Genomic DNA, 57671 nt, shown 5'->3' with positions numbered 1-57671 from the left:
GGATTTACATTTTTACCTAAAAAACCAACTCCAGTATGGCCAGGTACAAGTGCTTTAATGTCGCCCGCTTCATCAAATTCCATTTTATCTGCTGCAACTTGCCTGTGGTATCCGCCTCCTGCATGTGGGTTATTATGGCGGTGGTAAACCATGTAAAAATCATCACCTTGCTGCAAAACAGATTCGTGCCCCGGGCCATGCACAGTACCATCTGCACTGGTTGTAAGTATGGGATTATTTTTCCCAAATACAAACGGCCCCATAGGTCCGGTTTTGCTCATTACATACTGAACGCGGTAAGAACCATCTTCGCAATAGCCAGAAGAATAGGTTAAATAATAAATCCCTTTTCTTTTAAACATAAAGGGTGCCTCAAAAAAATCTTTTGCTACAGTATTGGGTATTTGAGCAAGTTTACTAAACGATTTCATGTCGGGATTTAGCAGCCCTACACCACACCCATGATTGGGATAGATGCCCCAGGTGCCCCAATACATATAATATTTGCCATCATCATCTTTAAAAGTCTGCCCATCGAGCGTAATTACATTTGGCACTAAAAAATTGGGAACAATGGGCTTGCCTTTTGGTAATAGCGAAACCCACGGACCAACAGGTGTTTTGGAAGAAGCACCAAAAATTTCTACCGGCTGACAGTAGTAGAGGTAATACCGGCCATCGTTACCTTGTGTAACATCTGGTGCCCAATAGTGATGGGTTGTGGGCCAGTTCATATCCTGTAATTGCCAGTTCACAAAATCTTTAGATATCCATACCTGCGACGGACCAAAACCGCCGCCATTGCCATCTGTTGTGGCATAAATGTAATAGGTATCTCCAAATTTTTTTACCGTAGGATCTGCAAAATAACCAGGTATAATTGGATTGCCATTACTGGGCTGGCGATAATCTTGTGCGAAAAGAAAGCAATTGGCCACAATTTGTATACTGAACAACAAAAAGTATTTTAATGGCTTAAATGGCCAATTACTTACTGCATACATGATTGTTTGACCAAGTTTCTTCATGATTTTATAAACCCTTGCAATTTTTAGTTGGCAGTTCTCACTATGCGGTTTTCAATTTGCGGTTACAAGCTTTCAGTTGGCAGTTTATTTTGAAACATTAGGGTTTGGTGGTTCGGCATTTAATAAATGTTTCACAAAGAAATCGCGTTTTCGCCTACGCCCGTAAACTCCGCCATCGCTATGGCCCATGCCAGGAATACTCAAGATATCGAAATCCTTATTGGCTTTAATCAATGCATCTGCCAGGCGGTAGGTAGATTCTGGCGGTACGTTTTCATCAGCTTCGCCAACAATCAGGAATAGATCACCCTGCAATTTTGCTGCATTGGTTATGTTGGATTGTTCTCCATAGTGCGGCCCCACGGGGTAGCCCATCCATTGTTCGTTCCACCATTGTTTATCTATGCGGTTATCGTGACAACCACAGGCAGAAACGGCGGCTTTATAAAACTCAGGGTGAAACAACAAGGCACCGGTAGAGTTTTGTCCGCCTGCAGATGTACCATAAACTCCAACACGGGTAATGTCTGCATTTGGATATTTTTTTGCCATCGCTTTCATCCATAGTATCCGATCGGGCAATCCGGCATCGGCTAAATTTTTCCAACATACATCATGAAAAGCTTTAGATCGGTTGGCCGTACCCATTCCATCTATTTGCACTACAATAAAGCCGAGTTCGGCCATGCTTTGCATTTCGCTTGCCGGCAAAAAGTTTTTAGGTACAAAGCTATCTTGTGGTCCGGCATAAATATTTTCGATAACGGGATAAGTTTTGTTGATATCCATTTTTGAAGGGAAACACACAACGCCCCAAATATCAGTTACGCCATCCCTTGCTTTGGCTACAAAAACTTCGGGCAGTTTAACCCCTGTTGCCAGGTAAATATCCTTTTGACCATGTTCTAGTTCAGTTACTTTTTTGGTAGTGGCTGTTAACCTTAATTCGGTAACCGGAGGCACATTAACCTGCGAATAGGTATCTAAATAATATTTACGGTCAGGAGAAAAGCTCAGGCTATGGTTTCCTTTTTCTGGTGTAAGATTTACCAAACCTTTACCATCAAAACCAATACGGTAGTAATGGATAAAATAAGGGTCTTCACCTGCGTTAATACCACTTGCTTTAAACCAAACCTGGCGTTTTGCCACATCTATACTATCTATATCCCTTACTACATAATTTCCTTTGGTAATTAACGATTGCTTACCACTAAGGGTATTTACCAGGTAAAGGTGTTGCCAGCCATCCTGCTCACTGGTGTATAACATTTCGTTGGTTTTAGGCAGGTAACGGGTATAAATGCGGCTCTCGTAAATAAAAGTTTTTGTTTTCTCGTCGATAATATTTTTGGTTTTCCCTGTTAATACATCTACTTCGATAACCCTGAAACGCTGGTGGCCGCGATCTACTTTTTCGTAACTGTAATACCTGCTGTTGCCATTACGCCAGTGCAACTCTGGTGCGCCAAAAAAATCAATCGGATCTGCATCTACCTTAGTTGATTTTTTGCTTGCTACATTAAATACATAGGGTTGATAAGCCGTAAAGTCATCACCCGGTTGTGCATATTCTCTCGATTTTAATTCGCCACGGGTGGTACCCGGAACAGAACTTAAGATGTAATGTACTTTTTTGATCTCTTTAGGATCGATTTTATAAGCTACAATATTTTTACCATCAGGTGCCCATGCATATTCGCCATAGGGTTTATCGGCATTGCCATCGGTGCTGAGTTGCGTTTCGACTTTTGTAGCCAGATCAACCACAAATAGATTGCCGCCACGGATCATTATTTCACTTTTACCATCTGGCGATTTCCTAGCTTCGCGGTTTCTTTGCCAACGCGAGCGCCTTTGCTGTAAAGGTCTTTTAGCATTGTAACGGTAAATACTGGTATCTTTTGTATCGGTTAAGCTGTAATCATTTAAATTCAGCTGATACCATTTATCCTGCATTTTAATTGTGGCCTTGTTACCATCATCGCCAAAATAGAGCTCAGTGAACTGAAGTTTTAATGGATTTTGTTTTTTACCGGTTGTTTTTTCGATGCTTTGCGCCAGTTTATCGTGATCGAATGCTGCTTTCCTTTTCCCTGTTGCTGCATCTACATAATTGTACTCCCAGGTGCGGTTTGGCAGGTTCTTTTTATACCAGAAGGCTGTTCCATCTTTTTTCCAAAATGGGATAATATCGTTATTGGTTGGGATGTTGCGCAGTGCCGTATCTAATTTATTTGATTGCTGATAAGCATTGGCGACTTCGGCTGCACCCGGTGCATAGGGGCGTAATGTTTGCTGCTGTGCTTTGGCCTGAAGAAAGGCTAAGCTCGAGAGTAAGAAAACAAGCGATTTTCTAACGATGGGATGAATCATTATGATGGATTTTTTACAGTAAATATAGTGCTACGCTTTTGCAGATTCCTTTTAGATATTGATGGATAACATTAATATTTTAACCGCTGATACCGGCTTTAACTTTCGAATCCTGCCGTGCAATGCTTCCTTTTATCAGGTAATAAACAGGGATACCGATTAAGGTAATAATCAGGCCCGGCCAGGTAAATTTAGGTTTAAATATAATCAGCAGGGTACAAAAGGCTAAACCCATAATAATATAGATAATTGGCAGCACAGGGTATCCGAATGCTTTGTAGGGCCTTTCGGCATCTGGCCGTTTTTTACGGAGGATAAAAATTCCAAATATGGTAAGCATATAAAACATCACAACCACAAAAGAAATCATATCCAACAGATCGCCGTATTTACCGCTAATGCACCACAAACAGGCGAAAACACACTGAATCCACAGGCCAAAACCCGGAACAGCGTTTTTATTTAATGTGCCTACTTTTTTAAAGAAGAGTCCATCCTTAGCCATGGAATAATACACCCTTGCACCGGCCATAATTAAGCCATTGTTACAGCCGAAGGTAGAAACCATAATCATCAGCGCAATGATAATGGTGCCTGCTGTGCCAAAAATATGGTTGGCTGCAGAAACCGCAACACGATCTTTATCGGCGTAAGCAATATCGTGCAGCGAAAGTACGCCGGTATACATTACATTAGTTAGGATGTAAAGTACAGTTACTATAATTGTTCCCAATGCTAAACTTAACCCGATGTTGCGTGCCGGATTTTTAATTTCCCCCGCGATAAAGGTTACATTGTGCCATGAATCGCTACTGAAAATAGAACCTACCATTGCCGCAGCAATGGCTCCGAAAGCTGCCAAAGTGGTATAAGAACCAATACTGCCATTAACTGATAAGGGGCCTAAAGACCACATGTTTTCCCAGTTGCTTTTCCAGATTCCTTTATCAAGAAAGAAAAGCCCGAACATAATTAAACCGAATAAACTCAGCAATTTGGCAACTGTAAAGGTGGTTTGAATTAATTTACCTCCATTTACCCCCCTGTTGTTGATGTAGGTAAGCAATATAATTACTGCTATTGCTAATAATTGTGCCGGAGAAACGGTAAAGAAACCTAAATCAATTGCAACAAGATCTTCATTTAATGCCGGCACCAGGTAGGCTGTAAATTTGGCAAAAGCTACGCCTACAGCTGCTATTGTTGCTGTTTGAATCACGGTAAAAAAACTCCATCCGTATAAAAAGCTAATGAGCGGATTGTATGCTTCTTTTAAATAAATGTATTGCCCGCCTGCTTTAGGGAACATGGCACTCAATTCGCCATAACTTAACGCGGCGGTAAGCGTCATAAAACCTGTTATAAGCCAAACTACAAGGAGCCAGCCTGAGCTACCAACGTTACGGGTAATATCTGCACTTACTATAAAAATACCCGATCCGATCATACTGCCGGCTACAAGCATGGTTGCATCCATCAATTTAAGTGAGGGTTTAAACTGGGTGGTTTCCTGGTTTTTCATCTGGTTGGTTTGTTGGTGGTTTTGTTTGTATCTGGTTTGGTTTATTTAAGTTGATCGTAAAAATGCCAGGTGGTGGTAAAGTCGCGGGTTAAAGGCTGGTTGGTTAATGTTGCTCTGATCATTTCTACAGGGATTAAATTTTCTTTGATCACTGCATCATGAAAGGCTTTAAAGCTCATTTTACCACTATCAACCATTTCTTTTTTGAGTGCAAAAAGCTGTAAACCACCTGTAAGGTAGGCTACCTGGTATAAGGGGCTATAATCGCCTTTGAAAGATCTTCGTACCTCGCCTTCGGCATTGGCACGTTCGTGTCCGACACGGTTTATCAAGAAATCTACACATTCTTGCGGGGTCCATTTGCCAAGATGAAAGTTTAACGAAAACAGAATCCTGGCGCAGCGGTGCATCCTCCAGAACAACATTCCCATTTTTTCTTCAGGTGTTTTGGCAAAACCTTTATCGTAAAGCAAAAGCTCCCAATATAAAGGCCACCCCTCTACACTAAATGGGGTTTTAAACGATTCACGGTAGCTTTTATAGCGGTTATTGATAAAATATTGATAATGGTGCCCTGGCAATAACTCGTGCTGTACGGTTCCTCTCGAAAAATAAGGATTGTTTCCCCGCATACTCATCAGTTTATCATCTTCTCCCATGCCGTTGGTGGGGTAAGAAATACTGATTTCGCGACCTCCGGTAAAAAATGGATTAACCAGCTGGCGTTCGGCCGACATCATTACCATACCCCAGGTTTCTTCTGCCAAAGCAGGAATACTAATGAGGTCGTTGGCTTTTATAAAAGTTAAAGCATCATCCTGCAGTTTCACAATGAGCTCGGCTTGTTTACCTAGCGGAACATAACTGTTTTTGATTTTTTCCTGCGCTTTTTTCCAGTCTTTCCCATAGCCCATTGCGGTTGATGCCTTTAAGAGTTCTTCATCACAATACTTAAACTCCTTTTCGGCAAGCTGAATCAGTTGTTCGGGGGTATAAGGAATCAGTTCGGCATTTAACTGCCGTATTAGTTCTTGGCGGCCTATCGGTGTGCCTTTTATTTCAGGTTTATCTGTTTTTACAGCCGGAATGGAATCACGCCCATCAGCAAATAACCTGGCGTAGTTGTTTAAGGCAAGGTCGAGCTTTTCGTATGGTTTGGGTGCCCACCAGGTAAAACCAGGTTCGTAATCCATATAAAACTGATAAAACCCTTTTAAGCGTTGTTTTAAACTGAATGTTACTGCCGCAGCCATTTTAAGTTGATCTGGCTTAAGCTTGCTCACTTTTTTAAAACTTAAACTCAGCGTATCAATTTGCTTTGCTGTTTCACTCATCTGTGCAGCTAGTAATGATCCTTCTTTATAGGTTCCTCTGCGCCTTAGTTTTTCGAGGGCATAAATGGAATCGGCGAAGGTAAAATACTTAGCCAGTGCATTGTAATCTGTTTCTTCTTTATTGAGTAACCAAACTGATGATTCGATCTCCTTTTTAAGCAAAATGTAATCTACCTTGCCATAAATACTAAATGTATCAAACTGGGCTTCCTTTAACTTTTGTAAATAGTCGTTATTAATATCCTGGAGTCTTTTCCGTTGTTCCGGGCTTTTAAAGGTTGTCATTGGGTAGGCATAAAAACCACCCGTAGCGTATGGATAATAAAAATCGTTAATGGCATCTACGTCCTTCTGGTAACCCAAAATGAGCGTACCCATTTCGCTGGTTTGTTCGTAAAGCGTTGCATTTGGCAGCTGGGCAATTGCAAGGGTGCTTGATAATAGGCTTATGGTTAACAAAAGGGCAAAAAAACGGGACTTGTTTTGCATTTGAGATCGGTTAAATTTTGGCGAATAGGAGTTGCCTCCATCTGAAAAAACGGCTTGCTATTTTAGGTTTGAAATTAAAATTGTGACTTATGCGCCCACGTAACTTACCCTGCTTACGCTGTTGTAAGTATCGATATATGCCCGTGGTGATTGGCCAATAATGCTTTTAAATACCCGGTTAAAATTGGTGATGCTGTTAAAACCTGCTTTGTACGCTACACCAGATATGCAATCGGCTTTTTCTCCGGAAATCAGACTTTTACAGGCATCGTTAATTCTTACTTCATTTAAAAACGAAACGAAAGTATGCCCTGTATGTTTCTTAAAATATCGGCAAAAGGCTTGCGGAGTCATAAAAGCAGCATTTGCAACATCCTCTAAAGAAATTTGGTTGTTGTAATTTTCGGTAATAAAATTGATGATTTTACTCAAGCGCATCCCTTCATTTTCGGTTACGTTAGATGAGTACATATCCGAGCAAAGCGATTCTACATTCTCGTTTAAATCTTGCAGGCCATTAACCAATTTTAAAAAATTAAACAGTACATCTACACCAGATGCATGGTGCACATTAAAAATTTTAGCGATGATATCTTTAGTAAAACCGTTTGAAATTTTGAAGCCGTGTTTGTTCTTCGCCAAAAAAGCACTGGCCATTTTCATTTCAGGAAGGTTAAAGAGTGCAGCCAGTATACCATTGGGATTGAAGTAAACTGAACAGGCTTTAATGGTTTTGTGGTTATCTGCAGAAAAATACTCGGGGTTACTTTTAAATAAATGAGGAAGCTTTGCACCAATTACGAAAACATCTCCCGATCGGAAGGCGTGCATATCGTTACCGGCGATTAATGTGCCCTCCCCTTTTTCTATGTAAGTGATCTGCCATTCATCGTGGCGGTGCAGGTACTGATAAAAATAAGGCAGTTCAATATGTTCCGATATCACACTCTTGTCATCGGGAACAAGCATGGTAAATGGTAATACTTTCATGATTTAGTTTAGTTAGGTTGGTTTGTTGATTACGAATTGAATGTAAGGATATTAACCCTAAAAAACCAATAAAAGAAAGATAAGGTTAAAATCCTGCTACAATTTGATAATATATGACGGATTTTATCCTCAATTTAAGGTGAAAACGCTACTAAAAACCTAGTTTACAACGTATAGCGATGGTTTTAACGCAATTATAACTGATTAAAGGAATGGCAAACAACCAGTTATTCACAAAATTGTTTTTTTGGGAATGATACTTTAAGGTAAAATGTAAGATTTTACTTTGTTTTGCCGCTGCCCACGGCAGGAAGGTTTCAAAGTAAATTGACTGATTCTGATAAAAAAATCGTCATTGGGCGGCACAGAGGTTAAGAAATGACGAAGTGATTGCTGAGTATAAAAAGATTGCTTCATCCAATGAAAAATTGGCTTCGCAATGACGATCGCCCACAAACCTTACCTTAGGAGCAGTAAAATAGAAGAGCGATCAGAAGCAAGTCTTTGAGCAAGTTTTTTAACACGGCCGTCATTCTCGCGCATGCGGGAATCTTAATGCTGATGTAAGGCTTTAAGGCAATTGAACTAGGTAAGTTCTATTTGTTTACAAAAACTAAATCGCAAAAAAGAGAAGTCAAGTTTTTAAAACTTGACTTCTCTGGGGCTAAAACTTAAGGTTGCTATCCTTGATAGGACAAAAGATAAGGTAACAAATTTATTTAGGCTGGCTTCAGTAATGGAAACACAATTAAAGAGGTCTTATCAGATCAGTTACCAAACGTATATTAATTTCCCAATCAGTAAATTCAATAACCATAATCGAATTATAAATAGCGGTTTAGATGGCTTTGCTTACAAAACATTCTTTTCAACGATAAAGAAAACAGTGAACGTTTCTTTTTTTATGAAGTATAGAATAGTTAGAAACCCTGATCAAAAAATGAACAACGAGCACCTAATACAAATAATGGATAACATTGGTGAAATGAAAAATTTGTATGGCTTTGCGCATAATATTGGTGGAAGTACTGTAAGTTTGAACGTTTCTTATGTAAACAATATCATTCAAGGGTTAGATAACAATACCATTCCACATGAACTTGGACATACATTTTCGTTGTTACATGTAGATGATCAAAGTACATTAAGATCTGATTCAAGACAATATTGGACACATGCTAAACAAAACACAAAAGATAGCACAAATATTATGTTTTCTGGTGGAAGCAAGTATAATACGGATTTAACTTCTACTACAGTGGTAGGAGATCAGATTAACCTGTTAATAAATGCATATCGAAATGGAAAGCTAAATTTAAATTAACATGAAGCTAAAACTAATTCCCACAATAATTATGTTGCTGATTTTTGCATTGTTAACTGCTATTTCTTATCAGGACAATGCAGCATCCGACGGTTTTACTAAGATTGGTTTTCCCTTTAATTTTTATCTCTATTCAGGAGGAAAATTTTCTAACCCTTCTATTACATCTGATTTTGGTTTTTCAACTAAATATTTCATTGCCGACCTGTTCATTTTAATTCTAGTCATCGTTATTGGAAATATAGTCGTTAACAAATGGAGAGAAACAAATAAATAAATTAAAATCAATTAGGGTTATTTCTAATTTTTTGGTCTTTGCGTCTCAATATCATTAAAGTTAAGCCGATAAAACTTGACTTCTCTGGGGCTGAAAGTATAAAAAGGTAAGTGTGCTAAATAATATCGGCATTGCTGAGGTACGAAGTGATTGCAGAGTATAAAAAGATTGCTTCATCCAATGAAAAATTGGCTTCGCAATGACGACCGCGTACAAACCTTACCTTACGAGCAGTAAAATAAAAGAGCGATCAAAAGCAATCTTTTTAGCAAGTTTTTTAACCCGGCCGTCATTCTTGCGCATGCGGGAATCTTAATGCGGATGTAAGGCTTTAAGGCAATTAAACTAAGTAAGTTCTATTTTTTACAAAAATAAATCTCAAAAAAAAGAGAAGTCAAGTTTTTAAAACTTGACTTCTCTGGGGCTGAAAGTATAAAACGCTAAGTGTGCTAATAATATCGGCATTGTGAGATAGGAAGCAATTGCTGAATATAAAAGATTGCTTCTTCCAATGAAAAATTGGCTTCGCAATGACGATCGCCCACAAACCTTAGGAGCAGTAAAATAGAAGAGCGATCAAAAGCAATCCTTTTAGCAAATCTTTTAACACGGTCGTCATTCCCGCGCATGCGGGAATCTTAATGCGGACGTAAGTTTTAAGGCAATTAAACTAGGTAAGTTCTATTTTTTACAAAAATAAATCGCAAAAAAGAGAAGTCAAGTTTTTAAAACTTGACTTCTCTGGGAATACTACATACAAGCTGAAAAAACCAAAGCCCGTTATCGAACTACGGCATATGGCTCCAATTTTAGATCGGTATCCATACCAGCAACAATCTGGCTTACCAGTAAACCTGTAGCAGGCCCTAAGCTCAATCCCATCATACCATGCCCGGTGGCTACAATTAAATTTTCCCGTTTTTCACTTCTGCCAATATAAGGTAATCCATCTGGTGATGACGGACGGAAGCCATACCAGATATCTTTTTCGGCAGGAATTGCAGGTTTTAAGTCAGGGAAATATTTAGGTACAGATTCTACAATACCTTTAACCCTTTGCATATTAATTCTGTTATTAATTTTATCCAATTCCATTGTCCCTCCATACCTGATCTGCCCGTTCATTGGCGTAATGGCTACCCTGGCTTCGCACAATAATGCAGGGATTGTTAAACGGTTTTGAGGTTCTGCTTCCATAAAGGAATATCCTTTACCGGGCATTAATGAGATATTAAGATCGGCCATTTTAGCTACCGCCGGCGACCACGATCCTGTAGCAATTACATACTGATCGGCCTCCCAGGCCTGGTTACCGGTAAAAACTTTAGCAATGCGATTGCCCGAAGTTTCAATTTTATCAACCTCTTTTCCACGTTCAATGTTCACACCGTTATCAATTAAATACTTCAACAGGGCATTCATCAACTTGGTGGGGTAAAGGTGTGCATCACAACGGTAATGTACCGCACCCAACACATCTAATTTTAAATCAGGTTGTAAAGCGCTACATTCATCTGCGGTGAGCACAGCCATATCCAAACCGAGTTCAATTGCTTTTTCGGCCAAGTGTGCTTCTTCTTCGCCTGCCTTTTCGGTTTTATAAAATGCAAGAATGCCTTTATTGGTGAGTTCGAAGTTAAAATCGGGTTCTTTAGCCAAACCTTCATACAACTTTTTGCTCAACAATGAAAGATCGCGCAAGGGTTCTGCCGATTGACTTACATGCTTTGCCGTGGCGTGTTTCATAAACTTTAATCCCCAGTTAATGAGATTCCCGTTTAACGATGGGCGCACATAAAACGGACTTTTGCTGTTAAACATCCATCTAATACCCTGTTTAATCATACCTGGAGCGGCCAATGGCACAAAATGACTTGGCACAATCATCCCTGCGTTACCGAAAGAACAGTTATCGGTAATTTCTCCCTTATCTAAAATGGTTACCTCGTAGCCCTTTTTCTGCAAATAATATGCTGATGTTAAGCCTACAATTCCGCCGCCTATAATTAATACTTTCGTCATTCTTTTTATTATTACTAAATCACCTGAAATCCATAAGCATAGGGATCATCCTCAGCATCAATTTTAATGGTATTGTATCCATAAATTTTTGCCCAGCCCTCTACACTTGGTATTATCGCTTTGATGCCATTTAAATCTACCACCTCTTCTACCCTGCCAATAAACTTACTACCGATAAAACTTTCGTGGATAAAATCCTCCCCTTGTTTAAGCTTTCCTTTAGCATACCATTGGGCCAAACGCGCCGAAGTTCCGGTGCCGCATGGCGATCGATCTATGGCTTTATCACCATAAAAAACAGCATTTCTGGCCGTTGATGTAGGATCGATTGTTTTCCCGGTCCACAATACATGGCTACAGCCATTTATCGTTGCATCCTGCGGATGTACAAAAGTATATAGTTCGTTAATGCGTTTTCTGATGGTTTGGCTCCAGGTAATGAGTTGTGAAGCAGTATAGTTCTCCAATCCCGGAAAATTCTCCTGAGGATCTACAATGGCATAAAAGTTACCACCATAGGCCACATCAAAGGTAAGGGTACCCAAATCAGGGCATTCTACCTGAAGGTTTTCTGCGGCGAGGTATGAAGCCACATTTTTGAGTTTAACAGATTTAACTTTTTTTCCTTCCTGTTTGTATTCGATTAACACCAATCCGGCCGGTGCTTCCATTCTTATTACCCCGGGGATTTTAGGTTGGATCAATCCTTCTTCAATGGCAATGGTAATGGTACCGATTGTACCGTGACCGCACATGGGCAGGCAACCACTGGTTTCGATAAACAATACGGCAACATCATTGGCAGGATCATGTGGCGGATAAAGGATACTGCCCGACATCATATCGTGCCCACGTGGTTCGAACATTAAACCTGTTCTGATCCAGTCGAATTCACGTAAAAAGTGCTGGCGTTTTTCGCTCATATTCGCGCCTACAAGCTGAGGACCCCCACCAGCTACCAATCTAACCGGATTTCCACAGGTATGTGCATCTACACAAAAAAAAGTTTTACTCATGAGATTTCGTTAATTTTTGGTTCACCATTCTAAAAATCCCCAAAGGATTTCCATCTTTCAATTCATCAGGCAATAACTCTTGTTCCCAATCCTGGTAAGCCAACGGACGGGCAAAACGGTTTATCGCTGTAGCACCTACCGAAGTAAAACGACTGTCGTTAGTGGCCGGGAATGGTCCGCCATGTTGCATGGCTGCACAAACCTCCACACCTGTAGGTACACCATTTAAAATTATTCTTCCTGTTTTATCGGTGAGTTTATTTACCAAGGTTAGGTATTGCTGAAGCTCTTGCTTATCGGCCATCAGGGTTACGGTAAGCTGTCCTTCCAGTACCTCAATTGCAGCTTCTAATTCTGTAATATCCTGCGCAACTACCAATAATGAATATGGACCGAAAATTTCTTCGCGGAGTTTTGGATTTTTAATAAAATCGGCTGCACTTACTTGTGCAATTCTGGCTTCCGACTGATTTTTAAGGTCATTATTTTTAACTGTTGAAGCAGATAAAAGTTCAACCCCACCTTCGCTAACCACCTCGGCAGATAGTTTGCCATAATTTTGGGCAATACCTTCGGTAAGCATTGTTGCAGATGGAACTGTAGAAATACTTTCTTTTAAAACCGTTTTAAAGTTTTCTAAACCCGGCGATTGAACGGCAAGCAATAAACCAGGGTTGGTACAAAACTGGCCAGCACCTAAGGTAATTGATGCAGCATATTTTTTAGCCAGCTCTGCTGATTGATTTTCGATGGCCTTTGGAAGAAGAACTACAGGGTTAATACTGCCCATTTCGGCAAAAACCGGGATAGGCTGTTCGCGTTGCTGCGCAAGATTGATCAGTGCCATACCGCCTTTAAACGAACCTGTAAACGTTACGGCTTTGGTTTGCGGATGTTGAACTAAACTTGCTCCGATAGTATAACCATCATCGTACAACATTGAAAAAACGCCTTTTGGCATGCCTGTTTTTTCGGCAGCTTTAATAATGGCACCACCTACCAGTGCACTGGTTCCGTAATGTGCGGGGTGTGCTTTTACCACTACAGGGCAACCAGATGCGAGTGCTGATGCAGTATCGCCACCTGCTACTGAAAAAGCCAATGGGAAATTACTTGCACCGAAAACCACAACAGGGCCGATTGGGATCAGCATGCGCCTGATATCAGGGCGGGGCAAGGGTTGCCTTTCAGGCAATGCGGTATCAATTATGGCATCTACCCACGAACCTTCTGCTACCAGATTGGCGAACAACCTCAACTGACCTGTGGTTCTGCCCAATTCTCCTTGTAAACGCCCTAAAGGTAAACCGCTTTCTTCAACTGCACGGTTTACCAGGATATCACCTAAACTGGCAATTTCATCGGCAATGGCATTTAAAAAAGCGGCTTTAAGGTCCTTATTTAAACTTCTATAGCTTTGGAAAGCTGCTGTTGCGGCTGTTAGCGCATCATGAACAAGACTTTCATTCGCTTTAAAAAATTCACCATCAAGCGTTAACCCCGTTGCGGGATTAACAGCTTTAAGGCTTTTTTCATTAACTTCTACATAAGTACTGGCTACAATATTTTTTCCGTTCATATTTGGTATTTAAACTATTTGCCCCAGCTACCTGCAGGTAATTGTGGACGAACAGCTAATGCATCGTTAATAATTTTCAACACTTTTTCTCTTTCTGTTCCGCTTATTGGTAAACGTGGTGCGCGTACGGCTTCAGTACCTAACCCGGTAGCCACTTCTGCCAGTTTAATGTACTGCACCAGTTTTGCGTGGATATCAAGCTCAAGCACAGGTAAAAACCAACGGTAAATGGTTAATGCTTCTGCAATGCGGTTTTCTTTAATCAACCTGAAAATGGCAACTGTTTCTCTAGGGAAAGCATCAACCAAACCAGCTACCCAACCATGTGCGCCCATTACAATACTTTCCATTGCCAATGGATCTACTCCGGTAAAGATTTTAAAACGATCACCAAAGCGGTTAATCAATCGGGTTACATTTGAAACGTCACGGGTTGATTCTTTAATGGCCTGGATGTTATCGTATTTGGTTAAAACTTCAAACATATCCAGCGTTACTTCAATTTTATAATCAACCGGATTGTTGTAAATCATAATCGGCAGGCTGGTACTTTCTGCAATGGCACCAAAAAAGGCCAAAGTTTCATCAGGCGCAGCATTATAACGCATTGGTGGCAATAACATTAAGCCTTGCGCGCCAAGCGATTCAGCTTTTTTAGCTACTTCAATTGCTTTTTTGGTGGTCGATTCGGCAATATTCAACAGCACTGGAACCCTGCCGTTTACCACGGTTAAGGTATGCGATAACAAACCAAACTTTTCTTCGTCGGTTAATACACTGGCTTCTCCAAGTGATCCACCTAAAATAATTCCCTCGGCTCCTGCTTCTAATTGTGCTTCGATATTTAAATCAAAAGCCGGAAAATCCAATTCATCGTTTGCCGTAAATTTTGTGGTTACAGCAGGGAAAACCCCAGTCCATTTAATACTCATTCTGATTTTATGTTTTAATATATATGATTTGTAAATTGGAACAAGATGATTTAAACCCAAAGCATTAGTTTTAAATCATAAACTTCACTATATCCAAAGGTACTTGATCGGGGAAAGGTTGTATTGTTGGATTTTAACCGATAATGGTTATAAATATGCCATTTGAATAATACAGAAACGGATGAAAGAAAACCTAATATTTTGTAAAGTAATGAGATACAAAAAAAGGTATCCTATGAAAAAGAAGAGGTTGTATCATTAAAAACAATTCTACATTAGATATGTCATGTTGAGCTTAAATAGTCCTCGTTTGTAACGAGGATTTCTGAGGTCCGCATTTGCAATGCGAAAATAATTCCTTCAAGAGCGATAAAATCGCTTTACTCGTACATCCTCGTTACAAACGAGGACGATGTAGATAACACAACTAAGGGATGATCATCTATGAATTCTCCGTGCTTTCTGTGTTTCCGTGGCAAAAACTGATCTCTGTGTAAATCTGTGGTTAAAGCTTAAATGGTCCTCGTTTGTAACGAGGATTTTGAGGTACGCATTTGCAATGCGAAAATGATTCCTTCAAGAGCGATAAAATCGCTTTACTCGTACATCCTCGTTACAAACGAGGACGATAGAGCAAAAACTGATCTCTGTGTAAATCTGTGGTTAAAGCTTAAATAGTCCTCGTTTGTAACGAGGATTTTTGAGGTCCGCATTTGCAATGCGAAAATAATTTTCCTTCAAGAGTGATAAAATCGCTTCACTCGTACATCCTCGTTACAAACGAGGACGATGTAGATAACACAACTAAGGGATGATCATCTATAAATTCTCCGTGCTTTCTGTGTTTCCGTGGCAAAAACTGATCTCTGTGTAAATCTGTGGTTAAAGCTTAAATAGTCCTCGTTTGTAACGAGGATTTCTGAGGTCCGCATTTGCAATGCGAAAATGATTCCTTCAAGAGCGATAAAATCGCTATACTCGTACATCCTCGTTACAAACGAGGACGATGTAGATAACACAACTAAGGGATGATCATCTATAAATTCTCCGTGCTTTCTGTGTTTCTGTGGCAAAAAATGATCTCTGTGTAAATCTGTGGTTAAAGCTTAAATAGTCCTCGTTTGTAACGAGGATTTTTGAAGTAGGCATTTGCAATGCGACAATGATTCCTTCAAGAGCGATAAAATCGCTTTACTCGTACATCCTCGTTACAAACGAGGACGATGTAGGCCGACCCTTAGGCAAATTTATTTACCCGACAACCTGTTAAAGATAATTATTTGGTATTTTTCACCTGCAAGTAATACATAAATTCTATATCCTGCTTAGTAAACAAAGCAGCCTGCCCTTTGGCCAATGCTACCTGCTGCCAGTTTTGCGAAGGAAAAATTTTAAGTGTTTTAATGCCATCTTTTTTTAAACTTAAAGGCAGGTTGAAACCTTTTACACAATCGCTGTACCGATAAAAAGCTTTACCATCTCTTAGGTAATATTCGAATGCAGGCACTTGTACCGTACGAAGGTATTGATCAAAAACTTTCGAAAAATCGAAACCAGCCTTTTTAGAAATGTAATTTTCAATTTGCTTGGTAGTTACGGTTTGATGGTAAAAGGTTTTGTTTAAGCCACGCAATATTGCCCTAAACAGTTCATCGTTATTTAAACTATGCCTGATGGCGTGTAGCATATTGCCACCTTTTGGGTACATATCGCCACTGCCCTGTGCATTAACCCCATAAGCGGGAATAATCGGTGTATCGTTTCTGATCCCTTTTCTGATGCCAAAATTATATTCGTTACCAGCTTTATTGCCAAAAATATAATCAACAAATAGGGTTTCGCTGTAATTGGTAAAACCTTCGTGTACCCACATATCGGCCAAATCGTTAGTGGTAATGTTATTGCCAAACCATTCGTGCCCGCTTTCGTGAATGATGATAAAATCCCATTTCAATCCCCATCCATCTCCAGACATGTCTCTGCCCCTATAACCAAACTTGTATCCATTGCCGTAAGAAACTGCCGATTGATGTTCCATTCCGGTATGCGAAGCGTCAATAAGCTGGTAACCATCTTCATAAAATGGATAAGGGCCAAACCAATGTTCCATGCTCTTCATCATCTTATGCACCTGATCGGGCATATAGGTTTTCGCCTTTGCGTAATTGTAATCGAGCACCCAATAATTTACATCCAGTGCACCTTTTTCACCGGCATATTTTTCTTTAAAGTTAACGTACTTACCAATGTATGGAATGATGCAATAATTGCTGATCGGGTTTTTAACATTGTATTGATAAGTGGTGGTACCATTACTGTTATCTTTTTTAAACACCAACCGGCCATTTCCAATAGCAACCAGGCTATCAGGCACCGTCATGGTTAACGAAGCACCTAAATTAGGTTCATCGCTTTGATGATCTTTATTTGGATACCACACCGAAGCACCTAAACCCTGGCAGGCCACCGTCATCCATGGGCGCGAAAGTGAATCGATAGTAAAAATGAAACCACCATCCCAGGGTGCTCTTTTTGCCTGGTGTACCTTGCCATGGTAAAATATGTGGACACTGTTTAAAGCCGATAACTTTTGTGCCGATACATGTACATACCAAACACTACCAACATGCTCAAACTTTAACTTGGAACCATCATTATAGCGCACACTATCAATAATCAATGGCTCCTGAAGATCGATTTGCATCCGCGTACGGCCATTGTTATTGCCCACAACTTTGTAAATAATTTTATTTGAGCCGGTAATGCTTTTATCATTATAATCAGGCTTAACAGCAAGTTCGTAACGTTGCACATCCCACCACGTACGCTCGGCATTCAGGCTTCCCCTTAAGGTATCGGCCAAAGTATAAACCTTTTTAGGAGCCTGTGCGAAAAGCATTGTAATAAACGCTAAAAAGAGTACGGTTAGGGAGGTTAGTTTTTTCATTTGTTTTACTGGTTATAATATTGTTTTATTTCAGGGCCTAATTGTTGGCACAAATAAATTCTGCATAACATTGTGTTCACGTTAAAGTGCTTCACCCCTAATCGATTCGATTTCTTCAGTGGTTAAGGCCAAATGTTTGCCCAGCATTCTGCTTCCGTTCGCCGTCACAAGGAAGTCGTCTTCAACCCTGATTCCACTAAAATTTCTGAACTGTTCTAATTTATCGTAATTTATAAATTCTGTAAACTGATTGGCGGCTTTCCAACGGTCTATCAACTCTGGAATAATATAAACACCAGGTTCAACTGTTAATACATAACCGGCCTCAAGTGCTTTACCCAACCTTAACGATTTTAATCCAAATTGTGTAGTATTTTTAGTCAGTTCATCCGTATAGCCTACATATTGCTCACCCAAATCTTCCATATCATGCACGTCCATTCCCATCATGTGGCCAGTTCCACATTGAAAAAACATGGCATGTGCGCCAGCTTGTACGGCATCGTCTACATTTCCTTTCATTAAACCCACATCTTTTAATCCTTGCGCCAGCATTTTACACGATGCCAAATGCACATCCAAATACCTTACACCAGGTGCCAATAAATTTTTAGCATGGGTATAAGCATTAAGTACAATATCATAAATGTCTTTTTGCTCAGCACTGAATTTTTTCCCTACCGGAAAAGTACGGGTAAGATCGCCGGCATAACCTAAAGCGGTTTCTACGCCAGAATCGTTTAAAACCAACTGCCCTTCCTGCAATTGATTGCCATGATAATGGTTGTGCAGAATTTCGCCACGCACGGTTAAAATAACAGGATAAGCCAGGTTACCTCCAGATGCCAATGCTGCACCCTGTATTTTTGCTGCAAGTTCGCGCTCGTACATACCGGGTTTTGCCTGTTGCATTACCATTAAATGGATATCGGCAGATATTGCCGCAGCACGATCCAACTCTTCAATTTCTTCTGCTGATTTAACCGACCGCTGCGCTACCACCGCTTTAATAAATTCGGTTGATTCTTTCTCTTTAAGCTGATCAACAGGAATATTAAACCAGTGTGAAAGTTTTATTTTATTCTCTGATCGGTATGGTGGTAAAAACTGAACGGTTCTTTTCTTTTCCTGGTACTGTTTGAGGTAAGCATCAAGTTGATCTAACGGAAGTACTTTTGTAAGTCCGGCATCCTGGCTTTTTTCCTCAAGTGTTTTTTGTCGGCCCATCCACACGATATCATCGATACCCATTTCGTTTCCAAACAAGATGGTTTCGTCATTATCCAAATCAATAATAGCCGCCAATAGTGGTTCACTGATTCCAAAATAATATAAAAAGGTACTGTCTTGCCTAAAATGATAAGTATTGTCTTTATAATTCATCGGACTATCTTCATTACCTAAAAACAGTAAAATACCCGATGTTATTGTTGATTTTAGTGCTGCTCTCCTTTGGAGATAAACTTTCTTTTCGAACATATTTTTTATGCGTTAAGCAAATATCCCAAAAGCAATCTTCATTCGATAAAGATCTGGCCAAATGGCTAAAATATGGGTTGTATCTGCGAATTATAAGTTAAATTATGGTACAAAAATCACAATTAATTTTATGTTAGCGAATAATATGGGTAAAATCTGCACAATAGCGGCAAATTATGGCGTTTTTATGCTGTTGCCAATTGCATAATTTTATTCCTGTAAAAACATCCCTAAACCATTAATATGATGAACCCAAACATTGGTAAAAGCTTACTTGGCTGTGCACTGTTTTTTGCGCTGAATGTAAATGCCCAAAACTATGTACCACACTTTAACGATAAACGCATAAAGGTTAAAAATACCACACCAATTAAAGCTTATGCTTTCGACCTTTCGGAAGTAAATTTATTGGAAAGCACTTTTAAAACGGCAATGAAAGCCGACGAAGCTTATTTAACCATTATAGATCCTGATAGGTTATTATCGGGTTTTAGAAAAAATGCAGGTTTAACGCCAAAAGCTAAAATTTATGGTGGCTGGGAAGGAGATGGATTAGCAGGGCATTCGCTTGGGCATTACCTTTCGGCTGTTTCCATGCAATATGCATCGAGCAACAGCCCTGTATTTTTACAAAAAGCAAATTATATTGTTGATGAACTGGCGGAATGCCAAAAAGCCAGAAAAAACGGCTATTTAGGTGCATTTACCAATGAAGACAAAATATGGGGCGAGCTGGCAAAAGGCAATGTTAAAACCGGGGGTTTCGACCTTAACGGGGGTTGGGCACCATGGTATACCGTTCATAAAATTATGGCAGGTTTACTGGATGCCTATCTTTATACCAACAATAAAAAAGCTTTAACTAGCTGCATTGCCCTGGCCGATTGGACTGGAACAACCATTGGAGGCTTAAATGAAGAATTATTGCAGAAAATGCTGTTCTGCGAATACGGTGGCATGGCCGAAACGCTGGTTAACCTATATGCTATCACCGGGGAAAAGAAATACCTCGATTTATCTTATAAGTTTTACGATAAACGGATCCTTGATCCTTTAGCCAAAGAAACCGATATCCTTCCAGGAAAACATTCCAATACACAAATACCGAAAATTATTGCCAGTGCTAGAAGACATGAAATTACCGGCGACAAAAACGATAAAACAATAGCCGATTTCTTCTGGAAAACGATCGTTTACCACCACTCTTATGTTACAGGTGGAAACAGCAATTACGAGTATTTGAGTGAACCCGATAAACTGAATGATAAGCTTACCGAAAACACTACCGAAACCTGCAATACTTACAACATGCTAAAATTAACCGGACATCTTTTTGCCGAAAACCCTTCGGCCGAGCTGTTCGATTATTATGAAAAGGCACTTTATAATCATATTCTTGCTTCGCAAAACCACGATGATGGCATGACTTGCTATTTCGTACCGTTGCGCATGGGTGGTAAAAAAGAATACAGCGATAAGTTTAACACTTTTACCTGCTGCGTGGGCACAGGCATGGAGAACCATGTAAAATACAACGAAAGCATTTATTTTAGGGGTGGCGATGGAAGTTTATATGTGAATCTTTTTATTCCTTCAGTTTTAGATTGGAAAGAAAAAGGTTTGAAAATTACTCAGCAAACTGCATTACCACAAGGCGACCAAACAACTTTAACGCTCAGTTTAAACAAAGCATCTAATTTTTCCATCCGGGTAAGGAAGCCTAAATGGTCTACAGAAACTACTATTTCGGTAAATGGACAGCTGCAAAAAATCACGCCAGATGAAACCGGTTATTATGTGATTACCCGCACCTGGAAAAACAATGATAAAATTACTTATGTAACACCAGAAAAATTATATACAGAGGCTATGCCTGATAATGCCGACCGTAGAGCGGTGTTTTATGGTCCGGTGCTTTTGGCGGGTGTTTTAGGCACAACAGAACCTGATCCGGTTAAAGGTGTACCAGTATTTGTAAGCGCAAATAACGACCCTAAAGATTGGCTGAGCGTAGTGAACAAACAGGAATTACAATTTGAAACCAATAAAATTGCTCAGCCACAGGATGTAACCCTTATTCCGTTCTATCAAACCAAAAACCAATACTACAGTGTATATTGGGATGTATTTACCCCTGAAAAATGGACGGTGCAGCAAAAGATATACGACGAGCAAAAGCGCAAAAGGAAAGAGTTGGAAGATAAAACCACCGATGTATTCAGGTTTGGAGAAATGCAGCCTGAACGCGATCATAATTTTACCGCAGCTAAAGAATATATGGGTGAAGATCATGGCAGCAAATGGCGTGTAGCAGGTGAAAACGGTTTTTTACAGTTCGATGTGAAGGTAGATCCAGCTATGCAGAATACCATAATAGCATCATATTGGGGTATGGATAACCGCGGCCGCAATTTTGATGTAATGGTTGATGGTGTTAATGTTGCCACAGAAGATTTGAACAAATACAAGGAAAGCCGTTTTTACGACATCTCTTATAAAATTCCTACAGAATTAACAAAAGGAAAAAGCAAAGTTACCGTAAAGCTGTTTCCTAAAGCGAAAAACAGCGCAGGGCCTATTTATGGGGTTAGGGTAATTAAGGAAAGTTTGTAAATTCTTTTGACAAGGAACCAATCTTTAATTTTTAGCCACGGAAACACAGAAGTCACAGAAAGGAAATTCGCCTGATTGTGTTAATCTGTGCTTCCGTGGCAAAAACTCATGCGTTCTTTCGGTTGAGCGCAGCACCGATGTTAAATAGGGAAAGATATCTATCCGTTAGATTTCTCAACTACGTTTCACTCCGCTCGAAATGACGCCACTACAAGGATATTCACTCCATGAAATTCTACTGCCAATCTTGCTTCCTCGTTAAAAATGATAACGATCAGATTATTTAATGGACAATATTACTTTTTCCATTAATAGCTAATTGTTAAACAAAAAATTAAAGGTTTTATTTAAAGTAATCATACTCCTAAAATCAGGATTCATTTCGATCACCTAATTACTCACCATTCCATTAAAAATCATAGAATAGTTTATTTAATCAATTGGGATTCAAACTATAATAATAAGTCAATTGAATATAAATCATGATTAAAATACATACCAAATTGATTATCAAATTACATTAACAAAAAAAAGTCTCGTAAAATTTTATTTCACGAGGCTTACTAAGTTTATAAATTGATGCTATTTCTGTAGAATGATATTGGTTACGCGTTCATTTGCTAACGGCAATTTATATGCTCCCCTATTACCGGTTTTATTATTTTTAACTGAATAATTACCCACACCATTAACTTTTGCTGGCTGAGATAATCTTAATATTGCAACTGGCGTGTACTCGTTTGCCTTGCTTAGTTTTACACCGATTTCTCCATTGGTGGTATTGTAATTAACCTCTTCAATCGTTCCGGCATCAAGCGTAATCCAAAGTCCGGCAGGCGCAACATACACTGATGATTTTGCTGCTGTTGTTAATTTAACATTGATTGTGTTTCCCGCTTTATTTAGGTTGCCCCCAAAAGCCAGCCAACCAAACTCCGGATGCTGCAATATGTACGATGAAGTATTAACCGCATAGCCAAAAAAGCCAGAGCCATAATCGCCGGTTATGCCATCGTTTTTTAAGGTTGATGGATAGGCATGAAAGGCAGTTGGTGCAAAACCTTCTTTGGTAATATTTGAAATCGACCCTAACAAACCTCCGTAACCTGTACGCAATAGATAAAAATCGCCAGGATGTTTTCGGTAATCCATTAAAACTGGAATGGCATTCAATGCTGAACCATAATGATGAATCATCCTTTCAATACGCGAAAGTTTACCACCATAAAGAAAATCCCAGTAGCGGCGTGCGTTGCCATTGTAAGCCCAATGTGGCACCACAGGCATATAAGCGAGTATGGCATCAAGCGTTACATTTGCTTTATCCTGATAGCCAAAATAATCCGACCATACATAAACTTCTTCTTGACCTGTAGAATCCCAAGGCATCTCACTGCCAAACGGATATTGCAGCGACCGCCAATGGTTGGCACGTTTTTTCATTTCGGTTTCCAGCCTGCCTGCTTCTGCTGTTAATCCTTCATTTTTAAGATCGGTTAAGATGAGGTAAAAAATGGTGCCTTCCATCTGGCCGAACTGTGCATAATAAGGCGCAATGTTCACCATGGCCATTCCGGTTTCCGCCGCATCAACCAGGTGCTGTTTCCAGCTTTGCTCATCAACAAGTCCTTTATAATTCCGTGCTAACCGATACATCAACCAATGTGCAGCGGCAACATGTGGGTAGTTATATGATCTGCCTAAATTATCGGCCTCCTTTTTTGGCCATGCAGACCATGTTTTGAAATTAATGTTTGCCGCATAGGTATCTTTCGGCAATGAATCTGGCGCATAATAAAATAAACTCTTTTTAACTCCATACTTCTGAGGGCCATCCTTTAGCTGAATGCGTCCAAACATCACGGTATCAACAAATTGTTTTAACTTATCAACCTCTTCCTTTTCCGGATGAACCAACTGTTTCATTATTGCGCCCAACCAGGAGCCTGCCCCACCCTCATCGCTCAAGCCTGCAATCCAAGCCCTATTATCTTGTGTAACCTGCTGTTGTTTCTCCTCATCGTAAGTAATGGCAGAAGGACTTCTTTTAAAAATGGGATCAGGCTGGTTAAACCATTGTTTAGTTGTTAAAAAATGGCCATAACTGGCTATTACATCACTTTCTGGCTCAATCACTTTATAATTTATGGTCTGTTCCAATTCATCTTCATAAGTGATTGATAACCTTGCCCTACCCCAGGTATTGCCTGTAACTGCGTAACTTTTCCAACCATTTTTAGTTGTGCCCAGCACTTTTACTTTTAATGCATTTTCTGGCTGAACCTGTATGGATTTTATCTTTTTGGGATAACTGATAAACAATTTCGCATCTACATCTCGTGGCAGTACATAACCAGGAACAGAAATGGCCACAGGTCTTTTATTTTCGATCAGTTTACTTTCAGTATCCTTAGCTGACCCTGAAAGGATAAACTGAAGGGCATAATTACAAGTTTCGCCCGGCTTTAAAACAATCGATGTTGGGCTGTTCCATTGTTCGGCATTTTTCCATTCGTTTTCTGCATAGGCTTTACTGTACACCATCCATTCGTAAAAACCCTCAAAGGCAATTCCTCTTGGCGTTTTATCATCATTTAATGGATTGTAAGCTTCGAATGGGGTTTGCCCTACCGGAACCACCAATAAAGACGGTGCATGCCCGCTTAACCTGGTCACCTGAAGATAACCTGCATCTTTACCAATGTAAGGATCGTAAAATACATTTTTAGCGTGGGTTTGCTCCAGTGTTCTTCCCTCTAAAATGTTATCAAAAATCATTGGAATTCCCAACGCACCGATTTCTACATTTTTGTCGGTTTTATTTTTCAGCTCGAAGCGAAGCACCAGTTTACCGTTCTGCATTTCCCAAATCCGCTTTATCTGCAAAGGGATATCAGTTGGTAATGTTGCTGCAAGATCGGCTGCTGCAAAGCCATTTTTACCTGTTGGAATGTTTTTAACAGGACTCCTTTTTGCCGCTGTACTGTAGCTTTTCCAAACTTCATCCCCTGTATTGCGAAGTTTTAAATTAATGTCTCCTAAATGATATAAGCCATCTGCACTACGCACTTTTAAACTGTCACTCGGAACGAAATCAAAATCTTTGATCATTTTAGGTTGAAGACCAGCCACGGTTTGTGATGACTTAACAAGCTTCAGCGTAAAAGCTCCTGCATCGAAAGTTGAAAAACCCTTTTCGAGACCTAATGTTGAAGGCTTTTTACTTAATGCAATCCATGGCGATTGAGCAACGCTTAGCTTAACGTTTACTAAAGCCAAAACGCAGCAAAATATTGCCTTTAAAGTAATTAATGATATTTTTTTTGATTTAATAGTCATGTTGAGTGAGCAAAATGGTTTAGGGATACTCAAAAATATAGTTTAAAATATAAAGCGGATAGTCATCTCAAAAATAGCGCAAAATCGGTAAAGGATTGGTGTATTTATAGGAAGTTGTAAATTGGATGGCGGATCATAACGATTGCATTAATTCACTCCAGCCGTCATCACCTCGGTCGTCATTTCGAGCGAAGCACAGCGTAGCCGAGAAATCTTTTAAACACGCTACAAGCCTATCCAAAGATTTCTCCGCTACGGTCGAAATGACGATTCGACGAGTACTTTACTATATGCCGTCATCCCCCTCGGTCGTCATTTCGAGCGAAGCACAGCGTAGCCGAGAAATCTTTTAAAGATGCTATTGACAAAGTCCAAAGATTTCTCCACTACGGTCGAAATGACGATGGAAACGGGTACTTTACCCTAGGCCCTCATCCTCGCGCGGTCGTCATTTCGAGCGAAGCACAGCGTAGCCGAGAAATCTTTTAAAGATGCTGTTGACAAAGTCCAAAGATTTCTCCGTTACGGTCGAAATGACGATGAAACCGGTACTTTACTCCATGCCGTCATCCCTCTTGGCCGTCATTTCGAGCGAAGCACAGCGTAGCCGAGAAATCTTTTAAAGATGCTACAAGCCTATCCAAAGATTTCTCCACTACGGTCGAAATGACGATGGAAACAGGTGCTTTACTACATGCCGTCATCCCCGCGGTCGTCATTTCGAGCGAAGCACAGCGTAGCCGAGAAATCTTTTAAAGATGCTATTGAACAAAGTCCAAAGATTTCTCCACTACGGTCGAAATGACGATGGAAACGGGTACTTTACTCCAAGCCATCATACCCCCTCGGTCGTCATTTCGAGCGAAGCACAGCGTAGCCGAGAAATCTTTTAAACACGCTAAAAGCATTCCCAAAGATTTCCCCACTACGGTCGAAATGACGATATTTAAATCCAAATTATATCGGCTCACATTTTACCTTTAGCCACGCGGCTTCTTCTACTGCCAACAAAGGTTGAAGCTTTTCGAATACCATTTGATTGTATTGATTTAACCAGGTTAATTGATGCGGTTCTAAAAGGGCTTTATTTACGATTGTGGTATCAATAAAACAGAGTGTCAAGGTTTCGAAGGAGAGAAAGTTACCGAATTCACTAGCACCGTATTGAGTACATAAAACAAGATTCTCAATCCGTACGCCATGTTTGCCCGGCCGATAAATACCAGGTTCTATTGAAGTTACCATACCAGGCTTAAAGGCAACATCTACATTGGCAGAACTAATATTCTGAGGGCCTTCATGTACGTTAAGAAAAAAGCCTATGCCATGCCCCGTTCCATGACCAAAATTGATGCTATATTCCCACAGTGGTTTCCTGCAAATGGCATCGATCTGATACCCTTTTGTACCTTCCGGAAAAATAAGCTTAGCACCTTCAATAAGTCCTTTAAGTACCAAAGTATAATCTTCGGCCTGGCGTTGCGAAGCTTCACCAATGGGAATTACCCTGGTAATATCAGTTGTGCCATACCGGTACTGCCCTCCCGAATCAACAAGAAACAAACCATCACCAGTAATTTCCTGATCGCTTTCTTCAGTTACGCTATAATGTGGGAGTGCGCCATTGGCATTGTACCCTGCAATGGTATTAAAACTTAAATCAACGAATGATTGCTGTTCGGCACGAAACTTTGCCAGTTGTTTTGCCGCAGACCACTCTGTAATACGCTCTTTACCAAGCCCATCCTCAAGCCATTTAAAAAATTTGGTTAGGGCTACTCCATCCTGCAGCATCGCTTTACGGATGTGATTAATTTCAATATCGTTTTTTATACTTTTTAAATGCGTAGTAGGGTTAATTCCAAAAATAACCTGAACCGTTTTTGGCAAACATTGATAAAGGCCGTAACAGGTACGTTTAGGATCAATAAAAATTGAAGCCGCTAAGGGTATCTCCTGCAACGCTTTTGCAATTTCATTATAAGGGTACACTGTTACACCCTGTTTATTTAAAACATCGATATCAGTTTGAGATAACTTTTGCTGATCAATAAAGAGTTTCACTTCATCATGCGTAAGCAAAGCGAAACTCAAAGCAACCGGATTATAAGCTACGTCGGTTCCACGAAGATTGAATAACCATGCAATATCATCAAGAGTAGAAATAAAATGGTGTGTTGTATTATTCGTTTGCAAAACAGCCCTAACTTCAGCAACCTTTGCAGAAATGCTCATGCCAGCGGCTTCCTCTCCAATTAAATAAGCTTTTTCTTGTGGCAGCCCTACCCTATCGGTCCAAATGGTGCTTACGAAATCCAAATCCGTCACTTCAATTGCTTTAGTAAGCAACTGTTGCTCCATTTCCAACGCCAATGCAAGGGTAATTAATTGGTGGTTAAAGGCTACTTTGGCCCCATCTGGCAAAACTTCGAGCAACCAACCTATATATTCGGGTGTGTGAGGCACTTCTAACTTTACCAACTCATAACCTGTACCATTTAGCTCGCTTTCTGCTTGTGTAAAATATCTTGAATCCGTCCAAAGGCCAGCAAAAGTTTGCGTAATAACGAGTGTTCCGGCAGAACCGGTAAAACCACTCGCAAATGGAATGGCTTTATAATGTGCAGGCAGGTATTCGCTAATGTGCGGATCTGCGGCTGTAATTACATAAGCATCAATATTTTGTTGGGCCATTAACTGCCGCAGGGCATTTAATTTTTCTACATAAGTCATGTTCAGCAAGAATTTTAATTGGCCAAATTTAAAATATTACCTCCATACCAATGCGCAAACAAAAGAATTTACTATAAAAACTACCTTGGGCAGCTGCAAGCCATATAAATTAAAGATGAGCAATAAAAACTATTGCTTTTCTTTCTCCAAAACCGGTATTTCAAATCTTTTTATCAATGGTGTATGGTGTTCTTTTTTCGAAATGGCCATCATTTGTTTTACCACATCAGGATGATCTGCAGCAACATCATTTTGCTCTTTCAAATCGGTTTTAAGGTCGTACAAAGTCCATTTATCGTTTCCTTTAAGCATATTTAGCCTAACACCTTTCCAATTGCCAATGCGAATGGCCTGTTGCCCGCCATACTCAGGAAACTCGAAGTACAGGTAATTGTGCTGGGTCTGTTTGCCTTTATCTAAAATGGTTGGCAGTATGCTTAATCCATCTATTTCTGACGGTGCTTTTATATTTAACAATTCGCAAAAAGTAGGCATCATATCAAGGGTCGACGAAATGAGTTCGCTGGTTGATCCTTCTTTTACCTTACCTGGCCAGGATACAATAAATGGCTCTCTGATACCGCCCTCGCGTACAAAACCTTTGCCCCAGCCATATTCTCCTTTAAAGGGGCCATTGCTGTTAAAAAACACCGGATCGGCACCTGCATTGAAGGCCGTTCCATTATCTGCACAGAACATAATAATGGTATTGTTGTATACCCCTTCATCTTTAAGTTTTTTAATCAACTGCCCAACCTGCTGATCGAGTAAAGTAATCATTGCTGCATAGGTTGCGCGGGGGTAACGACAAGGGAAATAGGAACCACCTAAGAAAGGTTTTTCATCACCGAATTTCTGATGGTAATAATCGACCAGTTTTTTGGGTGCCTGTAAAGATACGTGCGGCAATGGACTTGCATAATACAAAAAGAATGGTTTTTGCTTATTCTGTCCGATAAAGTTTAGCGCTGCTTTAATTAAAAAATCCGGCGCATAATCGTTCTGCTGGTATTGTTCGTAGTTTTTTTCGTTAAGGGGATCAAGATCTGAGGGGAATTTAACATCCGGATCAACAATTTTATTATCAAGCGGAACCCGTGTTTCGTTTTCCCATAAATGCCCGCCATAGTAGGTATGATCCTGTCGCTGGCAGATAAAGCCATAAAAGTAATCAAAACCCTGGCGGTTCGGTGTTCCGGCCGTCATTGGGCTGCCCAACCCCCATTTACCAACCAATGCAGTGTTGTAACCTGCCGTTTTTAATACTTTAGCTATGGTAATGGTAGAGTCAGGGATGGGATATTGTCCTTCGAGAAAAGGATTTTCTTCCATGGCTTTAAAATTCCACACATCGCCACGCGCTCCCCACTCATGGTTGCCGCGGATAAATGCTTTGCCCGAATTTATCCCCGTCATTAAACCAAAACGCGAAGGTGCACAAACAGGATAAGCGTAATGCTGGGTAAACCGCTTGCCATGCCTGGCCAGCTCATCCAAATTAGGGGTTTCTATTTTCTGCTGCCCATAGCTACCCAATTCACCATAACCCAAATCATCAGCTAAGATGTAAACAATATTGGGTTTTACCTTTGGTTGCTGCGCCAAAGCATTAAGGGTAAACAGGCAGGAAAAAAGTATTAATGCATTTCTTTTTATCATATTGAAGATCGTAAACGTTATTGAAAATCCAAGATAATGATAAGCAAATTGCCATTTAAAATTTTCTCTGCACAAACGTTTGCATAACAACAGCAAACCTTTATCAATTAAGAAAAATTGTTCAAGAATCGATAGTTGCTACTATCCGCAAATAAGCGGAAGCAAAACTTCGATTTGATAAAGGTTGTTGGCTACGACAATATAATCAGAAGCAATCAACGCGTTCAGCAGAATGACTTAATAATTATTTCCTTGAATAAACGGCGGCTAACTGGTTGGAAAGGTATTTAAAAGCGATTGGATATTCAGCAGCAGGATTACTGCTACTTGCTTCGATAAAAATAAATCCTTTGTAGTTAATTTTCTTTAGGGCACTTAAGTAAGGCCTAAAATCATCACCAGCTACACCTGGAAGAGTGCGTTTTTCTTTTTCAGCAATTTCACAGAAACCAACAACTGCGCCGGCTGCAATTATTTCGTCGGGGGATTCTCCTTCGCGCAGCATGTGAAAAATATCAACATTTAACCTGAAGTTGGGTTCATTTACTTGAGTTACAATTTCTGCAGCCGCTTTTAATGAGGTTATAAAGTTGGTTTCGGTAGTTTCTAAGTTTTCGAGTAGAATGGTTACGTTGTTTTTCTTGGCAAGCTGACCAAGTTTTTTGCATAAGGCTACAAAATCTGATTTAGCTTTATCGATATCATAACCCGCAGGAATGCTGCGCGCACCCGAACTTCCTAAAACAATGTATTTTACGCCAGCTTCCTTGGCCCGTGAGAGTACGGTTTCGGTATAAGCCAACACCTTTGCTTCATCTACATTGGGCCCGGCAATTTTTAAGGTGCCGGGAAAAAACAGGTTGCAGCTTAATACCTTACATTTTGCAGCTTTAATTTTTTTAAGGTTTGCACGAAACTCCTCATCACTTAATGCAGGTGCCAGTATTTTAGGCACTGATTCGCCGATTAATTTAAAACCAGCCGAATAAGCCAAACTATCCTGCGCCAAACCAGCTACAATACCCAATTGCGGGTAGGCAGGCTTATTTGATACGAAACCAGAAAAAGACAGCACAACAGTGCAAGCCAAAAGAAATAAAAACCTGTTTCTCATTATTACCCTTATTTAAATAGCAATTTAAGTATTTAAAGCGAGCAAATTCCCTTGAAAATTGGGAAACGATCGCTGAAAGATTCTTTTAAATGGTTTATAACTAATTTATTACCAAATCGACTTTACCGAATACACCTGCAATTCTTCAACTTCGATATTATTACCAAAAAAATGAAAGCCTTCGGTGTTTTTGGGATCTGGCTTCCGTTCCATCGAATACGAATAGGCTCCGCCATCAATAAATACCTCAATTGAAGTTTTATCGATATAAATATCAGCGGAAATTTCCATACTGGTCATATCCTCCGGTGAATAGAAAACGCCGTTTACCAAATTGTAATTCATATCATAGTCTAGCACTTTTTGCCCGAAAAGATTTAAACCAGCACTTGTGGCGTGAGAAAGTTTAAGTTTTGTTTTAATCCGGATCCTGTCGTTACTGTTATATGGTTTTAAATTCTCTGTAGCCGCTGTCGCGTTGAGGTTTTTCCATTCGCCTACATTTTCAAAAAGCTGACTCGCTTCTTTTACCGGCTCGCTAAACAAACGCACAACATTTTTGGTGGTTTTAAGTGTAAGTGCTGTTGGCAGAAGCATCATACCATTAAAAGGCATATCGGGATGAGTTACCTTGCCCCACCCAATCTGGATTCTGCGTCCATCATGCTCTGGGATATTGGTAAATGTTTGAGCAGCATAAATGGTTCCGGTTACATAATAATGTTTGCCAGTTTCTGGCGTAAACTTCTTACCATCAAAGTTACCTACCATGTACGTATTAGAAGCACCGTACATTACCCATTTGCTTTTACTTTTATCACCATCAACAGGCAGTTCAAACAAATCAGGGCATTCCCAAAAACCAGTAATATGGCTTTCAAAAGTCCATTCTTTTAAATTTTTACCGTTGTAAATCGAATGGCCATCTCTTTCATTCAATACCAAAACCCAATGTTTACCGGGTTCATACCAGAAAACCCTGGGATCTCTGGTATCATTACTGTTCCATTTGGCTTTCGAATCGATAATTGGATTTTTGCTGTATTTTGTCCAGGTGCGCCCCTTATCTAAGCTATAAGCCATACACTGAACCTGTTTTTCGTTGGTAAATGCAGTATAAGTAGCCACCATGGCAGGGGTGTTGCCTTTGTTAAAACCAGCCGTATTGTTATAATCAATTACCGTCGACCCTGAAAACATGGTTCCAGTACCATCAGGACTCAATGCGGTTGGAAGCTCTTCCCAATGAATCATATCTTTACTAACGGCATGGCCCCAAGACATATTTTCCCATTCTCTTTCGTAAGGATTATGCTGATAAAAAAGATGGTATTCACCTTCATAAAAAATAAGTCCGTTCGGATCATTTATCCATCCCCTTTTCGAGGTAAAATGAAATTGAGGGCGGTTCTTTTCTTTATAAAGGTTTTTCTGCCCTTCAATTTCATCATTTTGATATATCTTATTCAACCCTGTGCCATCGCCGTCGTAACTAATTTTGATTGTTTTCCCTTTTAACGCACTTACATCGCAGAAAACCCAATATTCGGCTTCCTCCTTTGCCAGTCTGATTTTAAAAACACGTTCCTGCTTGCCCGCAATTTCAAACTTCATATCTGCGCGGTTCTGTTTTTGTGAGACGGGTAAATTAAGGTATCGCTTGTTTATTTTGATCACCACATCAGCCGCAATTACGAACTGAAAATTAATCAATAGGGCACTAAAGGCCAACAATGTTTTGAATGTTGTTTTCATAATTCCGGTAGGGATAAACCGTTTTACCTATAAGAAAAAATATTTGTTAGAATGGGGATAAGATAGCTAAAAATTATCGGGTTGACCAAATGCAAGGTAATGCAACTTTCTTTTTGACACAGTTTATTGAACAGACCCACCTCTGACCCTAATCGTTTGACCTAAAAGCTCCGACTCACTACCTAAAAGCTCCGACTAGCTACCTAAAAGCAACTTATCTGCTATTGTTGGCTATGGTGCTTTAACTACAGTGGTATCTTGCGCCAGCATAGGAAATGATGGTAGGAGAAAGCGTTAAAGCTTTATCGTTACCTTTTCCTTCCATCGTTGCATTGAGGCAGCACACACTTTCCGCCCCCTTCGGCGGAACTTGTGCTGACGACTAAAAAGCTTTAACGAATTTATCCGACATCAGTTCCAAGCCTTTCAGTTATGCCTTGGTGTTAGTCGTTTTTATAGGTAGTCATGCTTTCGCTGCGCTCAGGTTTGTTACTTTTGCCCCAAGCCAAAAGTAAAAGCCCTTCGGTGGCGGTGAGCCGAGGCAAGCCCGAGCCAAGGGCAAAAATTGCAACCGCATTACGATTCCCGCATGCGCGAGAATGACGACGGTGTTAAAAACTTATTAGAAAGATTGCTTCGGCTCGCTCTCCCCCAGCCTCGCAATGACGGATTTATATAGGTAGTAAATCCAAAGATCTCTCCACTACGGTCGAGATGACGAATTTAACGCGTTACCTGCATCATGCTATTTGCACCTCGCTATCTCCTCCCTGCTATCCGGCATAGGAAATGATGGAAGGATAAAACGTTAAAGCTTTATCGTTACCTTTTCCTCTATAACTGAATTGAGGCAGCACACACTTTCCGCCCCCTTAATTTATCCGACATCAGTTCCAAGCCTTGATTTTTGGTTACCTTTTTATCAAGAAAAAGGTAAGAGCCCCCTCGGTGGCGGTGAACCGAGGCAAGCCCGAGCGGAGCGAAAAACAGCAACCGCATTACGATTCCCGCATACGCGAGAATGACGACCAAGTAAAAAACCTAAAAAGATTACTTCCCCTTACTCTTCCCCAGCCTAACAATTACGCATTTATAACACGCCTTAATTACACTTACTCATAAGGTTCAATGTGAATTAAAATATTACCAAGCTCTGGAATCACTTTATGCAAAGTATCTTGTAATCTATGTGCAAGTTCGTGACCGGCTCTAACCGAAAGTTCACCATCAACAAGTGCGTGGAGATCTACATGGTATTTCATGCCCGATTTACGGATAAAACATTTTTCGGTACCTGCAATTCCCTGTACGGTGGCAGCTACTTTTCTAATTTCTGCAATAATATCTTCGTACAGGTTCTCATCCATGATTTCGCCGAGCGCAGGTCTGAAAATATGGTAACAGTTATATAGAATAAAACCAGCAGCAAACAATGCCGACCAATCATCTGCTGCTTCATAGCCCTTGCCCATAAACAAGGCAATCGAAATACCGATAAAAGCGGCCACTGAAGTAATGGCATCACTTCTGTGGTGCCATGCGTCGGCCTTTAATGATGAGCTGTTGGTTTCTTTACTCCGTTTCATTACCAATCTGAATGAAATCTCTTTCCAGATGATTATTGCGCCCAGAATAAATAAGGTAAATGGCTTTGGCAGACCATGCGGGGTTTTAATGTTCTGAATACTTTCGTAGGCAATAATTGTTGCAGAGGTAATTAAAAAACCGACTACCAAAAATGTAATTAAAGGTTCGGCCCTACCGTGCCCATAGGGATGATTTTCATCCGCAGGGCGATTAGAATATTTAATGCCGAACAATACCAAACAAGAAGAAAAAATATCGGCAGTAGATTCGATGGCATCAGCAATTAAGGCGTAAGAATTTCCAAAAATACCGGCTGCACCTTTTATTATGGCTAACATGGTATTGCCGATGATGCTAAAATAAGTTGCTTTTACCGCTACCTGTTCATTTGTTGTTGTCGCCATGTCAAATATCCGTACAGTTAAATCCCATCAAATTCGGGGACGTCAAAAGTAAATAAATAAGCCTTTAAAGCATCAGGATGTTTATAAATATATAATGGGTATTAAACTTAAGGCGAAAATTAAGCGTGGAAGAGCAGATTACGAATGAATGGAGAAAAGAACTTTAAGGATAATATTTTGAAGCGACTTAACGTTTTGTTTCGTTAATTCCCTCCTGGCCCGATAAATGCAGTTTCGAATAAAGAGTTCGGTAAATCTCCTGGTATTACCTCTACTTTTTCTTCAAATACGATTCTTTGGTAAAGAGGTACAATATCTGTAGCCATTAAGCCCAATGCAGTTAGCGCAATGCCGAATGTAACTTCTTCGTTTGCTCTAGGCCATTCAATCAGGCTTTCGACTGAAAAGGAAATTTCCTGATCATTTTCATCAATAATTGTCCCTATTCCATCAAACTTATTAAAAGTTTGTACGCGGCCTTTTCTTATCATATCAAAGTAGTAAAGAGCATCAACATGTGTAACCCTTAAAAGGTTTTAAATGCTGGCTTGGTTTAACATTTTTTCACATTTATTTAGTTAACGCTTTATTTTAAAAGCTATTACTGTTAAAGATAAATTAATTCTGCTGCTTATTATTTGTAATCTATCACCATTACTTATTCCTCTAAATTCCGAATCCTGATAACAGTCTTTTGCCATTTATATAGATTAAAACAGCCGAAGTTCCAGCAAGGATCCATTGATTAATTTCATTTGGATCCAGCAAATTTATGTCGGCAATGAACAAGCGCTTTAACCTTTTGATAACAATCATTTAACATCCCGAACGATTTAAATCAGTTACTAATTCATTTATTTGAACTGAGCAGATAAGTGATCTGCCGAATGAATAATCTAACAGATTTTATGCCGTCGTTCTCCACCATCATACCCTTTTTAGGCAACACCGATTTAAGTACTCCCCTTACTGTTGTTTTTATGCTTTGCCTGCTTGCTGTTGTGGGTTTTGAGTTTGTAAATGGCTTTCACGATACGGCCAATGCAGTGGCCACAGTAATTTACACTAAAGCACTTAAACCAGTTATTGCCATTCCGTGGTCGGGCTTTTGGAACTTTATGGGCGTATTTACCGGGGGAATAGCCGTTGCCATGGGAATTTTAAAACTTGTACCATTAGATGCGCTGATGAACCTGCCTGTTGGCGTTGGCGCAGCGATGGTACTGGCTGTTTTACTCGCTTCAATTGCCTGGAACCTGGGCACATGGTATTTAGGGATTCCGTGCTCAAGCTCACACACCATGATCGGAGCCATGATTGGTGCCGGTTTGGCTTTTACCTGGTATTATGGCGGCAACGGTGTAAACTGGGGCAAGGCTGAAGAAATTGGATTGTCGTTAATATTATCACCGATTATTGGCTTAGGACTAGCAGTTTTATTGATGTATTTTTTAAAACATGTAATTAAATACCATGCCCTTTTCCACATTCCACATGGCGAAAACGATCGGCCACCATTGTTGATAAGGGGTTTACTCATCACCACCTGTACACTGGTAAGCTTTTTTCATGGCAGTAACGACGGACAAAAAGGTGTGGGTTTACTGATGCTGATTTTAATTGCTTTTTTACCCGCTAAATTTGCTGTAAACCACCACATCCCGAATAATAAAGTTTTATATCAACTGAACCAAACCGAGCAGGTGCTTAAAAAAACAGCAATGCTTAACCAGGGCAATAAGTTAAACATCAGCAATTTGATTGCAAAAATAGACAAAGCTAAATTTCACCTTTCCTTAAAGAACGAAACTGATAAGAAAAATACCTATCTTTTCCGTAAGCAGATTGAAGATGTGGTTGCTTCAGTAAAACTGGTGAGCGCAGATAAAACACTTATTATTAATGCAAACGACGATCAGATTCTTGCTGATAATGTTTCTGAATTATCAAAACTGGTAGAATTTGCACCGCTTTGGGTTATACTGATGATATCCATCTCACTTGGCCTGGGTACAATGATTGGCTGGAAACGCATAGCTGTTACCATTGGTGAAAAAATAGGGAATGAACATTTAAATTATGCCCAGGGTGCTACTTCCGAAATTGTTGCAGCTTCTACCATTGGCTTAAGCACAGCCTTCGGCCTTCCTGTAAGTACCACACATGTACTTTCAAGCGGTATTGCAGGTGCGATGGTGGCCTCGGGAGGAAGAAAAAACCTTAATAACAATACGCTGAAAAACATTGGTTTAGCATGGATACTCACCCTACCGGTATCAATTATATTATCTATTTTATTATTTATGCTTTTTCACCTGTTTATATAAACAGTATTACAATCTCTATATATTCTCCCAAAAATGAAGCAGATACTTGTAGCAACAGATTTTTCAAGAAGCGCTGGCAATGCCCTGGCCTATGCGCTGGCAATGGCAAAAACGTTGAAAATGGAAGTTATAGCCATTCATGCCATACACCCTACCGAAGGCATTAATAACAGCACCTACAATGCCATTTTTATCGAATCATACTACGCAAATAAAAAAGCAGCACTAAAAGAATGGGCAGAAAACATCAGTGAGAGAGAAAACCTGGGCGATGTTAAACTGGAAACCAAATGCGACGTGGGGTTTTTAAAAACGGTAATTACAAAACATACCGAGAACAACCCTGTAGAACTGCTGGTGATGGGTATAACCGGGGCAACAGGAATTAGCGGAATAGTGGGCAGCAATGCCAGTATGGCGGTTACAAAAATGAGAATCCCAACCTTAATTGTGCCTTTGGAAAGTAGTTTTACAAATTTCCCAATCATTACATTGGCCACCGATTATGAAACGGTTTTATCTCCAAAAGATATAACCGCATTAAGTGAGCTGTTAAAAGCATCGGGAACAAAAAGAATGCAGGTGCTTTACGTTGCAGAAAAATCAGACGAAGCGCACATACAAACCGGCGAAAAGAGAATTAGAGAACTGCTTCCCGATACAGAGATAGAATTTAATTACATGATGCACAACAGTGCGCCAAATGGCATTATGGATTTTATTAAAAGCAACCATACCGATATACTTTGTTTGGTTAAACACCACCACAACATCATTTACCGCTTATTTACCAGCAGTACGGTTAACCAGGTGATGAACAAATCAGTGAAAGCTATTTTAGTACTTCATGAATAGTTTTTTGTTGATGGTTAATAGGAGATGGTTTTCAGTTGATGGTTTTCACTTGATAGTCAATAGTTGATGGTTAATTGTCCATAGATCATAGCTGAATTTAATACTACAAAAACTTCTTAATTTACTTAATTCCTTAATGGTGATAGTTGATGGTCGATAGTTGATGGTTGATGGTTCATAGCCTGCATTTATTACCACAAAAGCTGCTTAATTTACTTAATTCCTTAATGGTAAAAAAGATGAAATCAAAACCCATAAACAATATTATAACACTCCATTACCTGCCACCAAAATTATTTCATAGCTTTATTACATCAATCATCCCTCAGTTTAATTATAATGAGTAACGCAGATCATTCAGTTTTAAAAGATGGCGATCAATGCATAGTTATCGCAGGAACCCATAAAGGAAAATCGGGCAGGATAAGCGATACACACACCAGTAAAACCGGCCACATTACCATTACAGTTGAACAAAACAATGCAATACGGTTTAAAACATTACTGAAAAATGTGTTACCGACAGAAACCGAAAATTAAAAGCAAAAAAAAGGTTCAGCCCTTATCGAACTGAACCCGAAATACCTTAATAACATTATTTTAGCTTTGCTCAATTTCTTTCAAGCTGTTCATTTTCTTATAGGCCAGGAAGCCTTTAATATCTTCAAAATGTTCGCGCACACGTTTATTCCCAAACTCAAATACTTTAGCAGCCAATCCATCCAAGAAATCGCGATCGTGGGATACCAGGATTAAAGTACCATCAAAATCTTTCAGTGCATCTTTAATAATATCCTTCGTTTTCATATCCAAATGGTTGGTAGGCTCATCCAGTATCAACACATTTACAGGCTCTAAAAGCAACTTAATCATGGCAAGGCGAGTTTTCTCTCCGCCAGAAAGTACCTTAACCTTTTTCGTGGTATCATCGCCACTGAACATAAAAGCACCCAAAAGATCTTTTATTTTGATCGTGCCATCCGTTAACGGAATCTGATCAATGGTTTCGAATACTGTTAAGCTTTCATCAAGCAAGGCCGCCTGGTTTTGTGCAAAATATCCAATTTTGGCATTGTGCCCAACTTTTAAATTTCCTTCAAAATCAATCTCACCCATAATGGCTTTGATCATTGTGGATTTACCTTCGCCGTTTTTACCAACAAAAGCCACCTTTTCTCCCCTTTCGATCACCATCGATGCTTTTTCGAAAACAACATGGTCGCCATAGGTTTTGGTTAACTCTTCTACCATTACCGGATATTGCCCCGAACGTGGTGAAGGTGGAAACTTTAAGCGCAATGCAGAGGTATCCACTTCATCGATTTCAATTACCTCAAGTTTCTCTAGCATTTTTACACGCGATTGTACCTGCAGGGTTTTCGAATAAGTGCCTCTAAACCGATCAATAAATTCTTGATTATCGGCAATAAAACGTTGCTGCTCCTCGTAAGCCTTTAATTGGTGTATGCGGCGATCGGCCCGCAATTGAAGGTAGTGCGTATATTTTGCTTTATAATCGTATATCCTACCCATCGTAACCTCAATGGTCCGGTTGGTAATGTTATCCACAAAAGTACGATCGTGAGAAATAACCATCACTGCTTTTGCCGAGTTGATCAGGAAATCTTCCAGCCACTGAATGCTTTCAATATCCATGTGGTTGGTGGGCTCATCGAGCAAAATAAGATCAGGTTTCTTCAATAAAATTTTTGCCAGTTCAATACGCATACGCCAGCCGCCCGAAAACTCCGAAGTTTGGCGCGTAAAATCTTTACGTTCAAAACCCAGGCCTTTTAATACTTTCTCTACTTCAGCGTCGTAATTGGTTTCCTCTATCGAATAAAATGTCTCGCTCAGCTCCGATACCCTTTCAATGAGTTTCATGTAATCATCACTTTCATAATCCGTACGGATGGTAAGCTGTTCATTCAACTCATCAAGCTCCTTTTGCATTTTATTTACTTCTTCAAAAGCTTTCATCGTTTCCTCAAAAACGGTGAGTTTGTCCTGAGTTAATAAATGCTGAGGCAAGTAGGCAATTACAGCGTCTTTTGGTCCGGTAACACTACCAGTGGTAGGTTTGGCCACATCCGCTATAATTTTTAACATGGTTGATTTACCTGCACCATTTTTTCCCATCAGCGCGATTTTATCATTCTCGTTTATAGAAAAAGTTACGTCGCTAAAAAGGGTAGTTCCGCCAAATGAAACGGAGATGTTATTTACATTAATCACAATCTGGGGTATTAAATTAGCGGCAAAGATAAAATAAAGCAAGCAAATTATTACGACTGAATAAAAGCATCTTTAACTCAATGGCATTGGTATATGTTTAATTACGTTTTACGATTTGATTAAGCATTGGTTAAAGGTTAATCAATAAATCGAAACAAATTATTTCAAAATTCCTGCTTTTTGCCGTTGCAATCAATTGTTTTGTTTTTCCCTGATTGGTGCAACAGAGCGTTTTGAACAGGGCTTTATTTTTTCTACTTTCATCCGCTGAATACAAATGGAAAAATTAAGGAAACATATAGAAGAAATAGTTGCAGTAACTGATGAAGAATTTGCTTACATACAGACTTTTTTTTCCACAAAAAGAGTTAAAAAACACCAGTACCTGATACAGGATGGCGACCAGGCAAATTTTGAGTACTTAATCTTATCAGGCATTTTCAGAATGTTTTATTTAGACAGTGATGGAAAGGAGCATATAGTTCAATTTGCTGGCGAAAACTGGTGGATGGCCGATTACCAGGCCTATTTTAAGGAGCGAAAAGCCACGCTTCACATCACCTGTATGGAAGATGCCGAAATACTGTGCCTCACTTTACAAGGCAGAGAAACATTAGCGGCCGAAATGCATAAAATGGAACACTTTTTCAGGGCAAAACTTACCAATGGTTATATAGCCCAGCAACGCCGGATTATTTCGCTGCTCTCAGGCAATCCGCAGCAACGGTATGAGGAGTTTGCACAGCTTTATCCCCATTTAATCCAGCAAATACCCAAAAAATATATTGCCGAATACCTCGGTGTAAGTCGCGAAACTTTAAGCAGGCTTTACTCGGCAAATAAAAACAGCTAACAGGAGTGTGATTACGATCACACTTTTTTAGTGACTTGCCTCCTCGTACAGCATTAGGATATTGAGGACATTTGAAATGTAAAAACAACCAACATTTTAAATGATAAAGTCATGAACAAGAAAATTTTAATCATTGTTTCCAATGCCAATGCCATAGGTCCAAAAAATAGAAGAACAGGTACTTTTCTTCCAGAAGTAGCACACCCATACGCTGAATTTGAAAAGGCAGGTTACCAGATCGATTTTGCCAGTTTAACAGGAGAAACACCCTATCTTGACGCCTTGAATTTGGCCTCTGATCCAGATAACCTTAATTTTTTAACCGGAAAAGGTTGGGAAGATATGCAACAGGGCACACAACTTTCAGCAGTAGATGCAAGTATTTACGATGCTATTTTTATTCCTGGTGGTTTAGCCCCTATGGTTGATATGCCAGAAGCTCCACTACTTAAAAAGGTTATTGCCGAAACCTACGAGCGAAATGCCGTTGTAGGTGCGGTGTGCCACGGCCCGGTATCGTTACTTAATGTAAAATTAAGCGATGGTTCATTTTTAGTAAACGGTAAAAATATAACTTCATTTACTACCGAAGAGGAAGATCATTATGCAAAAGCAGATGTTCCTTTCGATTTGCAAACTGCACTTGCAGCACAGGGGGCAATTTTCCATACCGCAGCACCATGGGCCGATAATAGTATTGCAGATGGCAACCTGGTAACTGGCCAAAACCCAGCTTCGGCCAAAGCAGTAGGAGAAAAAATTGTAGCGATTTTAAACACTGTAAATGCATAAAAAATGAAAAACGAAGCTATTCATGTATTTGCCACCTGGCAGATCAAAGACGGACAATTGCAAAACGTACTTAACTTACTCACTGAAGTAAGGAAACAAAGTATTGCTGAAGAAGGAAACTTGTTTTATGATGTACACCAAAGTCATACCGATGCAAATACGTTAATTCTGTTTGAAGGTTATGCCGATAAAAACGCTCTGGATGCGCACCGCAGCTCAACGCATTTTAAAACGCTGGTGGTAGAACAGATTGTGCCGTTATTACAAGCACGTGAGGTGGTGTTAACTACACCACTCAATATAGATTAAAGCAATTTATGCATGCGTTAGAAAAGAGCGCAAACATAAATGAATCCGGGTATCAAATCGTCATTGCTGAGAAGGCTTCTTCAGCCGACGAAGCAATCTTAAACGATCGCAAACATATATGAATCCGGGCATCAAATCGTCATTGCGAGAAGGCTTTTTCAGCCGACGAAGCAATCTTAAAACGAGCGCCATTGGCATGCGCATTAAGATTGCTTCGTACCTCAAAATGAAAATTTTTTTTGGATGCTAACGCTCGTTTCTAACGGGCGTTTTAAAAGCTTATCGTTTAAAACGATATCACCAAATCGTCAGTACCGATCAGTTGCACCTTTCGGCCAATTACGATCAGCAGATCAATTAACCACAAGGTATGCTAAAATAAAACCTGAAGAAGACCTACAGCAACTCCTGCCGACAAAGTACTTAAAAAATTGACTATATCGTTTCCAATTATTCCTTTTCTTTCCAACAAAGCGCCCAACACAGAATCGGTTAGGTTACCGATTGTACCAGCAATTACGATAAAGGCAATATTGATATTCCAGCCAAACCCTAGGCCGTAAAGCGTAGCAATAATACAACTGCCAGCAACACCAATTAAAGTACCTTCTAAACTAATTACCCCATCCATTCCGCAGCGGTCTGTTTTAAATGTTATTATATTAAAAAACCGTTTTCCATAAAGCATACCCAGTTCGGACGATAATGTATCTGCCGTGGCAGAAGCAAAAGCGGCCGCAATTACCAGTAACATTGTACTACGCAACCCAGGAAAAAACATGATAATTACAGCAGCCAGTGCTGAAACGCCTGCATTGGCCAAAACCTGAGATGCTGTACGACCTTTGCCTGTTTCTTCTTCAATCAAAAATGCCTGCTTTTTATTGCGTTGCCAAGATGTGGCAACTGAACCGGAAATAAAAAAAGCTGTCATCATTGCAACACCAATATAACCAGAAGCTAAATAAATAAGGCAGGCCAATATCCCACCTGTAACCGCAGCCTGAACGGTAAGTTTTTTTGCCAGGATAGCGTAGGCCATTCCAGAGAAAATAATAATTGGCAGAAATATACCACTATTTAAAATAGTACAAAAGATGTAGGCCATGCTCCAAATTTATATTTTTCTTGGCATTAAACACCTTTTAGAAGTTTAGCAGCGTAAAAAACGACCAGTAATTTTTAAGAAAGAAAATGTTTTTATGCCCGAATGCCAATAAATCCTATATTTTTATAAAAATTTCGCTCAACAACAAATTAATGATAAAGTACCTCACGTTTAGCTTTTCCATCTCGGTTATTTCATGGATTATAGGAATGGTTGTGAATGCAATCCTGATCAAGACGACATATTATAATCAGAACCTGACAAACCTCAATTTCCTTAAAAATGAACGTGTGAACAGTTACATTGGCATAGGAATATTTAAATGGATTATTATACATTCTTTCTTTAAATATTTTAACCCAAAGCTATCCATGAAGAAAAAAATTCAGCCATCTGAATTACCCAACCTTCGCCATGAAATGACTATTGCAGAAATCAGTCATTTGATCGGTTTTGCATTTGTAACGGCTTTTGCCATAGTAAAAATAGTTAAGGGTCAGTATTTATTTGCTTTAATAATTATGATTGTAAATATATTATTGAACCTTTACCCAACATTGCTGCAACAACAAAATAAAAGGCGGATTGATAAATACAATAGAATACTTGCAATCAGGGCATCAAATCTAGTCAAGTAAATCAGGATTAATTTCTTTATCATCTCGTTAGCAATGGAGCAAAGTAATTAAATGGACTACAAAGCTTCAAAGTTAAAATACCTGTAATGTTTCCAGGGGCCATTGAGGTAATGCCATAGATCGAGACCATGTACAGTTATTTTAAATGGCTCAAAGTTGGGCTGAAGTAGCTGTAATAGTTCTTTCGCCACTTCAGGTTTCACCTTATTTTGTATAGTAATGTGCGGCCTAATTGTTTGCCGATCCTGGGCACTTAAGTGCGGATGGAATTGATTCCCTAAATTCCGGTGAAGTTGTGAAAGTTCATTGCTTTCTATAAAATAAGCCACACCATTACCAATACTCTTTAAAGCAGTTACCCAGCATTCGAAAGGCTGCTGAGCTACATCTTCGACTATCTGTAGTGTCTGCTTTGTATCAGGGAGTTTATGAAACAACGTGAGATGGGCACTTAGCAAATTTCGCTCAGGAGGAAAATAACGTGACCTCATTTCATCAAAAAACACCTTACTTTTATCGTCAATACGGGCTGTGAGAATACAGGGTGGCTCGAAAATTTCCATAAAGTAGAAATTGGATTTGTGTTTTTTGTGCTTAGCACTTTATTCGATAATTAAATGCGATAATAATCATTATTTGCTTCAGTTGCCTTCTGGAGTTTGGAAAATATCCCCTGGAAGCTTCGCCATTGCTTTTCTTGGTAAATATTTGCTTTTATAAGTGTGTATTCCATGCGCTAAACTGCCTCATTATTCGTCAACTCGCCACCACCCATACTTCCGAGGTGTGTAAATTTAAATCCGGTTGAAAACTTAAGGCCATAACCCATCGCCCGATCGATACTACTATGGCCCAACAGCACCAACCCTGCCAGTTCTATATAATTGTAATGAAGTATGAAACCAATAACTGCAATAGCGGCGGCCAAAAGTTGATGATGGAAAAGATTATAAGAGAGCGCTCCTACCCTATTGCCGAACAAATAGCCAAGCATGCTAATGTCGGGAGCTAAAAAGAGCAGTACCCACATCCACCAGGCAAAGTGAATGGGTAAAGCGTAGATAAGGGGTAAAATGATTAAAAATGGTACGATGGCTTCTGCCCTGATAAGTTTTTTCATTTTCTTTTAGTTTAAGCCTCAAATTTCAATAATAGTTTAAGCCTGAAACGTTAACAAAAGATAATAAATACGCACGATTTACTTTTTTGTACCCGCACGCTTTCGGATGCGACTTAGGCTTACCGGAGTGATACCAAGATAATTGGCGATGAGGTGTTGGGGCATTCTTTCAAGAATCTTTTTCTTATTGCTGTTAAAAAGCCTGTTATACCGCTCTTCAGGTGAAAGCACCAAAAGCTCAACCATCCTTTCTTCAAGTCCGATTACTAAATATTCTGCCAGTTTTCTCCCAAAACGTTCCCATTTTGGCGATAGCTCATACATAAGCACCAGCATTTTATATGGAAAAGATATTAAGCGACAGTTAGACATGGCCTGGATGGATAATTTTGAAGGAGTTCCTGTTAATGCACTGAAATATGAGCTAACCAGATTGTTTTGGAAATAAAAGTATGTTGTTTTTTCTTCTCCATCATGGAGATAAAAGTGCCTCATACTTCCTTCAAGGATAAAACCAACCTGTTGTTCCTTTTCGCCCTCGGCTAACCAATAATCTCCTTTTTTAACATTTCTATAACTTAAATGTGGAATCAAGTGTTCCTTATCTTGCTGTGTGAGCGGTACAAAGCTATTTATAAGGTTAAATAAAAGCGAAATATCTTGTTCAGCAGGCATATGGAATAATATTTCGTTAATAATAAGAAATAAATTGTGCTTAACGATCTCCTTCTACACAACTTTATATGTTTGAGGGAGCAACCAATTTCAAATGAGCATTAACGCCACCAAGTGATATAAAAAGAAAAGAACAGTTTAATTTAAACGCGGTTGCAAAAATGTTTACCTTCAAAAATCATTTACCATTAACCTAATTAACCGATTTCGCCTAAGCCTCCTTTGCTTATGATGCGAAATAATAATCAAAGCCATGTATATTACTGCTCAATACAGTTCAAAATAAGAATTAACGCTGTTTTTACAGGGAAAAGGCTAAGTATAGTTTAGCAGGCAATGGAAATGTTAAGGCAGTTTAAAGAAATTAACAATAAAATTTGATCCAATTGGGCATTATAAAAACCATCAATTTAAGAAATATCTGTTATTTATTCTTCATCGTGACCTGTTTTTGTTCGAAATCATTTGCACAAAATACTCCGGGTTATAGGTTAAAAGGTATCATCAGGAATACGAACAATGAAGTTTTAGCAGGTGCAACCTTATTTTTAAAAAATGGCAATGATGGTGAGGCAATTAAACAAACCTTTACCGATAAGAATGGGGAATTCTCTTTTGCAGTAAAGGCTGGTACTTATATGATTTCGATCAGTTATTTGGGCACACTGGCTTACCAAAGCGACCGGTTAAAAGTATCAGGCAACATGGATCTGGGTATTATAAAGATTGGAACTACCACCCGTAGTTTAAAAGATGTTGTTATTCAAAGTTCAGGGAGTAAGCCGCTTGTTAAAATAGAAGGCCGGAAAATGATTTACAACATTGAAAACAGCATAACCGCTCAAGGTTTAAACGGCCTGGAAGCATTAAAAAAAACACCAGGAGTAATCGTAAACCAGGATAATACAATTACGCTTAACGGAGCAAGTAGTGCCTTGGTAATGATCAATGGCAGACAAACGTATCTTCAGGCTGAGGAGCTGGCGCAACTGCTCAAATCAATGTCTGCAGCTGAATTAAAAGCTATAGAAGTTATTAAAAACCCTTCGGCTGAGTACGATGCCGCAGGAACGGGTGGCATTGTTAACCTGGTGCTTCAAAAATCAATTGCCGAAGGGTTTAACGGTAGAATTAATAATGGTGTGGCCTTAGGTAATACCTTAAAGCAAAGTACCAATTTGAGCGTTAATTACAGAAAAGGTAAACTGAGTGCGTTTGGTAGTTACAACCATAATTTTGGCCATTATACAATGGACTACGACTATGACCGCACAACAAATGGAAAAATATATTTAAACTCCAATCATGACGTTGATAAAAAACATAATATTGGATCTACCGTGGGTTTGGATTATGCAATAGATACCAATAAAACAATCGGAGTGTTGTTGAAGGCTAATTCTTCAAGTGGCGGCGGCCTGATTACGCCGACAACAAATATATTTGATCAAACTACAGGGGCACTTTTACAAAAACTTATCAGTGAGAGCAGCTATCCCGAACAATTGGCGAGCCGTTATAATGCAAATTTAAACTACAGGTTTAAAGGCCGTAATCGAACCAGTTTGGACATAGATGCAGATTACGGTGTTTTTGATGCCGCTATAGATAACCTGAGCACTAACGCCTATTATTCACCTGAAGGAATATTTCTGTCTTCCAATAATTTCCTTATTTCCAATAGCCGGAAAATTAAACTCTATGCGGTTAAGGCTGATTACAGCTTTCCAATTGGTAAAGGAAAAATGTTCACAGGTGCTAAATTTTCTGACGTAGACGCTGAAAATGTTTTTAACCAGTACAATGTTAACAGCAACGTAAAAGTTATTGATTTTAACCGCTCCAATACTTTCAGTTACAATGAACGGATAAATGCCGCATACTTAAAATATGAGGCACCTGTGAATGACAAATTAAGTTTCGATATCGGAGTGAGATTGGAACACACCCATTCTAAAGGAGACTTACAGCCCACCGAAGGTAGTGGCCTATCCGAAATTTCTGTAGTCAGAAATTACCTTAACATTTTTCCAACAGCTGCAATAACTTATAAAACCGGGAAGGAAGGCACCTACAATCTAAGTTTTGCCCGTCGCATCGATCGCCCTGCTTACAACAACCTGAACCCATTTGCATACCCTATAGATGAGCTTTCTTATTGGAAAGGAAATCCGTTCCTGAAAGCGCAGTATGCGAATACTCTAGCACTACAATACAGCTACAAAAAAACAACTATCTCTACAAGTTATACGCATACAAGTGATATAAGCAGCACCATTACGGAAGTTTCGGATCGGAACATTATAGATATGATACCCCGGAATATTGGATTTCAAAACAATTTAAATTTAACCGTAACGCAACAGCTCACCCTCGCAAAATGGTGGAATATGAGCCTGACGGGCATGGGTTATCTGCTGGAAAATAAAGTGGGAACTACAGCCTATGGAAATTACAACCGAAGCCGTTTTGCGGGTACAATTAATGTTCAACAAACCTTTAAACTACTTGGCCACATTACTGCAGAGGCTACAGGCGTAATTAAATCAAAAAGCATAAGCGGATTAAATAGCTATATAAGAGGCAATTCGCAGTTTGACATAGGCCTGCAAAGACGTTTAATGCATGATAAAGCAACTTTGAGCTTAGCAGCCTCTGACATCTTCAGGACTAATAAAATTATTACAGATGCCCAGCTTAATAATTTACTGCTTCACACCACTTATATGGGCGAAACCCGGCAGATTAGATTAAATTTCTCCTATCGTTTTGGTAATACCAAAATTAAATCAAACGACAGCCGCAGAACTGGATTAGAAAATGAATCGCAAAGGCTATAGTAACAACCAATATTATTCCGGTAGAATTTAAGCGGAACGCAATAACTTAACCATCTATATTTTTATCATCGATATTGCTCTTATTGCACCTTATTATTCTCATTACCAGTCGAATCTCTTTTGCTGGTATCTTTCTTTTCTGTTGCTCCATCATTACGGCCAGCTTTTACTGATCCGCTTCCGGGATGAGAATCAGCAGGACTGTTCTGCCCTGAAGTGCAGTTGGTTAGCAATACCGTTATTGGAATCAAAAACAGTTTAATATAATTTTTCATGACTTGTGCTTTTCTCACATTACAACAGCCATAGGGCTTTGTTTTCAAAAGAATATAAATCACGTAGTTAGCACCTGTGCCAGGTATTCTACACAATTAACGTTGATTTAATCCATTCCTGATGATCAATACCGAAGAAACATCCGGTGTTTTTTTCGGCATAAACACGTAGATCGCTTTGCAAAACAGGTATTTACGCCGGCAACTTTTCATGCTTTTATAGGGTTTAAATTTTAGTTGCTTACGCATTTAATCAAAAGCAAGCGGATAATTTTATTGTACCATGCCCCAAAATGCATGCTTGTTAAAGGTTAAATGATGTAATGCAGCAGTAAAACAAGTTAAAATCACTAAATAATTATAACTAAATTTTAAAATCTATGTTTTATCACGACAACAACCTGTAGTACAAAGTTAGGGTAGATAAACCCAATCCTGCATTTGCGAAATTACTACAGCAAGCTATCGGCGGCATTGAGGGAGAAATCAGGGTTTGCCTGCAATACCTGTTTCAGGCATGGGGAAACCGCGGTCCAAATAAATACAGGGACATGCTTTTAGATACCGGTACAGAGGAAATCTCTCACATCGAAATGCTCTGCACCGCTGTAGCATTGAATCTGGATGGTGCTACCAATGAGCTGAAAGATAAAATTGCCTGAGAAAATCCTCTTGTTAGCAACATCCTGGGCGGTATGGATCCAAGGCAGGTATTATCTTCAGGCTTAGCCGCAATGGCTGTAGATAGCAACGGTGTACCTTTCAACGGATCATGGGTGGTAGGAAGCGGAAATATTGCAGCAGATATGTATGCTAACGTGATGGCCGAATCAACAGGAAGAGTTTTAGCAACCAGACTCTATGAACTGACCGATGATTCAGGAATGAAAGATATGCTGTCTTTTCTGATTACCAGAGATGCTATGCACCAAAATCAATGGCTTGCTGTACTGGAAGATTTAGGTGGTGTAAGTGAAAATTTGCCTATTCCGAATACTTTCCCAAGAGAAAACCATGTTCCTGGATTTGACTATGCTTTTGTATCAACAAATATTGAAAATCCGGGAGCATCACAAGGCCGATGGGCAAGCGGGCCATCAATTGATGGAAAAGGTGAGTTTCATGTAATTACGGCACAGCCTGGTGCCCCCATTCCGGATTTGGGTATTCCGGATGTGAAAGGTTATGCACAGCAGCAGCAAATGACTGGTGCTGATAAAGGATTGATTGAGAACATAAAAGATACCCTACTGCCATAATCAATCTATCAACTGTTGGCGCAAATAAGGCTAAAAACTTAATTTGCGCCTTCGGTTGTTTTACTGGTTTGAGTTTTCATATTATCTTCAAATACAAATAATCAAACCAACGTTACAAATGTTATTTTTTCTTTAGTGGATTACCTATTTTTAGCCCTTCAGCAATTAACGCCTTATTGATTTCACTTATCTTTTTAACATCCATTTTTTCAACTGCCCGGTCATAGGTCAACAACCCGTTCACTTCATGCTCCACATCAGTGGTTTGGGTATAAACTGCAACACTTAGTCCTTTGTACTTCATTAGCTGCTCTACCTGACTCATTAAAAGTAGATACCTGTCAGTCAGCGCAGAAACAGTCGGTTCATAAGCGTAAGCATTATTTTCTACAGGCCACATATGATCCCTCACAAAAAGGCCCACTCCCCCAAACTCGCCAAGAGAAGCCGCTCTTTTGCCATCAGGCATTGAAGCCTCGTAAGGACCTACATAGATATGTTTGTCTACAAAATCTCCGTTACCCGGATCACCGGCCGCCTTTTGATAACCGGGATTGTTGTTAAAGCCCGAATTTCCATTCACCAATCTTGAAGGATCATATTTTTTTACCCAATCTGTAATTTCCCGTACATCAAAAGCACCCCAGTTTTCATTAAATGGAACCCAGGTAATCACTGAAGGAGCATTATAATGATCATCCATGATGGCCTTTAGCTCACGCCTGAAAGCCGGCCGTACCCTTGCCGTGTCCTCGTTCTGGTACCAGATTGCCGGCATATCCTGCCACAATAGCATCCCCAGCTTATCCGCCCAATAATAAAAGCGCTTGGGTTCCGTTTTCATGTGCTTGCGGATGAGATTGAAGCCAGCTTTCTTTGTAAATTCGATATCAGATTTCAGCGCATCCTCGCCAGGTGCCGTCAGAATCCCGTCAGGCCAATACCCCTGATCCAGAAGACCAACCTGCATAATAAATTTTCCGTTCAGCAACGGCCTTACCACTCCTTCTACCTTGCCCAAACTGATTTCACGCATTCCGAAGTAACTGCTAATTTCATCAACAATTTTTCCTTTGGAATCCTTAAGCGTAATTTTCAGATCGTATAAAAAAGGATCATCCGGGCTCCAAAGTTTGGGAGAAGTTATGGGAAGATAAAATTCCTTTGCAGCGCTTGCCTCTACTTTTGATACGACCTTATTGCCATCAAGTGCTACTGCGGAGATGAGAGAGGAACCTCCATCTACTGTTATTTTTAACCTGCTATTTTCCAGATCTGGCAATAACCTGATGTTTTTAATAAAATTTGCACCAACCGGCTCGAGCCAAACACTCTGCCAAATCCCCGAGCTGAAGGTATAATCACCTCTTGGCCCGTTTTTTCCTGAAGGCATTCTGCCGTCATTTAAATCGTGGGCCGCAACAATCACCTCATTTGTTCCTGCTTTCAAAAATGAAGTAACATCAAATGAAAAGGAATCGTAACCACCCGAATGTGAACCAGCCTTTTTTCCGTTTACAAAAACAGTCGCGTCATGATCGACCGCCTCGAAATTGATCCGAACATTTTTCCCCTTCCAACTCTGCGGGATGTCAAAATGCTTCCGGTACCACATATTGATCTCCTGATTCCGTTCAATACCGGAAATAACTGATTCTGGGGAATAAGGAACAAGAATCTGTTCGTGTTTTGAGGCAAATGACGCTGGCATTTGCGGATTTAAAGCCCGCGGTTTATCCTTTCCACCAATATAATCCCATTTGCCGTTCAAAGATTTCCATTCTGTGCGTACCAACTGTGGACGTGGATAATCATGAAATGGATTTGATGCCTTCATTGCTTCCCCTGTCCATTTAGTGGGCAGCTTCCCTGTTTGGGAAAACACAGGTTTACAACAAATCAACTGAAACAGGATTATTAGGCACATAAAAGGTAAACCGGTATTTTTCATCTCCTCTATCTGGTTAGTATTTTAAATTATTGAATACTAATGTAGTAATTTTCAATAAACATAAATCGATTTATGTGTTAAATGCACAGCGAAAAACAATAAAAAAGCTGAAAAAACATGCTATCAAATTAACGTTACTTGGTGCAAGTGTGAAACTTAAATAATTTTAATTAAGAATTGATTCGGAACAACACCTGAATTACAAAGCCTTTTTGATGGACGAATAATTTATTATGCAAAATCTTTCAGAAAAGATGTGGGCAAGAAGATTGAAGGGATTTAATAATCAAGCATTTTTCGATTCTCATTAACTATCCAGGTTGTGGAATCATACATGATAACGACCCTGCCTTAATAGCGTACAAATTCTGTTTCTGTTTTGGCTATAAAACTATTTGCAATAAAAAAGGTTAGCAAACTATGAACATTTCCATCCTTACCATTGTGCGCAATCGCAAAACTGCTATATTGAATCTGATTGCTGGGTTGTGTAATGGAATCAAACTCCCTGGTGAGCTTATAATTGTTCATATGAATGAAGAAATTTATGGTTTAGCGGATTCCCTTTTCCCCATTAAAGAATATAAATTTTCTTCTGAAGAACCAATACCTTTAGCTTCTGCAAGAAACTTTGCTGCGTCAAAAGCAGTATATGATCAAATGATATTTTTGGATGCAGACTGTATCCCTTCCACTAATTTTGTTCAGGTATATGAAAATTCATTTTCCGAGCAAGATTCGCTACTATCGGGAAGGATAGAATATCTTTCAAGGTCTGCTATGGACAGGCCTGATTTATTAGATCGAATGCATGAGGTATCTACCATTGATCCTATTCGTGGTAATCTTGACCAATACCCGTACCATTTATTCTGGTCTATAAATTTTGGTTGTTCAAAAAATGTTTACTCCAAAATTGGTGGTTTCGATGAAAATTTCGTTGGTTATGGTGCCGAAGACACTGACTTTGCATTTTCTGCAAAAGCACAGGGAATTAACCACCATACTATCGATGCAACAGCTTATCATCAATATCATCCCAGTTACGATCCACCATTGAATCATTTAAATGATGTAGTAAAAAACGCCAGTCTTTTTAACGTTAAATGGGGGATGTGGCCAATGCAGGGTTGGCTTGATAAATTTTGTGCCATGGGCTTTACTGAATTTGAAAATGGAAAATTGCAAATTTTAAAATATCCCACAGGCAAGCAGATAGAGGATGCGCTAAAGCACACTTGATGTTTTAAAAACAGTGTTGTAGATACTTTTTAAGTATTCAGCGGCAAGCGTGGTGGCTTTATTTGAGATTATTCCTTTCCAAACCGGTTTTACCGTAACCATATTTTCAAAGATTCCCCGCCAGCTCGTAATGTATAAATCCTGGGGGGATATTATTCTGGCTAATCCAAGCTCATGCAGTACACGGGCTTTTACCACTTGCTCATTAAATGGACGATCCTCAGGAATAGTGATAAACCTTTTTCCTAAAGCAGCTACCTCCATAACCGTGTTATGTCCGGCATTGCCAATAACGATACAGCACTTTTCCATAATACCGTCGGGATGCGATACTTTACCATGGTAACAAATATTTTCATATGTGTTATTTGGGTTTTTTACCTCACCGAGTACTTGTAAGCACCAATCTGGGCAGCAATTTGCGATATGCTCAATTAACGGAATGTTAATGCTCGTACCACCCTGGCCCACAACTATTGCTACTTGCTTTTCCCTTGGTTCAGCGGCATCTTCCCGTACTTCAAAGCGCGATATGCCGCCGGCAAAAAAAGTCTTCTCTATAATCCATTTAATGTCGTTCCCACTCATCGTTTTGGGATATGGTGCAAGTACACCTACAGCATTGCTATAGGCATGGATATGAGGCAAATCTATCCGGTCTCCATGTTGTTTTACAACAATGAACGGAACTCCTGAGAGCGTGGCTAGCATAGCAATTTCCACTGAAACATCCACTACCAGAAGCAGCGGAAAAACCGTAGAAAAAAGATGTGTCAAGATATTTACCCTCTTTCGCTGCCCCTCAATATTCAATGGAGCATAATGCAACCCTGCAGGAAGATTGTTACCCACATATAAATCATTGCTACTTGGGGTATCCATAGGTAAGTGTATCACTTTATAATGTGATGGAATTATGTGCATATAATTTTCCAGGTCGCTTCCTAACAAAGTTACCATGCAGTTGGATAATGCCTTTGCTATGGCTAATGTCCGCATGATGTGACCTGAACCATGATGATGGACATAAAAAGCAATATTACATGGCTGGGACATTCTTTTTCTGATCAATTGTATCCATCAAAATACGCTCATATGCATTTACCATATGATCGATGTTAAGAGATTTTTCTGCATGTTCCCTGCATTTCCTTCTATTTAAGCCTACGGCGTTTTCAATGCATTTAGCCAATTCAATAGGGTCGGCACTGCTGGTTAGGCTTCCAGTTTCGTTATTGACTAAAAATGGCAATGCACCTTTCGATATTCCTGCAATGGGCGTTCCACAGGCAAGGCTTTCAGCAACTACTAAACCAAAAGGCTCTTCCCAACAAGGTGTGATAACCGCGCATAGCGCATTTCCAACCAAATCACTTAACTCCTTATGAGAACGGTTTTTTAAAAGTTCTACCCCCTCATCCAGTAAGGGCAATACGTAAGTATTATAATAGTGGTGATCTGCTATACTTCCTGCTATTTTGATTTTGTAACCGGCTAATTTGGCCGCCTGAATAGCAATATGCGTACCCTTATCAGGATGGATCCGTCCAAACCAAATTACATATTTACCTAAAGGCTGCTCAACATATTTCCAAGACTGCAAATCAACCCCATTAGTAATTACATCACAATAATTTAAGTATGGACGCCAGGCTATTTCATTTGAATATGACACACTTACGTAGCGCATTTTGCCACTCTTCCGCTCATGCGACATTGCCCTTTTCAATTCGAAGATAGGCGGAGTGTGCAGAACGGTAACCATGGGCGTATTAATAATAGTGCTCATGGTTATGGGAACGTAGTTTAAACTATTATTGAATATAATGTCATGATCTTTACTATCGATATCCTGCATCAGCTCCAGATAGGCATGGTGGGTAGATATGAAATCTTCGCTTAACTCGTGCGAACGAAATCTGCTGAACGTTTCGCGATCGTAATCCATATCGCTAAAAATAACATGAATGTTCAATTCTGGGTCTGACAACTCACTGGCATATAAAGTGACGGTATGTCCTTTGGCAATCAATCGTTGGGTAATATCATAGGTAAAAGCCTCCAGACCTCCCATAAAGGGCTTTTTTATCGGATGTTTAAGATGCGCAATTATTCCAATGTTCATAAATATTGTTTATATAACAACTGTGAAAATCTGCCTTAAGTTTTCAATTTGAAAGAAATTTCCATTTTGTTATCAAATTATTGTTAACAAGCATTGCGGAAGGGGGTACTGTGCTGACTATACTGCGAAGGTGGGATTTTATCAGCAAAAGGGTTTTACCCGTATGCCGCGCTGTGCTTTGGAAAGGTGCTTTGGTGAAGGCTTTTTATAAGTATTGCCTACAATGCTGAAATAGCTACAAACAAAAACGGCAGTAGCTTTATGCCACTGCCGTTCCGGTTACTGCTGTTAAAACTACAATAGTTCGCCCATTCCGAATACTGTTAGCCCTTTGGCAAACTGTTCGGCTATGCTTTGGTTGGCAGCTTCAATGTATTGACCGGTTATGGGATCAACCACTGTGCGTAACGGCCTGGAACCTTTTGAAGTGGCAATAAGTTTTACAATGGCATCAGCAACATCCTGCGGGTTAGGATTCTTAGCGTGCATTTCTCCACCTAATGCAGCAAACATTTTGTTGGGAATATCAGCAATAGCTCCATATCCCTCAAATACACCCTGATCGGATGCAGGGTTGTTTTTTTGCTGCATTTCGGTAGGGAAAGCACCCGGCTCTACAACAACCACATCAATACCTAAACGCTTTACCTCGTAATGCAGGCCTTCGCTTATTCCCTCCAGCGCAAATTTAGAGGCTGCATATATAGTGGCGAATGGAAACGATACCCTTCCAAAGCCGCTGGTTACGTTAATAATCAGTCCATCAGCCTGCTTACGCATGGCGGGCAGCACCTGTTTCATCAATCGCCACGGGGCATAAACGTTAATATCAAATGTAGTATGCACATCGGCCGTGGTAAAGCTCTCTGCTACACCACTCATGCTGTATCCGGCATTGTTTACCAGCACATCAATGGTTCCTTCTTTCTCCAGAATAAGGTCAACGGCATGCTTCACGCTTTCATCATCAGTCAGGGTAACATCCAAAACCGTTACGTTCTCTAAGGCCGCAAGGGCAGCCGCTTTATCGGCATTACGGCCTTTTGTGTCGCGCATCGTAGCGTACACTTGATGTCCTAAGGCAGCTACGCTGTGTGCGGTAAGCCAGCCAAAACCACTATTTGTTCCTGTTATCAGTACAATTTTTTTGCTCATCTTTATATTATTTAATGACTATGCAAATATTGAAAATAGCACTACAAGAACATTTACCAAATGGTAAAAAAAGCAGTTAATGAATACTACGGCGTATTCTGCTTAATGATTGCTGGGTGACGCCAAGGTAGGAGGCCACGTAGGAAAGCGGGATGCGGTTAATGATGTTGGGAAAAGCTTTAATAAAAGTTAGGTAACGGGTAGTGGCATCTTCTGATATGAGTGGACTGCGCCGCTCCATGGCCAGGGTAAGGCATTTTTTGACCATCTTTGCCTTCATCATTTCCCATCCCACAATGGTGTTGGATATCTCGTCCCAATTCTTTTTATTAAAAACAAGAACTTTGCAGTCGGTAACGGCCTGCACATATTCAGAAGCTGCGATTTGCGATTCGAACTTTTCGTTATCAACTACAAAATTGCATTCGTCTACAAAATAATTGGTGATCTCTTCACTCTTGTTGTTATAATAACAAAAGCGGAACACACCTTCAACCACGAACGCCACATAACGGGGAATCTTTCCGGCTTCCGACAGGTATTCGTGCTTTTTTAATTCGAGCATTTCTGCCTTGCTTAGTAAGAATTCGATCTGCTGTTTGTTCAGGTCGCCAAATTGCAGGATAAGATTTATCATCGCTTCCATGATGTAAAGATAGTATATAGCGTAATTAGTTCTATTTAAAAAATCGAGCACTAAATCCAGCGTTTACGAAAAGACTATATCCTATGCCTTTATTGGCACCGCTAATTAATGCTGTCTTAATGATTGTTTTTTAATTTATAAACACAAAATTGCACTGTATTTACATGATTACCTTTACCAAATGGTAAAAAGCGTTAGCGTATGTTCTTTCTTATCCGACTTAATCAACCACAAGGTTATTTTCGCTAATGAAACATCGGGTTATTTCCTCACCTATGTTACTATAATAGCAGCCCCTAACCACACCTTCTAATACAAATCAATCTTGCATAGGAATTTTTCCTGCTTCTGAAAAGTAACTATTTCTATCCAACATTACTTCTTTGTTGGTAACCAACATAATTTGCTGAGAATTTAAATTTCCGAACTGTAAAATATATTCGATCAACTTATCCATCCACAAAGTTAGCTAAAGTATAACTGAACCATTTTATCAAATGGTAAAAGCAAAGGAAGGGTTAAATTATCCGACGATTTAAGCAAGTTTTATTTCTACCTTAAAAAAAGCTTTTAAGGACTGCTTTAAAACTTATGGGGTCATTAACGGTGAGTAATTCGAACCATAGCCCTTTTTTCGGTGAAAAATGTGGGATCAAGCGGAAAAGTTGGGGGTAATCGAATAATTTGTTTCTTTTGTAGTTAATAGTAATTACAAATTCCCTTGAATCCAGCCGAACAAACCCTTAT

General features: G+C 39.7%; 42 protein-coding genes and 1 pseudogene (1 of these 43 running past the window's edge). 13 read left to right on the top strand and 30 right to left on the bottom strand.

Features of this window, described 5'->3' with window-relative positions:
- The 5 genes from ASE74_RS03980 to ASE74_RS03960 all read right to left on the bottom strand — a co-directional run.
- Positions 1 to 1028, bottom strand: partial view of a family 43 glycosylhydrolase gene (locus ASE74_RS03980; protein WP_055904503.1) — the beginning only. The gene continues 2533 nt to the left of window position 1, outside the view; the window shows 1028 of its 3561 coding nt (coding positions 1-1028); its start codon is at positions 1026 to 1028; its stop codon lies beyond the left edge, outside the window.
- An 84-nt stretch (positions 1029 to 1112) separates the two neighbouring features.
- Positions 1113 to 3404, bottom strand: coding sequence for a S9 family peptidase (locus ASE74_RS03975; RefSeq protein WP_055904500.1), 2292 nt, complete (start codon positions 3402 to 3404; stop codon positions 1113 to 1115).
- A gap of 79 nt (positions 3405 to 3483) precedes the next feature.
- Positions 3484 to 4926 carry an APC family permease gene (locus ASE74_RS03970; protein ID WP_055904497.1) on the bottom strand — a complete coding sequence of 481 codons (1443 nt, stop codon included), beginning with the start codon at positions 4924 to 4926 and terminating at the stop codon, positions 3484 to 3486.
- Between the two features lie 41 nt (positions 4927 to 4967).
- Positions 4968 to 6749: a DUF885 family protein gene (locus ASE74_RS03965; protein ID WP_055904494.1), complete on the bottom strand. Its 1782-nt coding sequence runs from the start codon at positions 6747 to 6749 to the stop codon at positions 4968 to 4970.
- Between the two features lie 87 nt (positions 6750 to 6836).
- Entirely contained in the window at positions 6837 to 7739 is a 903-nt protein-coding gene (locus ASE74_RS03960; RefSeq protein ID WP_055904491.1) for an AraC family transcriptional regulator, read from the bottom strand.
- Between the two features lie 736 nt (positions 7740 to 8475).
- Between ASE74_RS03960 and ASE74_RS03955 the strand changes: the two genes are divergently transcribed.
- On the top strand, positions 8476 to 9063 hold the full coding sequence (locus tag ASE74_RS03955; RefSeq protein WP_162235786.1) for a hypothetical protein: 588 nt from the start codon (positions 8476 to 8478) through the stop codon (positions 9061 to 9063).
- A 1-nt stretch (position 9064) separates the two neighbouring features.
- Positions 9065 to 9340: a hypothetical protein gene (locus ASE74_RS03950; protein ID WP_055904485.1), complete on the top strand. Its 276-nt coding sequence runs from the start codon at positions 9065 to 9067 to the stop codon at positions 9338 to 9340.
- A gap of 780 nt (positions 9341 to 10120) precedes the next feature.
- On the opposite strand, the gene ASE74_RS03945 is transcribed toward ASE74_RS03950, so the two are convergent.
- The 6 genes from ASE74_RS03945 to ASE74_RS03920 all read right to left on the bottom strand — a co-directional run bounded on the left by ASE74_RS03945 (position 10121) and on the right by ASE74_RS03920 (position 19315).
- A complete protein-coding gene (locus tag ASE74_RS03945; protein ID WP_055904482.1) occupies positions 10121 to 11362 on the bottom strand; it encodes an FAD-binding oxidoreductase in 1242 nt (413 codons plus the stop codon).
- Positions 11363 to 11376: 14 nt separating this feature from the next.
- A complete protein-coding gene (locus tag ASE74_RS03940; protein WP_055904479.1) occupies positions 11377 to 12378 on the bottom strand; it encodes a 4-hydroxyproline epimerase in 1002 nt (333 codons plus the stop codon).
- Positions 12371 to 13957: an aldehyde dehydrogenase (NADP(+)) gene (locus ASE74_RS03935; protein ID WP_055904474.1), complete on the bottom strand. Its 1587-nt coding sequence runs from the start codon at positions 13955 to 13957 to the stop codon at positions 12371 to 12373. Before ASE74_RS03935 ends, ASE74_RS03940 begins: the two co-directional genes overlap by 8 nt.
- Before the next feature lie 14 nt (positions 13958 to 13971).
- Complete coding sequence (locus ASE74_RS03930) at positions 13972 to 14889, bottom strand: dihydrodipicolinate synthase family protein (RefSeq protein ID WP_055904471.1); 918 nt, start codon at positions 14887 to 14889, stop codon at positions 13972 to 13974.
- Positions 14890 to 16165: 1276 nt separating this feature from the next.
- On the bottom strand, positions 16166 to 17836 hold the full coding sequence (locus tag ASE74_RS03925; protein ID WP_055904468.1) for a M1 family metallopeptidase: 1671 nt from the start codon (positions 17834 to 17836) through the stop codon (positions 16166 to 16168).
- Between the two features lie 81 nt (positions 17837 to 17917).
- A complete protein-coding gene (locus tag ASE74_RS03920; RefSeq protein WP_055904465.1) occupies positions 17918 to 19315 on the bottom strand; it encodes an aminopeptidase P family protein in 1398 nt (465 codons plus the stop codon).
- Positions 19316 to 19558: 243 nt separating this feature from the next.
- Here ASE74_RS03920 and ASE74_RS03915 point away from each other — a divergent pair, with 243 nt between their 5' ends.
- Positions 19559 to 21928 carry a glycoside hydrolase family 127 protein gene (locus ASE74_RS03915; protein ID WP_055904462.1) on the top strand — a complete coding sequence of 790 codons (2370 nt, stop codon included), beginning with the start codon at positions 19559 to 19561 and terminating at the stop codon, positions 21926 to 21928.
- A gap of 582 nt (positions 21929 to 22510) precedes the next feature.
- Here ASE74_RS03915 and ASE74_RS03910 read toward each other — a convergent pair.
- The 7 genes from ASE74_RS03910 to ASE74_RS03880 all read right to left on the bottom strand — a co-directional run bounded on the left by ASE74_RS03910 (position 22511) and on the right by ASE74_RS03880 (position 35010).
- Positions 22511 to 25267: a DUF5695 domain-containing protein gene (locus tag ASE74_RS03910; protein ID WP_055904460.1), complete on the bottom strand. Its 2757-nt coding sequence runs from the start codon at positions 25265 to 25267 to the stop codon at positions 22511 to 22513.
- 957 nt (positions 25268 to 26224) lie between these two features.
- Positions 26225 to 28000, bottom strand: a complete 1776-nt coding sequence (locus ASE74_RS03905; protein ID WP_055904459.1) for an aminopeptidase P family protein — start codon at positions 27998 to 28000, stop codon at positions 26225 to 26227.
- 129 nt (positions 28001 to 28129) lie between these two features.
- Complete coding sequence (locus ASE74_RS03900; RefSeq protein ID WP_162235785.1) at positions 28130 to 29659, bottom strand: arylsulfatase; 1530 nt, start codon at positions 29657 to 29659, stop codon at positions 28130 to 28132.
- 244 nt (positions 29660 to 29903) lie between these two features.
- Positions 29904 to 30773 carry a sugar phosphate isomerase/epimerase gene (locus ASE74_RS03895; protein WP_055904456.1) on the bottom strand — a complete coding sequence of 290 codons (870 nt, stop codon included), beginning with the start codon at positions 30771 to 30773 and terminating at the stop codon, positions 29904 to 29906.
- Between the two features lie 108 nt (positions 30774 to 30881).
- A complete protein-coding gene (locus ASE74_RS03890) occupies positions 30882 to 32528 on the bottom strand; it encodes a DUF4980 domain-containing protein (RefSeq protein ID WP_055904454.1) in 1647 nt (548 codons plus the stop codon).
- Positions 32529 to 33640: 1112 nt separating this feature from the next.
- Positions 33641 to 34519: a cation diffusion facilitator family transporter gene (locus ASE74_RS03885; RefSeq protein WP_055904451.1), complete on the bottom strand. Its 879-nt coding sequence runs from the start codon at positions 34517 to 34519 to the stop codon at positions 33641 to 33643.
- A 203-nt stretch (positions 34520 to 34722) separates the two neighbouring features.
- Entirely contained in the window at positions 34723 to 35010 is a 288-nt protein-coding gene (locus ASE74_RS03880) for a hypothetical protein (RefSeq protein WP_055904448.1), read from the bottom strand.
- Positions 35011 to 35406: 396 nt separating this feature from the next.
- Here ASE74_RS03880 and ASE74_RS03875 point away from each other — a divergent pair, with 396 nt between their 5' ends.
- The 3 genes from ASE74_RS03875 to ASE74_RS03865 all read left to right on the top strand — a co-directional run bounded on the left by ASE74_RS03875 (position 35407) and on the right by ASE74_RS03865 (position 38241).
- The gene (locus ASE74_RS03875) at positions 35407 to 36846 is read left to right on the top strand and encodes an inorganic phosphate transporter (protein WP_235526000.1); all 1440 of its coding nucleotides are present in this window, start codon (positions 35407 to 35409) and stop codon (positions 36844 to 36846) included.
- A 33-nt stretch (positions 36847 to 36879) separates the two neighbouring features.
- On the top strand, positions 36880 to 37701 hold the full coding sequence (locus tag ASE74_RS03870; RefSeq protein WP_055904446.1) for a universal stress protein: 822 nt from the start codon (positions 36880 to 36882) through the stop codon (positions 37699 to 37701).
- 339 nt (positions 37702 to 38040) lie between these two features.
- Positions 38041 to 38241, top strand: coding sequence for a KOW motif-containing protein (locus ASE74_RS03865; protein ID WP_055904443.1), 201 nt, complete (start codon positions 38041 to 38043; stop codon positions 38239 to 38241).
- Positions 38242 to 38301: 60 nt separating this feature from the next.
- Here ASE74_RS03865 and ASE74_RS03860 read toward each other — a convergent pair whose 3' ends face one another.
- On the bottom strand, positions 38302 to 39936 hold the full coding sequence (locus ASE74_RS03860) for an ABC-F family ATP-binding cassette domain-containing protein (RefSeq protein ID WP_055904708.1): 1635 nt from the start codon (positions 39934 to 39936) through the stop codon (positions 38302 to 38304).
- A gap of 277 nt (positions 39937 to 40213) precedes the next feature.
- Between ASE74_RS03860 and ASE74_RS03855 the strand changes: the two genes are divergently transcribed.
- From ASE74_RS03855 to ASE74_RS03845, 3 genes are all read left to right on the top strand, one after another.
- On the top strand, positions 40214 to 40789 hold the full coding sequence (locus ASE74_RS03855) for a Crp/Fnr family transcriptional regulator (RefSeq protein WP_055904440.1): 576 nt from the start codon (positions 40214 to 40216) through the stop codon (positions 40787 to 40789).
- A 111-nt stretch (positions 40790 to 40900) separates the two neighbouring features.
- The gene (locus ASE74_RS03850) at positions 40901 to 41581 is read left to right on the top strand and encodes a type 1 glutamine amidotransferase domain-containing protein (protein ID WP_055904437.1); all 681 of its coding nucleotides are present in this window, start codon (positions 40901 to 40903) and stop codon (positions 41579 to 41581) included.
- Between the two features lie 3 nt (positions 41582 to 41584).
- A complete protein-coding gene (locus ASE74_RS03845) occupies positions 41585 to 41890 on the top strand; it encodes a putative quinol monooxygenase (RefSeq protein WP_055904433.1) in 306 nt (101 codons plus the stop codon).
- Between the two features lie 373 nt (positions 41891 to 42263).
- On the opposite strand, the gene ASE74_RS03840 is transcribed toward ASE74_RS03845, so the two are convergent.
- The gene (locus ASE74_RS03840) at positions 42264 to 42998 is read right to left on the bottom strand and encodes a DUF92 domain-containing protein (RefSeq protein ID WP_055904430.1); all 735 of its coding nucleotides are present in this window, start codon (positions 42996 to 42998) and stop codon (positions 42264 to 42266) included.
- Between the two features lie 152 nt (positions 42999 to 43150).
- Between ASE74_RS03840 and ASE74_RS03835 the strand changes: the two genes are divergently transcribed.
- Entirely contained in the window at positions 43151 to 43636 is a 486-nt protein-coding gene (locus ASE74_RS03835) for a hypothetical protein (protein ID WP_055904428.1), read from the top strand.
- A 56-nt stretch (positions 43637 to 43692) separates the two neighbouring features.
- Here the strand turns inward: ASE74_RS03835 and ASE74_RS03830 are convergent, their stop codons facing one another.
- The 3 genes from ASE74_RS03830 to ASE74_RS03820 form a co-directional block, all read right to left on the bottom strand.
- The gene (locus tag ASE74_RS03830) at positions 43693 to 44199 is read right to left on the bottom strand and encodes a 2'-5' RNA ligase family protein (protein ID WP_055904425.1); all 507 of its coding nucleotides are present in this window, start codon (positions 44197 to 44199) and stop codon (positions 43693 to 43695) included.
- Between the two features lie 173 nt (positions 44200 to 44372).
- A complete protein-coding gene (locus ASE74_RS03825; protein WP_055904421.1) occupies positions 44373 to 44756 on the bottom strand; it encodes a DUF4260 domain-containing protein in 384 nt (127 codons plus the stop codon).
- Between the two features lie 78 nt (positions 44757 to 44834).
- Positions 44835 to 45431 carry a Crp/Fnr family transcriptional regulator gene (locus tag ASE74_RS03820; protein ID WP_055904418.1) on the bottom strand — a complete coding sequence of 199 codons (597 nt, stop codon included), beginning with the start codon at positions 45429 to 45431 and terminating at the stop codon, positions 44835 to 44837.
- 386 nt (positions 45432 to 45817) lie between these two features.
- Here ASE74_RS03820 and ASE74_RS03815 point away from each other — a divergent pair, with 386 nt between their 5' ends.
- Positions 45818 to 48271 carry an outer membrane beta-barrel protein gene (locus ASE74_RS03815; RefSeq protein WP_055904416.1) on the top strand — a complete coding sequence of 818 codons (2454 nt, stop codon included), beginning with the start codon at positions 45818 to 45820 and terminating at the stop codon, positions 48269 to 48271.
- A gap of 80 nt (positions 48272 to 48351) precedes the next feature.
- Here ASE74_RS03815 and ASE74_RS03810 read toward each other — a convergent pair whose 3' ends face one another.
- On the bottom strand, positions 48352 to 48546 hold the full coding sequence (locus ASE74_RS03810) for a hypothetical protein (RefSeq protein WP_055904413.1): 195 nt from the start codon (positions 48544 to 48546) through the stop codon (positions 48352 to 48354).
- Between the two features lie 419 nt (positions 48547 to 48965).
- Here ASE74_RS03810 and ASE74_RS24955 point away from each other — a divergent pair.
- Positions 48966 to 49805, top strand: a pseudogene (locus ASE74_RS24955) (manganese catalase family protein); the annotation flags it as partial.
- A gap of 121 nt (positions 49806 to 49926) precedes the next feature.
- On the opposite strand, the gene ASE74_RS03800 reads toward ASE74_RS24955, so the two are convergent.
- A complete protein-coding gene (locus ASE74_RS03800) occupies positions 49927 to 51642 on the bottom strand; it encodes a glycoside hydrolase family 2 protein (protein WP_235525998.1) in 1716 nt (571 codons plus the stop codon).
- A 465-nt stretch (positions 51643 to 52107) separates the two neighbouring features.
- Positions 52108 to 52287 carry a hypothetical protein gene (locus tag ASE74_RS25050; protein WP_235526004.1) on the bottom strand — a complete coding sequence of 60 codons (180 nt, stop codon included), beginning with the start codon at positions 52285 to 52287 and terminating at the stop codon, positions 52108 to 52110.
- Here ASE74_RS25050 and ASE74_RS03795 point away from each other — a divergent pair.
- Positions 52201 to 52998: a glycosyltransferase family 2 protein gene (locus ASE74_RS03795; RefSeq protein WP_235526003.1), complete on the top strand. Its 798-nt coding sequence runs from the start codon at positions 52201 to 52203 to the stop codon at positions 52996 to 52998. The two genes, ASE74_RS25050 and ASE74_RS03795, sit on opposite strands and share 87 nt — an antisense overlap.
- Here ASE74_RS03795 and ASE74_RS03790 read toward each other — a convergent pair.
- From ASE74_RS03790 to ASE74_RS03775, 4 genes are all read right to left on the bottom strand, one after another.
- Positions 52984 to 53958 (bottom strand): glycosyltransferase, encoded by a 975-nt coding sequence (locus tag ASE74_RS03790; protein ID WP_162235784.1) that lies wholly within the window; start codon positions 53956 to 53958, stop codon positions 52984 to 52986. The two genes, ASE74_RS03795 and ASE74_RS03790, sit on opposite strands and share 15 nt — an antisense overlap.
- 79 nt (positions 53959 to 54037) lie before the next feature.
- Positions 54038 to 55123: a glycosyltransferase gene (locus ASE74_RS03785; RefSeq protein WP_055904402.1), complete on the bottom strand. Its 1086-nt coding sequence runs from the start codon at positions 55121 to 55123 to the stop codon at positions 54038 to 54040.
- Between the two features lie 294 nt (positions 55124 to 55417).
- Positions 55418 to 56278 carry an SDR family oxidoreductase gene (locus tag ASE74_RS03780; protein ID WP_055904399.1) on the bottom strand — a complete coding sequence of 287 codons (861 nt, stop codon included), beginning with the start codon at positions 56276 to 56278 and terminating at the stop codon, positions 55418 to 55420.
- 76 nt (positions 56279 to 56354) lie between these two features.
- Entirely contained in the window at positions 56355 to 56924 is a 570-nt protein-coding gene (locus tag ASE74_RS03775; protein ID WP_055904397.1) for a Crp/Fnr family transcriptional regulator, read from the bottom strand.
- Positions 56925 to 57671 lie beyond the last annotated feature (747 nt).

Origin of the sequence: Pedobacter sp. Leaf216 (assembly GCF_001421515.1) — a bacterium.
GTDB lineage: Bacteria > Bacteroidota > Bacteroidia > Sphingobacteriales > Sphingobacteriaceae > Pedobacter.
Note: the sequence above shows the minus strand (reverse complement) of the source record. Positions and strands in the feature narration are given on the sequence as shown.

What these genes read in the sequence shown, in the direction of transcription:
- ASE74_RS03880 (WP_055904448.1), bottom strand. Translation starts at nt 35,010, where the DNA reads ATGATAAGAAAAGGCCGCGTACAAACTTTTAATAAGTTTGATGGAATA.
- ASE74_RS03895 (WP_055904456.1), bottom strand. Translation starts at nt 30,773, where the DNA reads ATGAGAAACAGGTTTTTATTTCTTTTGGCTTGCACTGTTGTGCTGTCT.
- ASE74_RS03975 (WP_055904500.1), bottom strand. Translation starts at nt 3,404, where the DNA reads ATGATTCATCCCATCGTTAGAAAATCGCTTGTTTTCTTACTCTCGAGC.
- ASE74_RS03825 (WP_055904421.1), bottom strand. Translation starts at nt 44,756, where the DNA reads ATGAAAAAACTTATCAGGGCAGAAGCCATCGTACCATTTTTAATCATT.
- ASE74_RS03955 (WP_162235786.1), top strand. Translation starts at nt 8,476, where the DNA reads ATGGAAACACAATTAAAGAGGTCTTATCAGATCAGTTACCAAACGTAT.
- ASE74_RS03870 (WP_055904446.1), top strand. Translation starts at nt 36,880, where the DNA reads ATGAAGCAGATACTTGTAGCAACAGATTTTTCAAGAAGCGCTGGCAAT.
- ASE74_RS03850 (WP_055904437.1), top strand. Translation starts at nt 40,901, where the DNA reads ATGAACAAGAAAATTTTAATCATTGTTTCCAATGCCAATGCCATAGGT.
- ASE74_RS03840 (WP_055904430.1), bottom strand. Translation starts at nt 42,998, where the DNA reads ATGGCCTACATCTTTTGTACTATTTTAAATAGTGGTATATTTCTGCCA.
- ASE74_RS03925 (WP_055904468.1), bottom strand. Translation starts at nt 17,836, where the DNA reads ATGAAAAAACTAACCTCCCTAACCGTACTCTTTTTAGCGTTTATTACA.
- ASE74_RS03790 (WP_162235784.1), bottom strand. Translation starts at nt 53,958, where the DNA reads ATGGTAACTTTGTTAGGAAGCGACCTGGAAAATTATATGCACATAATT.
- ASE74_RS03800 (WP_235525998.1), bottom strand. Translation starts at nt 51,642, where the DNA reads ATGAAGGCATCAAATCCATTTCATGATTATCCACGTCCACAGTTGGTA.
- ASE74_RS03915 (WP_055904462.1), top strand. Translation starts at nt 19,559, where the DNA reads ATGATGAACCCAAACATTGGTAAAAGCTTACTTGGCTGTGCACTGTTT.
- ASE74_RS03950 (WP_055904485.1), top strand. Translation starts at nt 9,065, where the DNA reads ATGAAGCTAAAACTAATTCCCACAATAATTATGTTGCTGATTTTTGCA.
- ASE74_RS03835 (WP_055904428.1), top strand. Translation starts at nt 43,151, where the DNA reads ATGATAAAGTACCTCACGTTTAGCTTTTCCATCTCGGTTATTTCATGG.
- ASE74_RS03965 (WP_055904494.1), bottom strand. Translation starts at nt 6,749, where the DNA reads ATGCAAAACAAGTCCCGTTTTTTTGCCCTTTTGTTAACCATAAGCCTA.
- ASE74_RS03775 (WP_055904397.1), bottom strand. Translation starts at nt 56,924, where the DNA reads ATGGAAGCGATGATAAATCTTATCCTGCAATTTGGCGACCTGAACAAA.
- ASE74_RS03945 (WP_055904482.1), bottom strand. Translation starts at nt 11,362, where the DNA reads ATGACGAAAGTATTAATTATAGGCGGCGGAATTGTAGGCTTAACATCA.
- ASE74_RS03910 (WP_055904460.1), bottom strand. Translation starts at nt 25,267, where the DNA reads ATGACTATTAAATCAAAAAAAATATCATTAATTACTTTAAAGGCAATA.
- ASE74_RS03845 (WP_055904433.1), top strand. Translation starts at nt 41,585, where the DNA reads ATGAAAAACGAAGCTATTCATGTATTTGCCACCTGGCAGATCAAAGAC.
- ASE74_RS03905 (WP_055904459.1), bottom strand. Translation starts at nt 28,000, where the DNA reads ATGACTTATGTAGAAAAATTAAATGCCCTGCGGCAGTTAATGGCCCAA.
- ASE74_RS03780 (WP_055904399.1), bottom strand. Translation starts at nt 56,278, where the DNA reads ATGAGCAAAAAAATTGTACTGATAACAGGAACAAATAGTGGTTTTGGC.
- ASE74_RS03900 (WP_162235785.1), bottom strand. Translation starts at nt 29,659, where the DNA reads ATGATAAAAAGAAATGCATTAATACTTTTTTCCTGCCTGTTTACCCTT.
- ASE74_RS03855 (WP_055904440.1), top strand. Translation starts at nt 40,214, where the DNA reads ATGGAAAAATTAAGGAAACATATAGAAGAAATAGTTGCAGTAACTGAT.
- ASE74_RS03830 (WP_055904425.1), bottom strand. Translation starts at nt 44,199, where the DNA reads ATGGAAATTTTCGAGCCACCCTGTATTCTCACAGCCCGTATTGACGAT.
- ASE74_RS03785 (WP_055904402.1), bottom strand. Translation starts at nt 55,123, where the DNA reads ATGAACATTGGAATAATTGCGCATCTTAAACATCCGATAAAAAAGCCC.
- ASE74_RS03970 (WP_055904497.1), bottom strand. Translation starts at nt 4,926, where the DNA reads ATGAAAAACCAGGAAACCACCCAGTTTAAACCCTCACTTAAATTGATG.
- ASE74_RS03890 (WP_055904454.1), bottom strand. Translation starts at nt 32,528, where the DNA reads ATGAAAACAACATTCAAAACATTGTTGGCCTTTAGTGCCCTATTGATT.
- ASE74_RS03820 (WP_055904418.1), bottom strand. Translation starts at nt 45,431, where the DNA reads ATGCCTGCTGAACAAGATATTTCGCTTTTATTTAACCTTATAAATAGC.
- ASE74_RS03920 (WP_055904465.1), bottom strand. Translation starts at nt 19,315, where the DNA reads ATGTTCGAAAAGAAAGTTTATCTCCAAAGGAGAGCAGCACTAAAATCA.
- ASE74_RS03960 (WP_055904491.1), bottom strand. Translation starts at nt 7,739, where the DNA reads ATGAAAGTATTACCATTTACCATGCTTGTTCCCGATGACAAGAGTGTG.
- ASE74_RS03865 (WP_055904443.1), top strand. Translation starts at nt 38,041, where the DNA reads ATGAGTAACGCAGATCATTCAGTTTTAAAAGATGGCGATCAATGCATA.
- ASE74_RS03930 (WP_055904471.1), bottom strand. Translation starts at nt 14,889, where the DNA reads ATGAGTATTAAATGGACTGGGGTTTTCCCTGCTGTAACCACAAAATTT.
- ASE74_RS25050 (WP_235526004.1), bottom strand. Translation starts at nt 52,287, where the DNA reads ATGAACAATTATAAGCTCACCAGGGAGTTTGATTCCATTACACAACCC.
- ASE74_RS03940 (WP_055904479.1), bottom strand. Translation starts at nt 12,378, where the DNA reads ATGAGTAAAACTTTTTTTTGTGTAGATGCACATACCTGTGGAAATCCG.
- ASE74_RS03885 (WP_055904451.1), bottom strand. Translation starts at nt 34,519, where the DNA reads ATGGCGACAACAACAAATGAACAGGTAGCGGTAAAAGCAACTTATTTT.
- ASE74_RS03810 (WP_055904413.1), bottom strand. Translation starts at nt 48,546, where the DNA reads ATGAAAAATTATATTAAACTGTTTTTGATTCCAATAACGGTATTGCTA.
- ASE74_RS03875 (WP_235526000.1), top strand. Translation starts at nt 35,407, where the DNA reads ATGAATAATCTAACAGATTTTATGCCGTCGTTCTCCACCATCATACCC.
- ASE74_RS03935 (WP_055904474.1), bottom strand. Translation starts at nt 13,957, where the DNA reads ATGAACGGAAAAAATATTGTAGCCAGTACTTATGTAGAAGTTAATGAA.